The following is a 50,815-nucleotide window of genomic DNA, read 5'->3' on the forward strand; positions in this document are numbered from 1 at the left end:
ATCGCGGCGTGGCGTCCATGCGAGAACGTCACGCCGCCTGCCGATATGGGCCTACCGGATTGCGATCGGGTTGATCATGCTCTGCACGCCACCCTTGAAGCGCGGCTGGCCGAGGACAAACAGGAACTCATAAGCCTTGTCCTTCGCCAGTTCGGCGGTGTCCATGTTTTCGAGAATGTAGGTGCCGTTCATCGGCAGCAGGATCTGGTGCACCTCGAAGATGTTCTTGGTCTCGAACGGGACTGCTTCGACGCCCCAGGTATCGGCGCCGACAGCGACCACACCCTTGCCGGTGAGGTATTTGGCACCCTCGACGCCAAGACCGGGTTCGCCGGCGCCAAAACGCTTGTCATCCTTGCCGATCAGGCTGAGCCAGCCGGTGTGGAAGATCACGACATCGCCCTGGCGGATTTCGACGCCCTGTTTCTTCGCTACTTCCTCGATCTCCTTGGTGTTGAACGCGGTGCCTTCCTTGACCACGTCGGTACCGTAATGCGCGGCCATGTCGAGCAGCACGCCGCGCGTCACCATCGGCGGGACCTTTTCGACACCGAGCTTCTTCAGACCGGTGGGATCGGCGAAGTCGGCAAGCTTGTTGCCGTTGTAATAGACGTGCTCGACGCCGATATGGCCGAGGCCGTCGAGCTGGCTGCCGACGCCGACCCAGCCCTCGATGATGTCATCATTATAGGTGAGCTTGCTCGGTCCGAGGCCAGGAATGCCGGCCTGACCGGGTTGCACGACGGTGATCTTGAAAGCACGCGGCGGATAGGCGGGGGTCTTGGTGTCGACGGGAATGCCGAGTGCGTAGGTCTTGCCGGTCTTGACGAGCCCCGCTGCCTTCACGACGAGTTCAGGGGTCATGTAATTGGCGGCGCCGATCTCGTCGTTCGGCCCCCATTTCGATTTCGTCCAGTCCTGAGCGCTTGCCGTTCCGACCGTACCCAACAAGGCAACAGAACAGCTCAGTACGAATGCAAGGCGCATCGCAGTCCCTCCCAGATTGACGTTATGGTTTTTGGTAACTAGCGGCTCATACTAACGTAGTAGTGTGGGGCGGCTAGAAGTTTTTTTAATGCCGGCGTTCGCGTTGCGATCGAACACCGCGAAGCCGCAAGCGCGGCGCGGCAATTTGATTTGTTGCAAGATTGAGGCGGCGAAATTTCGCGCAACGGAAGGCGTGGGGCAGTTCAATGGATGCGCTTAGCCTGTTCGGCCTGTTCGCGGTGACCGCGATGCTCGTGGCATACGCGCTGGAAGATCGCAGCCACTGGTTCATCTTCGTCTTTGCGGCCGCCTGCGCGCTAGGTTCAATTTACGGATTTCTGCAGGGGGCCTGGCCGTTCGGACTGGTCGAGGCGATCTGAGCCATTGTTGCGCTGCGGCGCTGGAGCGTCAGGCGGCGGCTGATTGCATAGCTCGCCCGCGTCATGCCGCAACCCCGGCGTCGTTGAATGCCGCTGCCCCCAAGAGCCTGGCATCAGTAGCACTGCATGATCACACGCGCCTCTTCAAAGCGCCGCGCGCGCAAGGCGTCCCGATGGATCCAGACATAGAGGTTGCCCACATCACCCCACATCATGCCGGCACGATCGTCGGATGCGATTTGCATCAGCAGCAGCCAATTCGCCGCGTCGGATTTCAACCGCTCGGCCGCCTCATCCCACGCGTTGAGGTCGAATCCCTTGGTGACGAGCGCGCATTCGATTCGCATGTCGCCCTGAATCTTGAGCGGATGCCCACCGAAGCGGTGATCATGACCGTCCCGGGTGACCTCGTACCACCAGGCTTGCACGGTCCTCTCCGGCTTGGCTTTGATCTCGGCATTCCATTCGGGGGAGCCGAAATAGGGTGGCCACATGCCGGCATGAAGCACGCACCGCTGCGGCCGGAAGCCGGCGGTCTGCTTGTGAGCCAATAATTCGGCCGGCGGGCTTGCCCGCTTTAACGAACCGACGGGCGTCAAATCATGGATCAGCCGGGCGCCCGTGATATCTGCCGGTCTATCGCCCGCGGGCCGATGGCCGGTGTCATAAAAAAGCAAAAGCCGTCCCTCGCGCGGGATGTCCGGATCGACGGGTCCCGTAAACCAGACGTCGGCCAGGTTGACCTGTGCGATGAACCCGAGCGGCGCCGGCTCCCTGGTCCGTCGTGCATTCTCGACCAGAAAATCGAAATGAGAGCTGCCGTAATCGACCTCTGTGGATTCGGCCGCGAAGGGCTCGAGCTCGTCGGGCGGAAACAACTTCCGAAAGTCGAGCGTTTCGGCCCGAACAGCGGCCATGTCTTGCGAGTTGAAGAGGTCTGCGCCAGCCTGCGCCGCTTCGACCCGCCGCTCATGATCGGGATATGGCGGACGCCAGGGCCATGGCATCGTGGCCGGAAGGTCTGGCGTTCCTCCTATCTTGGTCGCGCCCAAAGCGATCTCGGTTTCGTCGCCGACTGGTGCGGTTTCGAGCCAGATGTACGGCTTCGAACTCTCCGCCAGGACCATCGCGTCAGCGACACGAACCCCCGCCGCGCGCAACGAGCTATCGATCTCGGCGGCGGTCTTGAATAGCTTTCGCATCACAGCTCTCACCATATCTTGGGCGCTCTCGTGAGACGGTAGACGACGGAGCGAGGGACTTGGTTCGATCAGTACTGCGGCGCTGGTATGTCAGGCGGCGATAACCTCGCCATGGTCGCTCAGGCAGGACGCAAAACCCTGTAGCGCGCTGTACTGGTGGGCCGTGCGGCGGGTGATGAAGAGCGTCTCAACCCTGGACTGCGCCGGGCTCAGCGTGTGGATGCTCACCGTGTCATTCCGCCCGACCACGGCGCGCGGCAGCAGCGTCACGCCCATGTCGGCGGCGACGCAGCCGATCATGCCGTCGAGCGTGCCGAGCTCGAACCGCGCGGAAGACGGCCAGCCGAATTCCGTGAAGACCTGTTCGAGCCGTTGTCGGTAGGTGCAGCCGGTACGAAACACCAGCGCGGTCGGTCCGGACTCCGGCGTGCCCGCACGCAAAGCGGCAAGGCTTGGCCATCGCCGCGCGGTGACCAGGACCAGTTCTTCGCGGAAAGCGACTGTCGCGTCGAGTTCGGCATGCTCGATCGGGCCTGCAACGAACGCGCCGTCAAACGTACCGTTGAGCACACCCGCCACCAGTTCGGCCGTCGTCGACGTCCGCAAGCTCAATCGCACCTGCGGGAAGCGGCGATGGAATTCGGCGAGCAATGAGGGCAGGCGAACGGCTGCTGTGGTCTCCATCGACCCGATGGCGAGCGGTCCCTTCGGTTCGCCATCGTCACGCGCCGCCAGCAGTGCCTCGCGCGACAGCGCCGCCATCCGCTGCGCATAGGGCAACAGCCGACGGCCGGCGCCGGTCAGCGTCATGCCGCGGCTGTGACGTTCGAACAGCGCGGTGCCGATCTCGGCCTCCAGCGCCTTGACCCGTTGGGTGACGTTGGACTGCACGGTGTTGAGTTCGTCCGCGGCGCGGGTGATGCCGCCCAACCGGGCAACCGTCGAAAAGGTCAGGAGATCGCTCAATTCCATGGAGGAGACCGTTTCATTTTTGAGATGATAGCGTTCTCTAGTATTCATTTTTAGAGAATGGTAGTTCGCTCTAATGTCTGTGTCCAGATCGCAGAGAAATGGACATGTCGATTTCCACGCCACTGAGCGCCCGTTTGGGCATCCAGCGTCCGATCCTGTCGGCACCGATGGATGTCATTGCTGGCGCGCGCCTCACCAAGGCTGTTAGCGCCGCCGGCGGGTTTGGGATTCTTGGCGGCGGCTACGGTGACAAGGCTTGGCTGGAGCAGGAGACAGCCAAGCTTGCTGATGTCTCCGATCCCTTCGGCGTCGGCTTCATCACCTGGAGCCTTGCGAAGCAGCCGGCGCTGCTGGACATCGCGCTTGAAGTCGGTCCACGCGCGATCATGCTTTCGTTCGGCGATCCAAAGCCTTTCGCACCGCGGATCAAATCGTCCGGCGCACTCCTGATCTGCCAGGTGCAGGACGAGGCGATGGCGCGGCAGGCGCTCGATGCTGGCGCTGACATTCTGATCGCGCAGGGAACCGAGGCCGGCGGCCACGGTGCGTCGCGCACCACGATCGACATCGTGCCGGCGATCGTCGATCTCGCAGCCGGCCGGGTGCCGGTCGCGGCTGCCGGCGGCATCGCTGATGGCCGCGGGCTGGCGGCGATGATGATGCTGGGCGCTTCCGGCGCGCTGCTTGGCACGCGCTTTTATGCCAGTCGGGAATGCGACGGGCCAGAGGAAGCGAAACGGCGCATCTGCGCCACGTCGAGCGGCAACAGCGTCCGCGGCATCATCTTCGATCTCTCGCGCAACAATGTCTGGCCGGCGCCGTTTACCGGCCGCTGCCTGATCAACGATCATGCCCGCCGCTGGATGGGACGCGAGGTCGAACTGCTGCAGAACGTCAAGGCGGTCGCCGCCGAATATGCGGCGGCGAAGGCCGCGGGCAATTTCGACATCGCCGCCGTCATTGCCGGCGAGTCCGTCGGACTGATCCATGATGTCCCGCCGGCCGGCGAAATCGTTGACAGGATCGTCACCGAGGCAGAGCAGATATTGGGCGGGCGGCGTAACTCCGTCGCCGCCTGAGCGCGTCCATCGTCAAAACCAAGCGAGCAGAACCATGTGGCCAGACCGCCGGATCATCGACCTCTTCAAGACCGAATTTCCGATCGTGCAGGCGCCGATGGCCGGCATCATGGATGCCGAACTGGTGATCGCGGCGGCGCAGGGCGGGGCGCTGGGCTCGCTGCCATGCGCGATGATGACGCCCGAGAAAGCGCGCGAGCAGGTCAACATCATCCGCCAGCGCGTCTCCGCGCCGGTCAACATTAACTTCTTCTGCCACACGCCGGTCGATGCCGATCCCGCGCGTGAAGCCGGCTGGAAGGCCCGGCTTGGGTCATACTACAAGGAGTTGGGCCTCGATCCCGCAGCGCCCGTCAACGCCGCGAACCGTGCGCCGTTCGATGAAGCGATGTGCGCCGTGGTGGAAGAGCTGAAGCCGGAAGTGGTCAGCTTCCATTTCGGCCTGCCGCATCCGGCGCTGGTCAAGCGCGTCAAGGCGGCAGGCTGCATCGTGATGTCGTCGGCGACCATCGTGAAGGAAGCGATCTGGCTGGAGGAGAACGGCGCCGACGTCATCATCGCGCAAGGCGCGGAAGCCGGCGGCCATCGCGGCATGTTCCTGACCGACAACATCGCCCAGCAGCCCGGCACGTTTGCGCTGGTGCCGCAGGTGGTCGATGCGGTGAAGGTGCCTGTCATCGCAGCCGGCGGCATCGCCGACGGGCGTGGCATCGCGGCGGCGTTTGCGCTGGGCGCATCCGGCGTGCAGATCGGCAGCGCCTATCTGCGCTGCCCGGAATCGAAGGTGATTGCGTCGGTGCGCACCGCGCTGGCCCAGGCGCATGACGATTCCACCGTCATCACCAATGTCATGACCGGCCGTCCTGCGCGCGGCGTCGCCAACCGCGTCATGCGCGAGGTCGGGCCGATTTCGCCTGACGCCCCGGCGTTCCCGCACGCCGCCACCGCGCTCGGGCCGCTCAAGGCGGCGGCCGAAAAGCTCGGCAAGGTCGATTTCACCAATCTCTGGGCCGGACAAGCCGTGCGGATGGGCCGCGAGATGCCGGCGGCGGAACTGACCCGTTCGCTCGCGGGTGCCGCGCTGGCGCGGTTCGGCGCGTTGGGTGGCTAGCCGGCGATTTGAACCGCTCTTGCGGCTCTAGTGCGCCGGTTCGTCGCGCCCGACTTCCAGATGCTCGGCGGCCAGCGACCGGTAGTGCGCGGCCATTTCTTTGTAATGTTGCTTCGAGATCGGATCAGTCGCGCTTTCGGCGCGACGTTCGAACATTTCCGCCTTTTCCTGCAGGATCTTAGCCTGAGACATGGCTCTCCTCCTGTTGGTCAGGTTAAGCAAGCGAGGTAGACGATCGCGACGCCGAGCACGGTCCCGATGGACCAAAGGGCAGGATCCCAGCTTTCCGAACCGGCACTGTCATTCTCGATGGTCGACATGACGCGGCCTCTCAATTGGCTAGGCCGCGACTACATTCCCTGACTGTTTCCGGACAACTACGTAAGCAAGTGAAATGGTTTCGTCAGGGCGCTTTGAGCTCAAAATCTTGTGTGCCTGGGCAAGGTCGACCTTGGGTCCGTAAAAAGCGGATATTCGGTACCCGCGAGGCCCTGGCAGCCTGTTCCCGCGGTTGCGGTGCAAAAGCGGCCTCTGCTATACGGCGGATGCGAATTCTCCGTTAGAGGCCTATATTTATGTCCGTTGATGCCGCCACCGTTCGCCGCATCGCGCAGCTCGCGCGAATTGCGGTCACCGAGGCCGAGGTTCCCCATCTGCAGGGCGAACTGAACGCCATGCTGGCTTTCGTGGAGCAGCTTTCGGAAGTGAACGTCGACGGCGTCGAACCGATGACCTCGGTGACCCCGATGGAAATGAAGAAGCGGACTGACGTGGTCAATGACGGCGAGATCCCCGACGACATCGTCAGGAATGCGCCCGAGACGCAAAACCATTTCTTCCTGGTGCCGAAGGTTGTCGAGTAACCTGTATTCTGATCGAGATCGGAAGTCCGATGTGTCTGCTCTGCGACGATGAAAAGGCCTATCAGGCCTACATGAACTACCTCGACGCGATGGAGCGGCAGGGCAAGGCCGCCGATCCCGACAAGGCGATGGACGCTGTGCTCGATCAGCTCGAGGCCGCCGACAAGGCCCGCGCCAGCGATCCCGCCAACGACAAGACGCTTTCTCCCTTCTTCTGCAGCCCGATCAATAAATGACCGACCTGACATCGATGACGATCGCCGAGGCCAAAGCCGGCCTCGCGAAGAAGTCTTTCACCTCGCTCGAACTGACGGATGCGCATCTCGCCGCAATCGAAGCCGCGCGTGTGCTCAATGCCTTCATCCTGGAGACGCCGGATCAGGCCCGCGACATGGCGCGCGCGGTCGACGCGAAGATCGCCAAGGGCGAGGGCGGACCGCTCGCGGGCATTCCGCTGGGGATCAAGGATCTGTTCGCGACCAAGGATGTGCGCACCACCGCGTGCTCAAAGATCCTCGGCAATTTCGTGCCGCCTTACGAATCCACCGTGACCTCGCAGCTCTGGCGCGACGGCGCCGTGATGCTCGGCAAGCTCAACAACGACGAATTCGCTATGGGCTCGTCGAACGAGACCTCATGCTTCGGCCCCGTGGTCAATCCGTGGCGGCGCGAAGGTTCGAACACTACGCTGGTGCCGGGTGGCTCGTCCGGCGGATCGGCGTCCGCCGTGGCGGCGCTGCTCTGCATGGGCGCGACCGCGACCGACACCGGCGGTTCGATCCGCCAGCCCGCCGCCTTCACCGCGACCGTCGGCGTCAAGCCGACCTATGGCCGCTGCTCGCGCTGGGGCATCGTGGCCTTCGCGTCCTCGCTCGACCAGGCAGGCCCGATCGCACGGACCACGCGCGATGCCGCGATCCTGATGCGCTCGATGGCAGGGCACGATCCCAAGGACACGACCTCGGTCGATCGCGCGGTGCCGGACTACGAGGCGGCAATCGGAAAATCCGTCAAGGGCATGAAGATCGGCATTCCGAAGGAGTACCGCCTCGACGGCATGCCGGCGGAAATCGAAAAGCTATGGAGCGAGGGTGCGGCGTGGCTGAAGGCGGCCGGCGCCGAACTGGTCGATGTATCGCTGCCGCACACCAAATACGCGCTGCCGGCCTATTACATCGTGGCGCCCGCGGAGGCCTCGTCCAACCTCGCGCGCTACGACGGCGTGCGCTACGGCCTGCGCGTGCCCGGCCGCTCGATCGGCGAATTGTATGAGAACACCCGCGCCGAAGGTTTTGGCGACGAAGTCCGCCGCCGCGTCATGATCGGCACCTATGTGTTGTCGGCCGGCTATTACGACGCCTATTACCTGCGCGCGCAAAAGGTCCGCACCCTGATCAAGAAGGATTTTGAGGACTGTTTTGCAAAAGGCATCAGCGCGATCCTGACGCCTGCGACGCCATCGGCGGCCTTCGGCGTCGGCGAAAAGGGCGGTGCCGATCCGGTCGAGATGTATCTCAACGACATTTTTACGGTGACGGTGAACATGGCGGGACTGCCCGGCATCGCCGTGCCCGCGGGCACGGACGCGCAAGGCCTGCCGCTCGGCCTGCAACTGATCGGCCGTCCGTTCGACGAAGAGACGCTGTTCTCGCTCGGCGAAGTCGTGGAGCAGGCGGCCGGCCGCTTCACGCCACAGAGGTGGTGGTAACGATGGCGGATTTCCGCGCCACTCTCGCGGACGCTGCGCCAGCGCCTAACCTGGAACCACCGCTGGCTGCATTGTGGTGGGCCGCCAAGGGCGACTGGGACCGTGCGCACAAGATCGTGCAGGACGAGAGTGACGCGAATTCAGCCTGGGTGCATGCCTATCTGCACCGGGTGGAAGGCGATCTCGGCAATGCCGGTTACTGGTACCGCCAGGCCGGCCAGCCGGTGGCGAAGGATTCTCTGGAAGCCGAATGGGAGCGGATCGTGTCCGCGCTGCTCGGGAGTGGAAAAGCATGAACGCGACGGTCAAACCGGGAAAACTGATCAAGGGCCAGACCGGCGACTGGGAAGTCGTGATCGGCATGGAGATCCACGCCCAGGTCACCTCGAAGTCAAAACTGTTCTCCGGCGCCTCGACCGAGTTCGGCGGCGAGCCGAATAGCCATGTCTCGCTGGTCGACGCCGCGATGCCGGGCATGTTGCCCGTGATCAATGAAGAGTGCGTCCGCCAGGCGGTGCGCACGGGGCTTGGCCTCAACGCGCAGATCAACCTGCGCTCGGTGTTCGACCGCAAGAACTATTTCTATGCGGACTCGCCGCAGGGCTACCAGATCAGCCAGTACAAGTCGCCGATCGTGGGCGAGGGCGAGGTCGTGGTCGAACTGGACGGCGGCAAAACCGCCACTGTCGGGATCGAGCGGCTCCATCTGGAACAGGACGCCGGCAAACTGCTGCATGACCAGTCACCGACCATGTCCTATGTCGACCTCAACCGGTGCGGCGTGGCGCTGATGGAAATCGTGTCAAAACCGGACATCCGCGATGCCGAACAGGCCAAGGCCTATGTGACCAAGCTGCGTTCGATCCTGCGCTATCTCGGCACCTGCGACGGCGACATGGAGAAGGGTTCACTGCGCGCCGACGTGAACGTTTCCGTGCGCAAGCCAGGCGGTCCGCTCGGCACCCGCTGCGAAATCAAGAACATGAACTCGATCAACTTCATCGGCCAGGCGATCGAGTACGAGGCGCGGCGCCAGATCGAGATCATCGAGGATGGCGGCACGATCGACCAGGAAACGCGGCTGTTCGACCCCAACAAGGGCGAGACGCGCTCGATGCGCTCCAAGGAAGAAGCGCATGACTATCGCTATTTCCCGGATCCGGATCTGCTGCCGCTCGAGTTCACGCAAGGCTATGTCGATGAGCTCAAGGCGGATCTGCCGGAACTGCCGGACCAGAAGAAGGCGCGCTTCATCGAGAGCCTCGGTCTGTCGCCCTACGATGCCGGCGTGCTGGTGGCCGAGCGCGAGAGCGCGGTGTTCTACGAAACCGTGCTCGCGGGCCTTGCCGACAAGGCGCGCGACGGCAAGCTCGCGGCCAATTGGGTGATCAACGAGCTGTTCGGGCGTCTTAACAAGGAAGGCCGCGATATCACCGGCTCGCCGGTGTCGGCGGCGCAGCTGGCTGCGATCGTCGGCCTGATCGGCGATGGCACGATATCAGGCAAGATCGCCAAAGACCTGTTCGAGATCGTCTGGACCGAAGGCGGTGACCCGCGCGAGCTGGTCGAAGCGCGCGGCATGAAGCAGGTCACGGATTTGGGCGCGATCGAGAAGGTCGTCGACGACATCATCGCGGCCAATCCGGACAAGGTCGCGCAGGCGAAGGCCAAGCCGCAACTCGCCGGCTGGTTCGTCGGCCAGGTGATGAAGCAGTCGGGCGGCAAGGCCAACCCGCAGGCGGTCAACGACCTCTTGAAGGCGAAGCTCGGCATCTGAATTGTCCCGTAACGGGACGCTTGCAGCGTTGGTAACATCGCGATCGATGCGCGCGTGTGCACATCGATCGTCCATCGCAATCCAAAAATTCCCCATAGCGACTGCAAGCGCGCGTCCGAATCGGTGGTCGCGATTCGTCCGGAAAATTCATTTTTGGCGAGCGTCGGGGCGCGTCCGGCGCTGTGACCATGAAAATTTTTTTATTGCCAAATTTCGCGACTCAGAGTCCGTGCGCACGGCTTTTTCACAGAATCATTGAGTCGCTACGACACTGATGTTCATCGATCATCATGATCGTGAGTTCAAAAAAACGCTGCAGTAAAAGCGATTCCTGCAATATTGACGAACGTCGACGGTCGTCATCGCGATACTTTTTGCATTAGGGCGCGAGCATGTTGCGACGTCGTCGACATCGGCGCTTCGCGCACTCCGACTTTGCTGCGTCAACACTTCCTTAAGCGGGAAGCTGTTTTTTTGAATGCGTTGGTGTATTCGGGATGTAGTGCATCTCGATTCCCGAGTGCACGCAGCAGACTAAAGCCATCTCACTTACATTAGGAGGGCAACATGGCCAAGAAAGCTAAGAAGGCAAAGAAGGCGAAGAGCGCAGTGAAGAAGACTGCGAAGAAGACCCGCAAGGTCGCCAAGAAGAAGAAGTAACTTCGCTTCTCCAAGAATTGCCGGCGGCTTGATGCCGGCACGTCACACGAGCCCCGGATAAAAATCTGAAGGCTCTGGTCGACGAAAGAGGGTGTCGGCGAGACATCAGGTCAAACGGCTGGATCGTATTGCGAGGGAGTTCGCTTCTTCAAAACCGGTCCGGCAGAAGAAACAAGTTTTTCTTCGTTCGGTGCGGGTGTCCTTAACCACCCGCAGTTTCACCGGGCCCAAAAGCCCGGAATGAAATCTGGTCCTGACGTGTTCGCCGACGCCCTCGTTCCCCGGAACGCCCCTGTTCCCCGGAACGGCCCGCTCTAGCCGGAGCGCTCCGATGGCCGACGCATCAGACGTCCGGCGCTAAAGTCTTCCCCGATTCATCATTGATCATTCGCAGGAGCCGGTTGCTTCGCTTCCACCTGTTGTTCCAGGCGCGCCGGCGTTCGCGAATTCGGTATCCGCAGCGCCCGGTGAATTCCCGAATGGTGGCAGAAGCTGCTCGACGCTCGATCATTGGCTGGAACCCGTCATGGCGCGGCGTGTCGCGCCGTCCGGTGACGAATGGTGACGACACCGACCTTGCAACAATGGTTATCGTTCTGCGAAACCGCAGGGTAAACCGAACTTCACGATTGGCAACTTCTCCCTGTGCCGCAGGCATTTCTGCGATTTCGCGTTAGACAGCGCGATGCGCGCGTTTACATCCCGTTCATCGCGAACTTTAAACTGCCCTTCAAATTTGATCGGTCATGATCCTCCCAACAACAGACCGGAAAACGGCGTTGGGGATGACAGGCGTTTCAACAGTGGACAGGGGCCGCACTCGGGGGAGGGCGGCAACGATAAAAAGGGGAGCTACGGATGTTTCAGGGGCAAATTGATCTCGACACGGCCGTTGCAGTGGAGGCGACGGCGATCCCGGACGTGCTGTTCGAGCGCGGCCTGTACTGGGCGAGCGGCCGTTCCGGCGTGGTGAATCTGGTCGCGGCCCACAAATGGTTCAATCTTGCCGCGCTGAAGGGACGCGCGGATGCCATCTCCATGCGCCGCGAGGTCGCCGCGATGATGTCGGATGCCGAAATCGCGACCGCTCAGCGCGAAGCGCGGGCCTGGATGACCGCGCATTGAGGCTTCGGCCGGCCGGCGTCACGCCGGCGGCTCGCCATTGGCAAGGCAGCATTTCTTGGCCTTCTTGCCGCTCCCGCAGGGGCATGGATCGTTGCGTCCGACGTGACGCCAGGGATTCCTGACCGGCTCGTTCGGATACGCGAAATCGGTCCACGGGGCTTTCTCGCCGTCCTCGTCGAAGACGTCTTCGGTGCCGCGCGTCCAATCCAGCGACACGAGCACATCGTCGATGTAACCGAGGTTGCGTTGCGTGAACCGGTCGATGTCGTCGGGCGTGCGTTCGGCTTCGGCAAGGTCCTCCTCGAACTGAGGACGATCAATCCATTCTACGGGTATGCGGTCTGGCGCAGGAGCGGCTGTCAGGCTTCTCGGTCACGCGCAGCGCCGAGGATATGAAGCCCGCGGAACAGCAGCAGGCTTTCGTCGTCCGACAATTCCTTGCCATCTGCAGCCCGCAGCAGAACGGCGCGCAATTTCGGCGCGGCTTCCTCGATTCTCAGTGTGCACATTCCGACGGCGAAGTCCGGCAGCTTTCGTTCCGTCGCGACGGCATGAAGGTAGTCTTCGATCGGGCCGAGATCAGGGGTTTTCTCGCCGTCGCCAAGAGATCGCTTCGAGTTCTTCCTTTTTCATGCTGCGCTCCACTGCATGTTGCGAAGGCGATGCCGATCGGATGCTCTCCCGGCCGCAAGAGACGATCCAGCATCGCCGCAAATGGCGCAATGGTACTGGTTAAGAGCGGACCTTCGAAAGGCGTTGGACTTACCAATTCGCCCGGTGCACAAGAATCCCTGGATCGAACTGGGAAGACGAAGGCGACATGCAGCTGTTGCTGATTACCGGGCCCGCGGGCGTAGGCAAATCCACGCTGAGCTGGGAAATGAGCGCGCAACTCGCCGCAGCTCAAGTTGCTCATGCCGTTATCGAGACCGATGAGCTCGACAGGGTGTTCCCGCGTCCCAATGCCGACGAGCTTGATAGAATTCAGCCCGGTACGACTGACGTCAGCAGCATCAACCTGGCTGCGATCTGGTCGACATACCGGGCGTTGGGGCACACGCGCCTGATCATGTCAGGCGTCATGATGCACCTGGATTTCGACAAACGATGGATACTTTCCGCCATACCCGAAGCGCAGATCACGGTAGTCCGTATGCTCGCCGCCGAGCCTATACTATTGGCGCGTCTTGCGCAGCGCGAGATAGGTTCTGGGGCGGACGAGCAGGCACAGCGCTCGCTTCGGCAAGCAAGGCGCATGGCGAACGAAGACGCCGAAGGCGTTATCGTTCTACCTACGGACGGCAAAGGACCTGCGGAACTTGCAGAGATAGCTCTTCAGAAAACTGGCTGGCTCACATAGGCAGCCAGGAAACTCCGACCAAGATATATCGGGCTGTAGTGTTGAATTGGCGGTTCGCGATGCCGCTTGGTGAGCGTGCGGTGATCGACGGCAATAGCGGGCTATAGAGGGAAATCGGCAAATGGCGGAGCCGGAGGGATTCGAACCCTCGATAGGGCTTTACAACCCTATAACGGTTTAGCAAACCGCCGCCTTCAGCCACTCGGCCACAGCTCCATGGGGGCGGATATGCCTGACGCGAGGGCCAGCCGCAAGCGGCAGATTCAGATTACGTCGGGGCCATTTAGAGGCGCCGGTGCTTCGCGCGCATTCCTCATGAGCGGCCGATATCCGGTATCCCGCGTTTAGGCGCAACTTTTCCGGGCCCTGCGGTCTCGATAACACGCCGACGGCCCGGCATCGGCACGGCATGCGCGACGCTAGACCCGATCCCCGCGCCGAGTTTTCGCCGCGTGTTTGCCTCACGCCGCGTCGAAATCGCGCGAAATTGATTCGATTCCGCCGGCGGACCGATTCGCTCCCACGCAAAATCACGGTTCCGGATCACGGCGCGCGAGCGGGGATGTGCCGCACTCCATGAATGCATTTGATCCTGAGAAATGTCGGGCTTCCATCATCTTTCGTCGGTTTTTTGCCCTGGTTGACCGTCCGTCGACGGTGAGGCGCCCGTCGCGGCCTGCGATGAGCCTCGTCCATTGACTCTATAAGGGGTGCGTAATCACTCGCTGCGGATTCGGCGACCTCGCCCTTCGATTCGATGCGCGAGAGGCACGCCGGCGGGCACGGGCCGCTTGTTGCGGTGCCCACCAACAATCGGAGTGTCAAGTGGAGCTATTCTAAATTATCGAATAGAAACAATATCTTGCAGCGAAACCTCGATCACAAACACGTGTTATTTGTGCAACACCCTTCGGAAAACGGGCGGAGTTGGGCCGCTCCGAGCGGTTCCTTTATTGCGTGTGCAGAAGTCCTCGGTAATTGTGATCACGCGACGGAGGGGGGCATCCCGAGGTCGTCCCGTTTTAGGTGGTTCGCTTAAGTCCCTCGCGTTCATGCGGGAGTGTCCGAAGGCGCGAAGCGACTAGCGGGTTTCAGGGGATTAAGGGAACCAACCTTAGGGTGTCATGCACCCAGCGGATCCGGAACCTTCCCTACAGAGCAACTTGGAGGTTTAACATGAAGATGGTTAAGAGCCTTATTCTCGGCTCAGCGGCGGGTCTGATCGCCATGAGTGGAGCTCAGGCGGCCGATCTTCCCGTCAAGGCCAAAGCGGTCGAGTACGTGAGGATCTGCTCCCTGTATGGCGCGGGTTTCTTCTATATCCCGGGCACCGACACCTGCATCAAGCTGGGTGGTTACGTTCGCGTCGACACCACGTTCAATACCGGCGCTGGTGCCTACGGCAATCCGGCGTATGCCGGCGATGCGGGCCAAGGCAATCGCTACCGCGATTACTTCCTCTCCCGTTCCCGTATGGCAATCACGGTTGATACCCGCACTGCCACCGAATACGGCGTAGTCCGCACCTTCGGTCAGGGCGACTTCCAGTTCAACAACTTCGGATCGAGCAATCCGGCCGCGCTCACCGCGTTCCCGGCCGGCGCTTCTAATGCGCTCAACACCGCCGGCGGTGGTTACGTCGCTGTTGAAATGGTGTTCATCCAGTTCGCTGGTTTCACCTTCGGTAAGTCGGCTTCGGCCTACGCGACGCCTTGGAACGGCTATCCGGGCAACAACAACTCGTACCTGATGGGCGGCCCGGACTACGTGACCGGCGTCAACAACATCCAGTACACCGCGCAGTTCGGCAACGGCGTGTCGGCCACCATCGGCCTCGATGATCCGACCGTGTTCAACCGTACCTCCGTGCTGAACCTCGGCGTGGCCGCCACACCTGCAGGGTTTGCAGCGCTTGGTAGCCAAGCCACGGCCGCTGGTGCCAACGCTTACGGCGGCACCCATGTTCCGGACATCGCGGGTAACATCCGCGTCGACCAGGCTTGGGGTCTGTTCCAGATTGGCGGCATCCTGCATAACGTGAACGCTTCGTACAACGTCCTCGGCCTTGGCGGCGTTGCGACCCCTCTGTCGGAAATCTCCGGTCACCCCAGCGACAAGTGGGGCGGTGCTGTGACGGCTGCGTTGCAGATCAAGAACCTCCCGACCGGTGCGGGCGACGATATCAAGATCGACGCAACGTACGCGAAGGGTAACACCAAGGCCGTGATCTCCACGAGCGGTGGCTCGCCGAGCTTCGCGATGTTCGGTAACACGGGCTTTGCGGGGGCGTATCAGAGCATTGGCTTTGGCCAAACGTCTGATGCGGTTTTCCTGCCCGGCTTCCTTACCGGCGGTGCTACCGGCGACCTCAAGCTGACCGAAGCCTATGGTGTCCGTGGTGCGTTCAACCACAACTGGGATCCCTACTGGTCGTCCAGCCTCTGGGGCAGCTACGCGGCCGTGCGGTATAATGGCAGCGCAACCGACATCCTCAGCGCCAAGGGTCAGTTCTGCGCGAGCTTCAACTTCAACAAGACCGTGACTGCAGACTATACCTGCAACCCCGACTTCAACATTGCCCAGGTTGGTGTGGTCACCCGTTGGACTCCCGTCAAGAACCTGACGTTCTCGGCTGAAGTCGGCGCGTTCTTCCTTGACCAGAAGTTCACTGGTGGGGCCATCTTGACTCCGGCGGTTCCGAAGCCGACCGCTCTCTACGAGTTCAGGGACCAGAGCACTGTATTCCTGAACGTTCGCGCTCAGCGTAACTTCTGATCCCGAAAGACTTGAAACACTAAGGAGAACCCCCGGCAGGCAACTGCCGGGGGTTTTTCTTTGCCATACCAGTTGGACGGAAATTGCTGTCACGAAGACGGCAAGCTCGGCCAGCGAAGTCCTCTCGACGATGTGGCTGGTTCAGCAGGGCGCATGCCCTCAGCGGTGAGGACGTCAATGCGCGGAGTGGCTGCGCCGCGAAGGATACCGCCGCCATAGACGCCCAACTCGCCGTAGCCCAAATTGTCCGTGAGGATAACGACAATGTTGGGCTTCTTCGGCTGTTGCGCGGCGACGGGCCCGCTCGCAATCGTCATGGCGACGAGCGACGCCAGCGGACCGAGTCAATTTGTTGCTATTGCGTTAATCGGTCGCGATAAGCGACCCACGTCAGTCAAAAGCAAAGATGCGCTTCCAGTCCTTCTTCATGTCGACCACGGTCCACCTGTTCACCGCTGCGGCGTCCAGCGCCACGTCGAGCTTGCCGAAATGCGAGTGGCGGTCATAGGCATATTCGCGCTCTGCATCGGTGTGATGGACGATCAGGCCGAATCGCGCGCCACTGGCGCCGAGCGTCGCCCATTGCAGCATTTCGAGATCGCCGTCGGAGTTGCCGAAGGCCGCGATCGGACGGCGGCCGATGTGCTCATTGATGCCGATCGGCTTTCCTGTCTTGTCGTCGATGAAGTTGATGTCGGGTAGCCGGAAGAGCGTTGGCGCACCGTCCTTCATCTCAAATCGGGTCTTGATCGACGATCCGACCACCTGCTCCGGAGGTATTCCATAGATCCGCTCGGTCCAGGGCCGCATGAATTCGATGCCGCCACCTGACGCGATGAAAGTCTTGAAGCCGCTGGCCCGGAGGTAGGCGAGCAGTTCGAGCATCGGCTGGTAGACCAGTTCGGTATAGGGCCGCTTGAAGCGGTGATCTCGCGCGGACGCGAGCCAGTCGGTGACGATCTTCTCGAACTCTGCCGTGGTCATGCCGGCATGTGTCACGGCGATGATTTCGACCGATCCTTTTTCGCCGGACGCGGCCAGCGCTTTCAGGTCGCCGTCCAGCACCGCCGCGAACGGCTGCTTGGTCTTCCATTCCGGATGCATCGGCGCCATGACCTTCACGCGGTCGAGTGCGAAGGCCAACTGGATGTACATTGGCTGCTCGATCCAGAGCGTGCCGTCATTGTCAAAGGTCGCGATGCGTTGCTCGACCGGGACGAAGAAGGGCCCACCTTGCGTCGTGACCCGCGCGACAAAGTCGAGGATCGAAGCCTTGGTCGCCCCCTCGTTCCAGGACGGGAGTGGATCGCGTGCCTGTGCCAGCGCCGAGGTGGACCGGAGCGAGGCAGAGAGCAAGGGTAGCATCGCCAGCGACGAGAGGAGGACGCGGCGGTCCACGTGCGGAAACTGCGGATTCATGGTTGTGCTCATTCTCGATCTCCTTGGCATTGATCTGCTGCGTGTTCGCTGTTCAAAACCGCGTCATGTTCGCCGCCGGCGGATTTGGTGCTTTCACAAGGCTTGCTTTGTATTCCTCGACCGTCTTCAGCGCCGGGCCGATCACCCATTCGTACATCTCTCCGATGTTGTGTTCTTCGTGCGGGTCCGCTTCGATGTTGAACACTTTGGGGTAGCCGTTCATCGGCGCTGCGCTGGCGCCGACTCCTCCCAATAGGGTCGCGCCGCCGGAGCCGCTACGGCCCGGCGCCACGTCGGCAAAATAGATGCGGAACTGCTTCCAGCGCGCCGCAACGAGAGACGGGCCGACGAAGGTCAGGAGATGTTCGCGCTGTCCGCTGTCGTTCCGGCCAAGCAGCAGGTCGGTCTGGTCGATGCCGTCGATCGGGCGATCATCCGGCACTTTGCCGCCGGCAATCCGCGCGAAGGTCGGGAAGAAATCCATGATCGAAAACATGGCGTAGGACGATCGCGGCCTTATTCGCTCCGGCCAGCGAATGATGGCGGCGGTGCGGATCGATCCTTCACTCACGTCACCCAGCGCCCCGCGCCAGGCTCCGGATGAGCCCATGTCCGGCATGTCGCCGCCGAATGGGCGCGAGACGGGGCCGTCAGGGCCATTGTCGGACGCGAACACCACGATGGTGTCGCGCGCGAGGCCGAGCTGGTCGAGTGCATCGAGCATTCGGCCGACGATGGCGTCGCCTTCCATCAGGGAATCGCCGAACTGGCCAATGCGGGATTGGCCCTCGAAGCGTTTCGACGGCAGGTTCGGGAAGTGTGTTCGGGAGATCGCCATGTAGAGAAAGAACGGCCTGCCAGCCGCCTGCTGGCGCTGCATGAAATCAACGCCGCGGTCTACCAGTTCCCAATCGATCTCGCGTCGGACTTCCGCGGTATAGGGTTTCACCGTTCTCAGCAATTCCCCGCGCTTGGCTTCGACGATCTGCGGTCCCTTGTCGAGCGGGATATCGAGCGTCTTGGTCTGCCGAGCCTGCTGGATCATCAGGAAGGCATCCCAGGTATCGCCGGGTGGGATGCCGTAGAATTCGTCGAAGCCCTTGTTCTGGGGCTGGCTGTAAGGCTGGGCACCGAGATGCCATTTGCCGAACATCGCCGTGGCGTAGCCCGCCTCGCGCAGCATTCCGGCCATGGTGATTTCTGTCGCTGGCAGCGAGATCGAAGTCCCCTCGACCGCAACCAGCGACAGGCCGGAGCGAATGGAATAGCGTCCGGTGAGCAAGGCTGCGCGCGACGGCGTGCAGGCCGGTTCGACCAGGAACTGCGTCAACCGCAAGCCTTCGGCGGCGAGCCGGTCGATGCGCGGCGTCGGCGCCCCGCGCAGTTCGCCACCGCCATAAGCTCCGATGTCGCCATAGCCGATATTGTCAGCGAGAATAAAGAGAATGTTCGGTTTTTGCTGTTGTGCTGATGCGGGCGCAACCATCACGGCGGCGAGCGACGCCATCATGCCGAACCAGATGTACCTGCGCCGATTCATCATCGATCTCCTGCAGAGGGGCTGATCGATCGGACCTCGTGGTTTGCGGGCGCCGAAGCGCGGGCGCCCGAGATTCGTTCCCGCGTCGAACAACGCACTGCCGAATTCAGTTGCTGGACGGCGGATTCCTTAGCTTCTCCATGGCTTGCTCGACCGAGAACGAGCCGGGTCGTTGCCGCGGCGGAAACTGCTGGAAACTCATCAGGTGCTGCCCCACGATCGCCTGGGCCGGGACGAGCACAAAGGCGTGCTCGACGAACCACCTGACGTAATCGCCCGCTTCATGCTGGGCGCGCTCGAACGGGTCGGATCGGAGGTTGAACAGCGATGGCAAGCGAAGCTGGACCATCGGCTGCGCCCACACGTCAAACCCATGGGCCTTCTGTTCCATGAAGACGGCCTTCCATTGGTCGTAGCGAAGACCGGCCAAATTGCCGTCGTCGGTCCAGTAGAAGAATTCGCGGCGCTTGTTGGCGCCCTTGCGGGCGAGAAGGTCGCGCTGGTCGTAACCGTCGAGGTGGACCTTGAAGTTCTTGCCACCGGCATCGTAGCCCACCAACAGCTTTGTCTTGATGTCGGGCTCGCCCGCCGCCGCGACCAGCGTCGTCGCCCAGTCCTCTGCCGAAAACACGTCGTTGATCTCGGTTCGCGGAGGCACCAGCCCGGGCCAGCGCACCATCGCCGGAACGCGATAGCCGCCTTCCCAGTTGGTGTTCTTTTCGCCCTTGAATGGTGTGGTTCCGCCGTCGGGCCATGAGAATGTCTCGGCGCCATTGTCGGTCGTGTAGATGACGATCGTGTTGTTGGCGATGCCGAGATCGTCGAGTTTTTTCAGCAACTGTCCGACTTGGCCGTCATGCTCCACCATGCCGTCGGGATAGATACCAAGGCCGGTTTTCCCTTGGGATTCGGCCTTGAGACGCGTCCAGATATGCATCCGGCTCGAGTTGAACCACACGAAGAAGGGCTTCTTGTCTCGATTTGCGCGGTCGATGAAATCAACTGATGCGCCAAGGAACTCCTCGTCGACTGTCTCCATGCGCTTCTTGGTGAGCGGCCCGGTATCCTCGCACTTCTGTTTGCCCCATGGGCCGAAGCGCGGATCATCGCCTGGCGTGTCGACGGTTGTCGCCACACATTTCATGACGCCGCGCGGACCAAACTGCGCCCTGAACGCCGGGTTCTTCGGGTAGTCCGGATGCTCCGGCTCATCCTCGGCATTCAAGTGATAGAGGTTGCCGAAGAATTCGTCGAAGCCATGAACCGTGGGCAGGAATTCGTTGCGATCCCCGAGATGGTTTTTGCCGAACTGCCCGGTCGCATAGCCCTGCGGCTTGAGCAGGTCGGCAATGGTCGGATCCTTTCCAGACAGGCCTTCCTTCGCTCCCGGCAGGCCGACTTTCAAGAGTCCGGTCCGCAATGGACTCTGGCCAGTGATGAACGCCGCGCGCCCAGCGGTGCAGGATTGCTGCCCGTAATAGTCGGTGAAGATCGCGCCTTCATTCGCAATGCGGTCGATGTTGGGCGTGCGGTAGCCCATCATGCCACGATTGTAAGCGCTGATGTTCCAATAACCGACGTCATCGCCCATGATGACAAGAATGTTGGGCTTCTGTTGTTGTTGGGCAGAAAGCGGCGTGACCAATGCTGCCGCCGTTGCGACTGAGGTAACCAGACCGAGGCATGCGCGTCTAAAGATGCTCATGATCAAGTTCCTCGTTCTATTTTCTGCTGGTTGAACAGACCCGGCGCGCCGCTTCATTGGTGGTTGTTCGCGGAGCGAGGGAGTTGATCGACGGGCGCCACAACAGGACGCCCGCCGAGTTGGCGTCGTACAGCTAGTCGCTGCGACCGGCAGTTTTGGCCTGCTTGATCTGTTGCAACACCTGGTCGAGGTTGTAGCTCGCCGGGTCCTGAAGCGGCGGGTACGCAGTATAGGTCTCGAGTTCCTTCAGCCACAGCGCCTGGCCGATGGGCAGCATGTTCCAATCGTAGACGTAGGCTGTAGAAGCGGAGCCGATTGTGCCGCCCATGCCCATGAGCGTCTTGTATTGTGAACCGATCGAGGTCTCGAACGGGTCCCGCTTGATATTGACGACCTGGGCCCAGTGATAGGGAAGCGCTCCGGCAATAAAGCCCGCCGGGTTGTCGGACACCATCGTGAAGTAGATCTTCCAGTTCTTGTAGCGGACCGCCGACGGATCCTTGCCCGAATAGTAGAAGAACGTGTCGCGCGCCGATTTTTCCGAACGCCCGGAAAGGTATTCGGTTTGATCGACGCCATCGAGCGTCGTCTTCACGATGCCGGGATATTGGCCGGCCTCGATGCGGCTCTTCAACGCGTTTCCCTTTGCGCCGCCGCCGATGTTGACAAACGTGGGCAGCCAGTCGAGCGCCGCGAACATTTCGTTCTTGATGGTACCGGGCTTGATGACGCCCGGCCAGCGAACGACCGCCGGAGCGCGCATGCCGCCTTCCCAGGTGCTCAGCTTGCCGCCCTTGAACGGAGTGGTGCCGCCGTCCGGAAAGGTGATGGTTTCGGCGCCGTTGTCGGTCGTGAACACGATGATCGTGTTGTCGAGCTGACCCATGTCCTGGAGCTTCTTCAGCACGTAGCCGATGTTGTCATCCATCTGCTTCATGCCGGCTTCGTTGAGGCCCCAATCCTTGCCGCCCGCCTCGCCGATCATGGCCGCGTACTTGTCATTCAGCACGGTGGTGATGTGCATGCGCGCCGGGTTGTACCAGACGAAGAAAGGCTTGCCCGTCGTCTTCGGGTCGTTGCGATCGAGGAAGTCGATGACCTTGGCCGAGATTTCCTCGTCGACACCCTTCGATCGCTCGAGCGTCAGCGGGCCCTGATCGACGCACTGCTGAGTCCTGCCCGTACCGTCCGACTTGCACGACAGGATGTTGCGCGGAGGCGTCAGGCATATCGTCGTTTTCGGATCGACCGCGCCCGGTACCTCCGGGATGCCGGGGATCGGCGTATTCTTGCATGGCGGGGCAACCGTCTGCTGGGTGGGGGTCTTGTTGATGTCCGGGAAGCTCACGCCCTGCATCGCGTCGAGGTGATACAGGTAGCCCCAGTATTCCTGGAAACCATGCGCGGTTGGCAGCGCGTCGGTGTGGTCGCCGAGATGGTTCTTGCCGAACTCGCCCGTGTTGTAGCCGAGATCGAGCAGGAACTTGGCGATCGCCGGTGTGCCGGGCCGCAGATAGGACGGGCTGCCGGGCAGTTGTGGAGGAATCATGCCGGTGCGCAGCGGATGCATGCCGGTGAAGAAGGCGTTCCGGCCTGCGGTGCAGCTCTGCTCGGCATAGTAATGCGTGAATATCGCGCCTTCATTGCCGATGCGATCGATGTTGGGCGTCTCTCCGACCATCAGGCCGCGATGGTAGATGCTCGGCTGGTAGAGGCCGATGTCATCACCCATGATGAAGAGGATGTTGGGTTTCTGTTGCTGCGCCATCGCCGGCGTGCTGACCAGTCCGGACAGTGGCATCAACATCGATGCGCCCAACAAGGCGGCGCAGGATCGCCTGAGACAACCGGACACCTTGCTTGGCGGTGTTGCGGCAGAAGGCGGCTTGTCATTGAATATGGAATCCAGCATGACGTCGCTCCCTTTTTATGATGCGTCAGTGGCTCCTCGCCTGATGCATCGAAATCCGAGGTGACTGGTGGAAGTATCGACCGGCTCCGCATGACGCGCTGCCGGCCGGTAGCGTCGGCAGTAGTTCGGCGCGCACAAATGCGAGCCGCCTTTGATGACCTTTCTTGGAATTTTCACATTGGTGGTTCTGGGGTCGTAGCTGTCGGCCTCGCCGCCGCCGCGCGGGTTCTCCGGAATGCAGCAAGCCTTCGGAGCATCTGCCTGATGCTTTGGCGAATACCAGTCGGCCGTCCATTCCCAGACGTTGCCGATCATGTCGTTGAGGCCATACCCATTCGGCGGGAATGCGGTGACCGGTGAAGTGCGCTCGAAGCCGTCGGCATTGACGTTCTGCCGCGGAAACTCACCCTGCCAGGTATTGGCCATGTGCCGGTCGTGCGGTGTGAATTCATCGCCCCAGGCAAATTCGGCACCATCGAGCCCGCCGCGCGCGGCAAATTCCCATTCCGCTTCGGTCGGCAAATCCTTGCCGGCCCATTTCGCGTAGGCGAGCGCATCGCTGAAGGCGACATGCACAACGGGGTGATTGTCCAATGCATGAATGTTGCTTTTGGGTCCGTAGGGATGCCGCCAGTCCGCCCCCTTGGCGAACGTCCACCACTGGCTGAAGTCGCGGAGGTTGACCGGATGGTTGGGTGGCAAGAACATCAGCGAGCCCGCATAGACCATGTGCGGGAGCATTCCAGGATAATCCTTCGGATCAGGCGTGATCTCGGCAACGGTGACGTGCCTGGTCGCCCTTACGAATTCCCTGAATTGCCGGTTCGTCACCGGATAGCGGTCCATCCAAAAACCGTCCACGGTGACGCGGTGCGCCGGAGCTTCTTCGGGATAATGCTCGTCCGAGCCCATGCGGAAAGTGCCGCCGGGTATCCAGATCATCCCTTCGGCCTGCGAGCGGGCGTCACCGCCCGGGATATCAGTCTTGAATGTGGTTGCGGGAAGCGTTGTCATTTCAAGCGCTGCCTCCGGTCGATCGCCGAAAAATTGCGATCTAGCGGGGGACACGCTACGCAGGAGCCCTGTCGCAGGCTATTGGACCGTGGTCCAACATCGGGCAGTCCAGCTGGCGTCACAGGGACGGACCTTGCGGCGCCTTCTCGCACGGATTGTATTTGGGGGGCTGTTTCCGTCGGGCGAAGAAATCCCCTTTGATTTTGCTAGCAAAATCCCCAAGGGGCGAGGGGGATACGTCCGCAAAAGCGTGGTAAGGTTGCGGGGCCGCAACGCGGAGTCGTGCGGTCCTACGCTGTTTGAGAATTTGTTGTGTATCGTAGCGTTTTGAGTGGCGGCCTTTTCCAATATGACAGGCACGCGCATTGTCGGGTTGAGCATCGGACTCCTTCTCTTGCTCGCGGGGGAAGCCCGCGCTGCGGAGCGGATGCGTGTCCTTATGCTTCACGCCTTCAACTACTCATTTCCCGCCACCAGCGTCATCGCGGAGGCCGCTCGAAAGCGGCTGGTCGAGCATTCGAATTCAGTTGAGATCGATGCGGAATTTCTCGACCTGGCTCGAAATGCCGACGAGGCCCATTCGCTGCGAACGGCAACGTTTATTCGCGACAAGTACGGGAAGCATCCGCCGGATTTGATGATCACGCTCGGCAGCAACGCGTTACCATTTGTCGTCAAGCACCGGGACCTGCTTCCCGATGTCCCGGTCGTCTTTGCATCCATTTCGCCACAGACCTATGCCGCGTTGCAATTGTCACCGAGGACGACCGGGATCATCACTGCGTTCGATCTCGCGAAGACGCTCTCGCTCGCGGAGCGGCTCCAGCCGGAGGCTCGCCGTCTGTTCGTCGTCGCGGGGAGCGGCGAGACGGATCGCCGTTGGCAACCGCTAGCCCGCAAGATGATCGAGGAGCACGGCCGAAAATTCGAGACGACGTTCCTGTTCGAGCTTCCTTATTCAGAGCTTGTCGCCAAACTATCCAAGATACCCAGCGATGCGATTGTGATCGTTCTCACTGTTTTTGCCGATAGCGAAGGAAAAACCTTTGTTCCGGCACAGGTCGCGGCCGAATTGTCCGCGCTGTCGCCCGCACCGGTTTATGGGCCCTACGATACGTTTGTCGGAAGGGGCGCCGTCGGCGGCTTTGTTGAGACTTTCGAATCGATCGGCACTGCGGCGGCAGACATGGCGATCGAAATTCTGCAGGGCAGGGATCCAGCTACGCTCGCGCCCCGAACCAACCCAGCGCAGCACTATCGCGTCGATTATCGCGCGATGCAACGCTGGGGCCTCAGCGAAAAGAATCTGCCTGCCGACACTCAAGTTTTGTTCAAAAGTCCGACGATCTGGAATCAGTATCGCGGCACTGTTCTTGCTGCGCTCTTCATCGTCGGCCTGCAAACGATACTCGTGGCGGCCTTGCTGTTTCAGCGGCGCAGAGGACGGCGAGTAGAGAATCTCCTTAAAGACAGCGAGGAGCGAATGACCTTTGCAGCCGCGGCTGCAAATATCGGACTATGGCAGGTTGACCGGAAGACGGGCGAATTGTGGGTCACCGAGCATTGCAGGGCGCTGTTCAGACTCGCCAGCGATGCGCCGCTAACCCGAGAGGCCCTCCTGTCAGCTGTTCACCCGGACGATCTCGAAATCGCTAAAGCTGCGATGCGCGGCCCCTCTAAAACAGAGCAATCTACCGTCAGGGATGTGCGAATTGTCTTGCCGAGCGGTGAGGTGCGTTGGATCCGCATGCGCGCCCGTTCCTATCCGGAGGGTAACGGCGAGTCAAAACAACAAGGGGGCATTTTCGTCGACATCACCGAACAGAAGTCGGCCGAGGCTGAGACCGCACTGCAACGTCTGGAAATCGAGCATCTGATGCGGGTTTCCGTGCTCGGCGAACTTTCCGGCTCTATTGCGCACGAAGTTAACCAGCCGCTCACCGCGATCCTGTCGAATGCGCAAGCGGCCCTCCATCTCCTGGCGCAGAATTCGCCGGATCTTGTCGAAGTTCGCGATGCACTTCAGGATATTGTTCATGAGGACAATCGCGCCGGCGAGGTCATCCATCGTCTCCGCAGTCTTCTGAAAAAGGGCGAGCGGAAGGCGGAAAGCGTCAACATCAATGACCTTGTCAGATCGACTGTCAGCCTGCTGCACAGCGAGCTGATTGGCCGCGATATCAGCCTCAAGCTTGATCTGGATCATGCTCCGTTTTTCACACGCGGCGATTCTGTGCAGCTGCAGCAAGTGCTGCTCAATCTTGTCATGAATGCAATGGACGCCATGGCCTCGACCCCGGTAGCGCAGCGGTCTATCCTGATCTCGACCGGTGGTCCTCAGGCCGGGATGGTGGACGTTCTCGTAAAGGATCGTGGACACGGCATTCGTCCCAAGGAAAATGGACGGCTGTTCGAGCCTTTCTACACCACCAAGAGCCATGGCCTTGGTCTGGGTCTGCCGCTGTGTTCGACGATCATACAGGCCCATCACGGAAGGCTGACCCTGGTCAACGATGAGCGCGGCGGCGCCATCGCGAAATTTTCGCTGCCTGTCCAACAGCCGATCTTCGGTACCGCATGACGGACAACTTCACAGTTTACCTCGTTGACGATGACCCGGGAGTACTCAAGGGGCTGTCGCGACTCCTCCGCGCCAGAGGATATGAGGTCAAAGCGTATTCCTCCCCCCGGGTATTCCTCGATGAGCATGATACGGCGGTTCCCGGCTGCGCCGTGCTGGATGTTTCGATGCCCGGTCTGGATGGTTTGGAGATTCAGCGCGTGCTGACCGCCGCTGGGGGCTTTCATCGTCCCGTGGTGTTCGTCACTGGCAAAGGTGACATTCCCACCAGCGTACGTGCCATGAAAGCAGGCGCAGTCGATTTCTTGACCAAGCCGGTAAAGGAACATGATTTAATCGAAGCACTGTCCCGGGCTGAAGCCAGGGACACCAAGTCGCGCAGGATTCAATCCGAACTGGAAACGATGCAGGCGAAACTGAAGAGACTTACGCCGCGCGAACACGAGGTTCTTACACATGTCGTGGCGGGACGACTCAACAAGCAGATTGCCGGCGAACTGGGTACGGTCGAAAAGACCATCAAGGTTCATCGTAGCCGGATGATGGAGAAACTTGGCATTCGAACTGTCGCCGACCTCGTTCGCATGGCTGAGAAGCTCGAAATTTCGAAATAGGAAACCGAGCCTGTTGGCCCAAGGGCCAACTCGACAGGCTTGCAGCACAGCGGCAATGATCTTTCATGGCGGACCCTTCCCCATGGATTGCCGTTGTGGACGATGATCCGGCTGTGCTCAAGGCTTTGAGCCGGTTACTGCGCTCGCACTCTTTTCGTGCTCAGAGTTTCGGATCGGGACGGGAGTTTCTCGCGGCGTTGCCAGATGGTCTTCCGATATGCCTGATTGTCGATCTCCAGATGCCTGAGATGGACGGCTTGGAGCTTCAACAGCATCTCGTCAGCAACGGAATAGAAATTCCGACAATTCTCATCTCCGCACATGGCGATGCTGCGTCACGATCGGATGAAGGCACGTTTGTAGCCAGCCTCCGGAAACCTTTGCAGGAGGACATCTTGTTCTCGGCTATCGACAAAGCAATCGGCCGTGCGGGGGAGTGCCAGGTAGCCACCAAGTAGCCGCCCCTGCGGGCAGAGGCCGCTCCATGCGGGGCTGGTCAGCGCTCGAGGCGCCAGGAGCCATTACAGACGAGCCATTCCAGACTTCGCCTGGCGGATGTAGCTATTGGACGCTGGCGCCGCGATGCAGGTCGGCTTCGATCTGGAGCTTGGTCCCGCCGCCGAACCGCGCGCGATAGACCTGCAGGTTCTCCATGATGCGCTGCACGTAGTTCCGCGTCTCGGAGAACGGGATCTGCTCGACCCAATCGACCGCGTCGACCTTGGGGTCACGCGGATCGCCGTAACGTTCGATCCATTTCTTGACGCTGCCGCGACCGGCATTGTAGCCGGCAAAGGTCAGGATGTAGGAGCCGCGGTAATCCTCGAGCAACCCGCCAAGCTCTGCCGCGCCAAGCATGGCGTTGTAGACCGAGTCGGTCTTCATCCGGTTGAGGTCGAAGCTAACGCCGGCCCGTTTGCAGACATAGCGTCCGGCGTCCGGCGTCACCTGCATCAGCCCGTAGGCCTGGGCCGGCGAGACCACCGCCGGATTGAAGGCGCTTTCCTGCCGCGCGATCGAATAGATGACGCTTGGCTCGACCTCGGGACCGATCTGTTTGAACGACGGGATGCCCGTGACGGGATAGGCGTAATGATCGAACGGCAGGCCGCGGTTGAGCGCGGCCTTGCCGAGCAGCAGCATGCCGCGGGCGTCGCTGTGGCGCGCGGTGAGCTCGCCGAGGCCCGTCAGGGCATCGGGATCGCCATTCTCGCCCATGTCGCCGAAAATCGGGAGCGCAAGCTCGCGCTCGTCGAGCTCGTAGAGCAATTGCACGGCGCGGACGATCTCCAGCCGCTCCGATCCGCGCCCTCGGGGGGCGCCGTTCAATTCGAGCTGCGGCAAGCCGAGCTTGGCGCGCGCCAATTGGCCGTAATAGCTGGTCGATTGCTCGGCCGCCCGGCCAAAGGCGGCGCGGGCTTCCTGCGTGCGGCCCGCGGCTTCCGCCGCGCGGCCCTGCCAATAACCGGCGCGCGCAAGCGCGGTCGGGTTGGCGCTGCCGACACCGATGCGCGCGAAGTGCTGGGCGGCGACCGCCGGATCTTTCAGGAACCGCAGTGCAATCCAGCCCGCGGTGAATTCCTGCTCGGTCTTGTAGATGTCGCGGGAGGGAAGTGCTGCGTCGCGCGCAATCAGGTAGGCGGTGCGGTGTTCGCCAACGTCCAGCATCTTGCGCGACAAGAGGCGCCGCTCGATCCACCATTCGTTGAGATTGTGCAGACGGTTCGGATCTTTCGGCACCGTCAGCATGAGCTGTGCGGCCTCGTTGAACTTCTCTTCGCGGCGCAGCCACTGGATCCTGGCGAACATGTAGCCGGGATCGTTGTGCAGTTCCCGCGGCACCGCCTCGAGCAGCGTCTTGAGGTTGGAGGATTTCTTGTTGGCCGCAATGCGCGCCTTGCCCAGCGCGACATGGCCTGCACCGAGGCGTTTGGCGGCGCGCATGCCGCCGGCTTCCTGCTCGGTGCCGTAAAGCAGCGAATCCATCCGTGCCTTGTGGTCGCCCGCGGTCAGCAACGCGCCGAACATATCGAGCGCCGCGGTCTCGGTGTCTTCCGACATGCCATCATGGCGCCAGGCCTCGCGGACCAGCCGTTCGGCATTGGTGCGATCGCCGCGCGCGAGCATGGCCTTGGCCAGCGCGAACTTGCCCTTGGCCGAAATCGGCGATTCGTTTCCGAACCACGACCACACCGTGGCGTCGTCGCGGCGGTCGTCCCAAAGGGCGGCCTCGATGCGCCGGCGCAGGAAGGTCTGCGACGGCCAGCTCGGATTGGCCGAAACAAACGCACGGTAGCGCTCGACGGAGGCGCCATTATTGTCGCTGCGCAGGATCAGCCATTCCGCAAGCTTGCGGGCGACCGGATCCGATATCGTGGCCTGCGCCTGGCTTGCATCCCCAGGCTTCTGCTTGCGCACCAGCTCGATGACGTTTTCGAGCGCATCCTTGTCGGCCTGGGACGTCGAGGACGTCGCGGCTACGGCAGCCTGCGGCACGCTCTTGCGCGGATTGGGCAGGGCCGCATGCTGGCGCGTCGCAGGCGCGAGAACTGGCGGCGCTGGAGCAGGCGCGGTCGGAGCTGCGGCGGCATGGGCGGCCGGCGCGGTATGGGGAGTGGCTAAAGGCTTGGGGATCGCGGTGCGAGAAACCGGCCGCGGCTTCGGCAGGGGAACTTTGGACTTGGCCCAGGCATCCAAGGGGAAAGCCGCCAGTCCAAGGGCCAGCGCCAGGCTTGTGGCCAGAGCGGTCGATCGCAATGCGGCGGCGCGGGCGGAAGGGATCACGGCTTTCCTCTGCGGCGGCGAATCATTCAATCGCTCCAGCCTTAGGTCTATGATTGAATATGTGGACAAAATGCTAAAACGTCGCGGCCGGACCTGTTTGCGCCATCACCGCGGCAAAATCGCGGCTATAGCCCTTCCAAGGAAGGCGGTTCGGTCAGCCTGAGAAAGGGCGTCGAAACAAAGCACTAGCGCCATACCGTACAGCCCTTTCGCCTGATCGTCAGACCCGATATGAATTCAAATCCAGTTTCGGTCGTGCCGTTTCTTAAGCGTTGGAGGAAGTCCATGGCAGCCAAGACAAAGTTCCGGGGATCGTTCACCGCCTTGGTCACGCCATTCAAGAACGGCTCGGTCGACGAGGCCGCCTTCCGCGGCCTGGTGAGCTGGCAGATCGAGCAGGGGTCACACGGTCTCGTTCCCGTGGGTACCACCGGCGAAAGCCCGACGCTGAGCCATGCCGAGCATCATCGGGTGGTCGAGATGTGCATCGATGAGGCGAACGGACGCGTGCCTGTCATCGCCGGCGCGGGCTCGAACTCAACGCGGGAAGCCGTCGACCTTGCTGTTCACGCCGAGAAGGCCGGTGCCGATGCCGTGCTGGTGGTGACGCCGTACTACAACAAGCCGACCCAGGAAGGGATGTATCAGCACTTCAAGGCGGTGAATGACGCGATCGGGATCCCGATCATCATTTACAACATCCCGCCGCGCTCCGTCGTCGATATGTCGGTCGAGACCATGACCCGGCTGTTCGAGTTGAAGAACATCGCCGGCGTCAAGGACGCCACCGCCAATCTTGCCCGGGTGTCGCAGCAACGCCATGCGATGGGGCCGGATTTCATCCAGCTGTCCGGCGAAGACATGACCGCACTGGCCTATATGGCGGCGGGAGGACATGGTTGCATTTCGGTGGTCGCCAACGTGGCGCCGAAGCTGTGTGCCGAGCTGATGTCGGCTGTTATGCAGGGTGATTACGTTACCGGACTGAAGATCCAGGACCGCCTGACGCCGCTGCATGATGCCGTCTTCAAGGAGCCCGGCCTCGCGGGAGCCAAGCATGGCCTCAAACTGCTGGGGTGGCTCGAAGAAGAAGTGCGCCTGCCGTTGATGAACGTGACGCCGCCAACCGGCAAGGTGATCCGCGACGCTATGGTGCATGCCGGCCTGATCAACTGAGGGCGGCGACTTGCTTCGCCTGACGAACGAAGAGGGGAAGCCAAGATGCTGAAGGAATTCCGCGAATTCGCGATGAAGGGTAACGTCGTCGACCTCGCCGTCGGCGTCATCATCGGTGCGGCCTTCGGCGCGATCGTAACCTCGCTGGTCGGTGACGTGATCATGCCGATCATCGGCGCAATCACCGGCGGTCTCGATTTCTCCAATTATTTCACGGGATTATCGAAGTCGGTGACGGCGACCAACCTGGCCGACGCCAAAAAGCAGGGCGCCGTACTGGCTTGGGGCAGTTTCCTGACGCTGACACTGAACTTCCTCATCATCGCTTTCGTGCTGTTTCTGGTCATTCGCGCCATGAACCAGCTAAAGCGCAAGGACGAGGCGGCACCCGCGGCGCCGCCGAAGCCGACGCCGGAAGTGGAACTGCTGACCGAGATCCGAGATCTCCTCAAGAAGGGCTAACGTGGCCGAGAAGAACGAGCGCCCGATCAAGGTTGTCGCCGAAAACCGCAAGGCGCGATTCAACTACGCGATCGAGGACACCATCGAAACCGGCATTGCGCTGACCGGCACGGAAGTGAAGTCGATCCGCAACGGCAAGACAACGATTGCCGAATCCTATGCGGATTCCAAGGACGGCGAGATCTGGCTGATCAACGCCAATATTCCGGAATATCTGCAGGCCAACCGCTTCAACCATGAGCCGAAACGGCCTCGCAAGCTGCTGCTGCATCGAAAGCAGATCAACAAGCTGATGGGCGCGGTCGACCGCGAAGGCATGACGCTGATTCCGCTAAAGCTCTATTTCAACGAGCGCGGCCGCGCCAAGCTCTTGCTGGCGATCGCCAAGGGCAAGAAGCTGCACGACAAGCGCGAGACCGAAAAGAAACGCGACTGGGGCCGGGAAAAAGGCCGCCTGATGCGGGCGCGGGGATGATCGGCTTACCCATGTCTGTCCGTCATTGCGAGGAGCGTAGCGACGAAGCAATCCATTGTGCTGCAAGGAAGTGTGGATTGCTTCGCGGAGCCTGTCATCGGGCGGCACTTTGCGCCGACCCGTTGGCTCGCAATGACGGCCGATGGAGAATGTGTCCATGAACCAGAAGAACCTGCTCGAAGTCGACTGGAGCAAGATCCCGGCGCCGGAGGACGACGGCGCGGCGGCGCATCTGGCTGGCATGATGATCCCGCCGGTCACGCTGCTCGCCACTGACGACAGTTCGGTGACGCTATCAGCGCTTGCGGGCCGCACGGTGGTGTTCGCCTATCCCCGCACCGGGGAGCCCGGCAAGATCAGCCTGGTCGATGACTGGGACATGATCCCCGGCGCCCGCGGTTGCACGCCGCAAACCTGCTCGTTCCGTGACCTGTTCGCGGAGCTGAAGGCCGCCGGCGCGAACCATGTGTTCGGCCTCTCGACGCAGGACAACGTCTACCAGACCGAGATGGCGTCACGGCTGCATCTGCCGTTCCCGGTCCTGTCGGACGAAAAGCTGGCGCTGACCCGCGCCCTGAAGCTGCCGACCATGCAGGTGGCCGGACTGACGCTGATCAAGCGGCTGGCGCTGATCGTCGATGCCGGCCGTATCACTCACGTCTTCTATCCGGTGTTTCCGCCCGACCGGAATGCCGCCGACGTGCTGGCGTGGCTGAGGGAAAATCCGGCTTGAGTTGTTGATGTGTAGGGTGGGCAAAGCGCAGCGTGCCCACCATTCAGATCACCGCAGATATTGGTGGGCACGCTGCGCTTTGCCCACCCTACGAAGCTACGAATCCAGATCCGCGCGTACCTTTGCAAACACGTTGCGAAACATCTCCGGCGTCAGTACCCGCGTATTCGTATTGTAGCGCGAGCAGTGATAGCTGTCGTAAAGCCTGACGGCGCCCGCGCCATGCACGGCGCCGTGCGCAAAGGGGGCGGCGGCATTGCGCAGCCCGAGCGCCTTCAATGTCGATTCATGGGCGATCCGCCCGAGCGCCACGATCGCGCGAAGCTTCGGCATGGTCGCGATCGTCTTCACCAGGAATTGCCGGCAGGTGTTGATCTCGGCAGGCAACGGCTTGTTCTGCGGCGGCACGCAGCGCACCGCGTTGCTGATCCGGCAACCGACCAGCTTCAGCCCGTCGTCGGGACGTGCCTGGTAGACGCCTTTGGCGAATCCGTATTCGAGCAGGGTCGCATACAGCAGGTCGCCGGCGTAGTCGCCGGTGAACGGGCGTCCGGTGCGGTTGGCGCCCTGCATGCCGGGCGCCAGCCCGACAATCAAGAGCTGCGCGTTGGCATCACCGAATGAAGCGACCGGCGCATTGTGCCAATCCGGCTCTTTCGCGCGCGCCTGAACGCGAAATTCGGCGAGCCTCGGGCAGAGCGGGCAATTGCGGCCGGGTTCGAAAGAAGCAGGGGCGGGGAGACTAGCCATGTTTCCAAAGCGTTTTCGAGCGAAAGCCGGCCGCGGACCTGGATCCGGGATCGAGGCCGGGTCGCGTCGACTACGCGTGCCAAACAAAAAGCCCCGGTTCTGTTTCAATCAGAACCGAGGCTCTAGCAGCGTACTCGCTCATTCTCAATCGTCGAATTCGTCGTCACCGCCCCGCGGGGCCACAGTGGTGGCGCGCTGCAGGAATTGAGGGGCGTGATGGCGTGGCTCGCGCGGGGCAGGCCGTTCGGAGGGATCGCGGCCGAGCTTGGATTGCAGCTCGACGAGGTCGGTGAAGACGTCGGCCTGGCGGCGGAGTTCGTCGGCGATCATCGGCGGTTGGCTCGAAATGGTCGAAACTACCGTGACGCGAACACCCCGACGTTGCACCGCCTCCACCAGCGAGCGGAAATCGCCGTCGCCCGAGAATAGCACGATCTGATCGACATGCTCGGCGAGTTCCATGGCATCGACGGCGAGTTCGATGTCCATGTTGCCCTTCACCTTGCGTCGGCCGGAAGCGTCGATGAATTCCTTCGTCGCCTTGGTAACTACGGTGTAGCCGTTGTAGTCGAGCCAGTCGATCAGCGGACGGATCGAGGAGTATTCCTGATCCTCGATGATCGCCGTGTAGTAGAACGCACGCAACAGCGTCCCTCGGCTCTGAAATTCCTTGAGAAGGCGTTTGTAATCGATGTCGAAGCCGAGCGTCTTGGCCGTTGCGTAGAGGTTGGCGCCGTCGATGAATAGCGCAATCTTGTTGGAAGCGGGTGACATCAAATGGTTCTCACGTTGTTGTTAGCTTTTCTAGCGCAGCGGTCGGCGTCCGCGCGCACTTTCCAGTTCGGTTGCCTAAAGTTCGGTGAATCGTGCCCCACGACAGTCACCACTGCAATTATGGTGAGGCGAGGGCGAAAAACCTAGACTTTTGACAGTGCAATGAAGAGATTTACTTGTCCTGTACGGCAACCTCGCCGCGTCTGGACGCTCCGGCCGTTCTGGCCCCGAAGCTGGGGTATCAGAGCCCATAAGGAAGGCAAATCACAAATTTAGTCTTGCGAAATAGCCTCTGCCGCTATAACTAGCCCCCAATACCGACATATTTGGCCCCAAATAACGGAGCGACAGTCTATGGCGCGTGTCACCGTGGAAGATTGCATTGATAAGGTCGACAACCGGTTCGACCTGGTGTTGCTGGCGGCGCATCGCGCCCGTATGATCTCATCCGGCTCACAACTCACGGTTGATCGCGATAATGACAAGAACCCGGTCGTTTCGCTCCGGGAAATCGCCGATTCCACTATTTCCCCGGAAGACCTGCGCGAGGAACTGGTTCATTCCCTGCAGAAATTCGTCGAGGTCGACGAGCCAGAGCCTGATACCGTGCCTTTGATCGGCTCGGCCGGTGCCAGCGTCGATGCCGACGACACCGAGGTCGCGGTCGAGCGCATGACCGAGGAAGAGCTCCTCAAGGGTCTGGAAGGCCTGGCGCCGCCCGAAGAGCAGCCCGAAGAAGACGAGTAATCCGGAACATTCCGGGCCGTCCCCAACTCCCCGATCTTCCAAAGGCCCGGACATCCGTCCGGGCCTTTGCTTTTGTTGACATTTTTGCGGTTACAATGCGTCCTTGGCGGGCGCGGCCGAAATCGGCTGACTCGCCTGTCCGGCGGGTCACCGGGTTGGGCGTTGAATGGCCGCTGGCCCAAGCGAAATTGAACCGTTTCGCGGCCCGAACGGCGTGCATCGCCGTTCGAAAACGCATTAGATACGTAAACGGTGGGACCCGTCCGGGTCTGGTGGAAGAAGGCAGTGATGTGATGGCGTATTGGCGCCGCAGCTCCCGGCAAATGCAGGCCGCGACCGGTCAGGTCGCGGTCGCGCCGACGTCGCCTGTGACGGAAAAGCCCAAATCGCGCTCACGCATGATGCGGCAATACGATCTGGTCGAGCGCGTCAGGACGTACAATCCCGATACCAACGAAGACCTGCTGAATCGCGCCTATGTCTACGCCATGAAGGCGCACGGCACCCAAACGCGCGCGTCCGGCGATCCCTATTTCTCGCATCCGCTCGAAGTCGCGGCGATCCTGACCAACCTCAAGCTCGACGACGCCACCATCGTAGCTGCCCTGCTGCACGACACCATCGAGGATACCGAGGCGACGCGCGCCGAGATCGACAATATATTCGGTCACGAGATCGGCGTGCTGGTGGAGGGGCTCACCAAGCTGAAACGGCTGGAGCTGGTCTCGCGCGAAGCCAAGCAGGCCGAGAACCTGCGCAAGCTGCTGCTTGCGATCGCCGATGACGTTCGCGTGCTGCTGATCAAGCTCGCCGATCGCCTGCACAATATGCGCACGCTGGAATTCGTGCCGCACGCCTCGCGCCGCCGCATCGCCGAGGAGACGCTGGACATCTATGCGCCGCTCGCCGGCCGCATGGGCATGCAGGAGATGCGGGAAGAGCTCGAGGATCTCTCGTTCCATACGCTCGATCCGGAAGCCTATGCCGTGGTGATGCAGCGGCTCGATGCGCTCGCCGACCGCAACCGCAACCTGATCGGCGAGATCGAAAGCCAGCTATCCAAGAAGATGCAGAAGCACGGCATCACCGCGCGCGTCTACGGCCGCCGCAAGCAGCCGTTTTCGATCTGGACCAAGATGGAGCGCAAATCGGTCGGCTTCGAGCAGCTTTCCGACATCTACGGATTCCGCGTCGTGATGCCGGATGTCGAATCCTGCTACGCCGCGCTCGGCGTCGTGCACACCACCTGGCCGGTGGTGCCGGGCCGCTTCAAGGACTACATCTCGACGCCGAAGCAGAACGACTACCGTTCGCTCCACACCACCGTGATCGGTCCCGGCAACCAGCGCGTCGAGCTGCAGATCCGCACCGAGGAAATGAACCAGATCGCCGAGTTCGGCATCGCCGCGCACGCGTTCTACAAGGAAGGCATGGGCTCGCCGACCGAGCGGCTCGAGCACGAATCCAACGCCTTTGCCTGGCTGCGCCACACCGTCGGCATCCTGTCCGAAAGCGCCAATCCGGAAGAGTTTCTGGAGCACACCAAGCTGGAGCTGTTCCACGACCAGGTGTTCTGCTTCACGCCGAAGGGCAAGCTGATCGCGCTGCCGCGTCAGGCCAACGTGATCGACTTCGCCTATGCCGTGCACACCGATGTCGGCAACTCAGCCGTCGGTTGCAAGATCAACGGCAAGTTCGCGCCCTTGTCGTCCGAGCTGCAGAACGGCGACGAGGTCGAGGTCCTGACCTCGGTCGCCCAGTCGGCGCCGCCTTCGGCCTGGGAATCGCTTGCGGTCACCGGCAAGGCCCGGGCCGCGATCCGCCGCGCGACGCGTACAGCAGTGCGCGATCAATATGCAGGTCTGGGCCGCCGCATCGTCGACCGCCTGTTTGCCCGCGCCAAGATCGAATACGCCGACGACAAGCTGAAGGGCGCTCTTCCCCGGCTGGCGCGTGCCTCGATCGACGACGTGATGGCTTCGGTCGGGCGTGGCGAACTCAAGGCCTCCGACGTCGCCCGCGCCATGTATCCGGACTACAAGGAAGAGCGGATGGTGCGCTACGGGGCCAAAAAGAGCCTCGCGGTCAAACTGAAGCTGAAAGCGCCGCCGCATCCGGCGCGCAGCGCCTCCGTCATCCCGGTACGCGGCATCAATTCCGACCTGCCGGTGAAGTTCGCGCCGAACGGCGGCGCCGTGCCGGGCGACCGCATCGTCGGCATCGTCACACCGGGCGAGGGGATCACGATCTATCCGATCCAGTCGCCGGCGCTGAAGGACTTTGAGGAAGAGCCGGAGCGCTGGCTCGACGTCCGCTGGGATATCGATGAGACCATGCCGCAGCGTTTCCCGGCACGGATCCTGGTCCATAACGTCAACGAGCCCGGCAGCCTCGCCCAGGTCGCCACCGTGATCGCCGAGCATGACGGCAATATCGACAATATCAGCATGTCGCGCCGCTCGCCTGACTTTACCGAGCTGACCATCGATCTCGAGGTCTATGACCTCAAGCATCTCAGTGCAATTATCGCTCAATTGCGCGCCAAGGCCGTCGTCGCCAAGGTTGAGCGCGTCAACGGATAGGCGGTATCTTCATCTCGGGCTTGACCCGGCAATCCATCCTTCTCAATTAGATGGACGCGCCGGTCACGCCCGCGTGTGGCACTTTGTGCTAACGATGTCGCGTCAGATTGCCTGAGAGATCCGCAATGCCCGTTCCCCCGCTGCGCCTCGGTGTAAATGTCGATCACGTCGCGACCTTGCGCAATGCGCGGGGCGGCGAGCGGCCGGATCCGGTGCGCGCCGCACTGGCCGCGATCGAGGCCGGCGCCGACGGCATCACCGCGCATCTGCGGGAGGACCGCCGCCACATCCGCGACAGCGACATGGCCCGGCTCAAGGCCGAGATATCGAAGCCGCTGAATTTCGAGATGGCGGCAACCGAGGACATGCTGCGGATCTCGCTCGCCACCAAGCCGCATGCGGTATGCCTGGTGCCGGAACGGCGCGAGGAACTCACCACCGAAGGCGGGCTGGACGTGGTCGGCCAGCACAATGCGCTGGCTCCCTTCATCGCGCGGCTGAACGATGCCGGCGTCCGGGTGTCGCTGTTCATCTCGGCCGACCCGCAACAGATCGAGATGGCGGCAAGGTTGCGCGCGCCGGTCATCGAGATCCACACCGGCGGCTGGTGCGACGCCGTGGTCGACGGCCACACCGCAAAGGCCGAGGCGGAATGGCAGCGAATCGTGTCGGGCGCGGCCTTGGGACGGGCCGCGGGACTGGAGGTTCACGCCGGCCACGGCCTCGACTACCAGACCGCGGAGACGATTTCCGCGTTGCCCGAGATCGCCGAACTCAACATCGGCTACTTCATGATGGGGGAGGCGCTGTTCATAGGCCTTGGCGAGACCGTGCGGCAGATGCGCTCCGCGATGGACCGCGGCCGCCAGAAGATCGCGGGCTAGCCATGATCATCGGCATCGGCTCCGACCTGATCGACATCACAAGGGTTGCCAAGGTGATCGAGCGCCACGGCGACCGCTTCCTCGACCGCATCTTCACCGACGCCGAGCGCGCCAAGGCGGCGCGCCGCGCCAACAACGAAAAGATGGTGGTCGCGACCTACGCCAAGCGATTCGCCGCCAAGGAGGCCTGTTCCAAGGCGCTCGGCACCGGGATCCGGCGCGGCGTCTGGTGGCGGGACATGGGGGTGGTGAACCTGCCGGGCGGCCGTCCGACCATGAAACTCACCGGCGGCGCGCTGGCCCGGCTGGAGGCGCTGACGCCGGAGGGGCTCGAGGCGCGGATCGATCTGTCGATCACCGATGACTGGCCGCTGGCGCAGGCCTTCGTCATAATTTCGGCGGTCGTTCCCGGCAAATCTTGAACCGCGCAGGCGTTTGCGTCGGGGAAGCGGGACAAAACTAAAAAACATTGATTTATCAATGGATTATGAAGTTTTCACGAGGCGCTTGATTGCGCGCCCACCAACAACCGTCTAAAACGCCGAGCTACATGTTCGAGCCAGGGCCGATTCAGGTTAGCGCCGGAATTGGCCTTCAATATCAGTATCGAGACCATTTTCCTGACGCGAACGTACCAGGCGATTCGCGTGCGGAAAACGTTCTGCCACCGCGCGGGCAAAGGCCTGCGGGAATTGGGAAAGCGATGAGCGTGACCTCCAGCACAAAATCTGAAAGCGGCTTGGGTGAAACCATCCGCGTCGTCATCCACGCTCTCCTGATCGCGCTCGTGATCCGCACTTTCCTGTTCCAGCCGTTCAACATCCCCTCGGGATCGATGAAGGCGACGCTTCTGGTGGGCGATTACCTGTTCGTCTCGAAATATTCCTACGGCTATAGCCACTATTCCATTCCATTGTCGCCGCCGCTGTTCTCGGGCCGCATCTTCGGTTCGGAGCCGAGCCGGGGCGACATCGTGGTGTTCCGCCTGCCGAAGGACGACTCCACCGATTACATCAAGCGCGTGATCGGCCTGCCGGGCGACCGCATCCAGATGCGGGAAGGCCTGCTTTACATCAACGACAAGCCGATCAAGCGCGAGCGGCTTTCCGACTTCATCGGCGAGGACCCTTGCGGCTCGGACGCTACCGCGCGCGTGAAACGCTGGAAGGAAACGCTGCCGAACGGCGTCAGCTATGAATCGCTCGATTGCGTCGACAACGGCTTCTACGACAACACCAACATCTACATCGTTCCCGCCGGCCACTTCTTCATGATGGGTGACAACCGCGACAACTCGACGGACAGCCGTGTGCTGTCGGCGGTGGGCTACGTGCCGTTCGAGAACATCGTCGGCCGGGCGCAGATGATCTTCTTCTCCATTGCCGAGGGCGAACATGCCTGGATGTTCTGGCGCTGGCCGACCGCCGTGCGCTGGAATCGCCTATTCTCAATCGTGCGATGAACGACGAAACAGCGACCATTCCTGACACATCGACCTCGGGCGAGCCGGGCCAGCAGGCCGAAGCCGCCGGCGTCGCTGCGCCGAAAAAGAAGCGCGGCAAGGCCGGGGCCAAGGCGGCCGCTGCCGCGATCGAGGGGCGTATCGGCTACAAGTTTTCCGACCCCGCGCTGCTGACGACCGCCTTCACCCATGTCTCGGCCTTGAAGCCCGCCACGCGTCATCGCGCGGACAGCTATCAGCGGCTGGAATTCCTCGGCGATCACGTGCTCGGGCTGATCATCTCCGACATGCTGTATCGCGCCTATCCGCGGGCCGACGAGGGCGAATTGTCGAAACGGCTCGCCGATCTCGTGCGCAAGGAAAGTTGCGCCGACGTCGCCAAGTCACTTGGTCTGCTCGACGATATCAAGCTCGGCGCGGTCGGCGCGGGGGCGGGGGCGCGCCTGCGCAAATCCGTCCTCGGCGACATCTGCGAGGCCGTGATCGGGGCGATCTATCTCGACGGCGGCTATGCGGCGGCGTCGCAATTCGTCGAGCGCAACTGGCTGGAACGGATGCGCAAGCCGCGCCGGCCGCTACGCGATCCCAAGACGGTGTTGCAGGAATGGGCCCAGAGCAAGGGATTGCCGACGCCGGTCTATCGCGAGATCGAGCGCACCGGGCCGCATCACGACCCGCAGTTCCGTGTCGCCGTCGACTTGCCGGGATTGACGCCCGCCGAAGGTGTCGGCGGCTCCAAGCGCGCCGCCGAGAAGGTCGCGGCCTCCGTGATGATCGAACGCGAAGGCGTGGGCGGTGGTAGCAATGACAGTTGAATCCTCAGCCGAAGCCACGTCCGCCGAGACCCGTTGCGGCTTTGTCGCGCTGATCGGCGCGCCCAATGTCGGCAAGTCCACGCTGGTCAATGCACTCGTCGGCTCCAAGGTCACCATCGTCTCGCGCAAGGTGCAGACGACGCGGGCGCTGATCCGCGGCATCGTGATCGAGGACAATGCCCAGATCATCCTGGTCGACACGCCCGGCATCTTCTCGCCCAAACGAAGGCTCGACCGCGCCATGGTGTCCACCGCCTGGAGCGGGGCCCATGATGCCGACCTCGTCTGCGTGCTGCTCGACGCCAAGGCCGGAATCGACGAGGAGGCCGACGCGATCCTGAAGAAGCTCGCGACGGTTCAGCATCCGAAAATCCTGGTCTTGAACAAGATCGACCTGATCCCGCGCGAGAAGCTGCTAGCGCTGGCGCAGGCCGCCAATGAGCGCATGAAATTCGAACACACCTTCATGATCTCGGCGCTGTCGGGCGACGGCGTCGCCGATCTGCGCCAGACGTTGGCGAAGAGCGTGCCGCCGGGGCCGTTTCATTACCCCGAGGACCAGATGTCGGATGCGCCGCTGCGGCATCTGGCAGCCGAAATCACCCGCGAAAAGATCTACCGCCAGCTCCACCAGGAACTGCCGTATCAATCCACCGTCGAGACCGACACCTGGACCGAGCGCAAGGACAAGTCGGTGCGCATCGAGCAGACGATCTTTGTCGAGCGCGAGAGCCAGCGCAAGATCGTGCTCGGCAAGGGCGGCGCCACCATCAAGTCGATCGGCGCGGATTCGCGCAAGGAGATCGCCGACATCCTGGGCGTGCCCGTGCACCTGTTCCTGTTCGTCAAGGTGCGCGAGAACTGGGGCGACGATCCCGACCGCTACAGGGAAATGGGACTGGAATTCCCGAAGGAATGATCGAGGCAATGTATTGCGATCGTCATTGCGAGCGAAGCGAAGCAATCTATCTGCGCCGCGCAAAGAAAGAATGGATTGCTTCCGCATTCGCTCTTCGAGCTACGGCGGACAAGTCGTCGCCTTGCTCCCTGGCGCCAACGCTTCGCGTTTGTCGCAGGCAATGACGGAGTTGGCAGCCCGATGAACGTACCCCGCAACGTGCTGTGGTTTGAGGTCCTGCTGTATCTGTCGCTGACGCTGGATGCGGTATCGGTGGCGTTTCAGGACCGCACGCCCACAGCGAAGATGACGGCGCAGATGATCAACACCGGAACGCTGATGGCGGCCGGCCTGATCCTGCTTTTGGTTTATTTCGTCCGGCTCGCCGCCGAGGGCCGCAAGAACTGGCCGCGCTGGGTGCTGGTGGCAGCGCTGCTGCTGTCGGTGATTTCCCTGGTGCAAATGATCGGCGAGAAGGGCCTGCAGTTCGACAGCGGCATCGAGGTGATCTCATGCGCGCTGACGGCGATGGGGCTGTATTTCTCCTTCACCGGCGACGCGGTGGGGTGGTTCGACGCCTAAGCATACGGGTGGGCAAAGGCGCTTCGTGCCGTGCCCACCATCGCGCGCGACACAGTTTGTTGATCGTTGGTGGGCACGCTGCGCTTTGCCCACCCTACATGCGCCGAAATCCTGTAACCTCCACCCCATGGAATGGACCGACGAAGGCATCGTGCTGGGCGTGCGGCGACATGGCGAATCTTCCGCCATCGTCGAGCTGCTGACGCGCGGGCATGGCCGTCATCTCGGCCTGGTGCGCGGCGGTGCCTCGTCGCGGATGCGGCCGCTGCTGCAGCCCGGCAACAGCGTCACGGCGGTCTGGCGAGCCCGGCTCGACGAGCATCTCGGCACCTACGCCATCGAAGGCACCCGACTGCGCGCGGCAACGCTGCTCGCGTCCTCGCACGCGGTCTATGGCGTCACCCATCTGGCCTCGCTGGCGCGGCTGTTGCCGGAGCGCGATCCGCACGAGGACATCTATGAGATGCTCGACCGCACGCTCGACGACTTTGACGATGCCGGCGGCGCGGCGGCGCACCTCATCAGGTTCGAACTCGCGATGCTGGCCGAACTCGGCTTCGGCCTCGACCTGGAAAACTGCGCCGCCACCGGCGAGACCGCCGACCTGATCTATGTCTCGCCAAAGTCCGGCGGCGCGGTGTCGCGGCGGGCCGGCGAGCCCTACCGCGACCGGCTGCTGCGGCTGCCGGCCTTCCTGCGCGAGGGCGAGGGTGGCGCGAACGGCTGGTCCGACCAGGACCTGCAGGACGGCTTTCGGCTGACCGGGCTATTCCTGCTGCGCCACGTGCTGGAACCGCGCGGGCAGGGCCATTCGGATGCGAGAGATGGGTTTATCAACGCGGTGACGCGGTACCGGGCGCGAATCAGTTCGTCGGCCTGACCCGCTCCTTCAACCCGTCGTCCCTGCGAAAGCAGGGACCCATACGCCGCGGCGGTCGTTTGGCGCCGGGTCTTGAGTCATTTTTCCAACAAACACCTGTGGTTATGGGTCCCTGCGTTCGCAGGGACGACGGATGCCGTGTTTCCCGTCTTGCCCGATTCACCGCAAAAGTTTAACGCCTCCCCATGGGAAAACGACAGCTACCGCCGGAAGAACCGGCCGAAATCCACGAGGTCATGCTGCGCGATGCGCTGGAAGAGCGCTATCTCGCCTATGCGCTCTCGACCATCATGCACCGTGCCCTGCCGGACGCCCGCGACGGGCTGAAGCCGGTGCACCGGCGCATTCTGTACGGCATGCGCCTGTTGCGGCTCGACCCCGGCACGCCGTTCAAGAAATCGGCGAAAATCGTTGGCGACGTGATGGGCTCGTTCCATCCGCATGGCGACCAGGCGATCTACGACGCCATGGTGCGTCTGGCGCAGGATTTCGCCTCGCGCTATCCGCTGGTCGACGGCCAGGGCAACTTTGGCAATATCGACGGCGATAACCCGGCCGCCTATCGTTACACCGAAGCGCGCATGACCGAGGTCGCGCGGCTGCTGCTCGAGGGCATCGACGAGGACGGCGTCGAATTTCGACCCAATTACGATGGCCAGACCAAAGAGCCGGTCGTGATGCCCGGCGGCTTCCCGAACCTGCTCGCCAACGGCGCGCAGGGCATCGCGGTCGGCATGGCGACCTCGATCCCGCCGCACAACGCGGCCGAGCTGTGCGACGCGGCGCTGCATCTGATCGACAAGCCCGACGCCAAGTCGAAGTCGCTCCTGAAATGGGTCAAGGGTCCCGATTTCCCGACCGGCGGCATTATTATCGACTCCAAGGAAAGCATCGCCGAAGCCTATATGACCGGCCGCGGCTCGTTCCGCACCCGCGCCAAGTGGACCCAGGAGGAGGGCGCGCGCGGCACCTGGGTCGTCGTCATCACCGAGATCCCGTGGCTGGTGCAGAAGTCCCGGCTGGTCGAGAAGATCGCCGAGCTTCTGAATGAGAAGAAGCTGCCGCTGGTTGGCGACGTCAGGGACGAATCGGCCGAAGACGTTCGCCTCGTGATTGAGCCGAAATCCCGCGCGGTCGATCCGGCGTTGATGATGGAATCGCTGTTCCGGCTCACCGAGCTCGAGAGCAAGATTTCGCTGAACCTCAACGTGCTGATCAAGGGCAAGATCCCCAAGGTGGTGGGACTTGCCGAGTGCCTGCGCGAATGGCTCGACCATCTGCGCGACGTGCTGGTCCGCCGCTCGAATTTCCGCAAGACGCAGATCGAGAACCGGCTCGAAGTGCTCGGCGGATATTTGATCGCCTATCTGAACATCGACAAGGTGATCAAGATCATCCGCACCGAGGATGAGCCGAAGCCGGCGCTGATCAAGGCGTTCAAGCTCACGGAAGTCCAGGCCGATGCCATCCTCAACATGCGCCTGCGCTCCTTGCGCAAGCTCGAGGAATTCGAAATCCGCACCGAGGACAAGAACCTTCGGGGCGAATTGAAGGGCATCAAGTCGCTGCTCGGTTCCGAGACCGAACAATGGTCCAAGGTCGGCGAGCAGGTCCGCAAGGTTCGCGATATCTTCGGGCCGAAGACGCCGCTTGGCAAGCGCCGCACGATGTTTGCCGACGCACCCGAACACGATCTCGCCGCGATCGAGGAAGCTTTTGTCGAGCGCGAGCCGTGCACGGTGGTGATCTCCGAGAAGGGCTGGGTGCGCACGCTGAAGGGCCATGTCGAGGATATCTCGGGGCTTGCGTTCAAGACCGACGACAAGCTCGACCACGCCTTCTTCGCTGAGACCACGTCAAAACTGCTGCTGTTTGCCACCAACGGCAAATTCTATTCGCTCGATGTCGCAAAACTGCCGGGCGGCCGCGGCCATGGCGAACCGATCCGCATGTTCATCGACATGGAGCAGGATGCCGCGATCGTCTCGCTGTTCATCAACAAGGGCGAACGCAAATTCCTGATCGCGAGCAGCGAAGGGCAGGGCTTCGTCGTCAAGGAAGAGGACTGCGTCGGCAACACCCGCAAGGGCAAGCAGGTGCTCAACGTCACCATGCCGAACGAGGCCTGCGCGATCGCGACGGTAGCGGGCGACACGGTCGCTGTGATCGGCACCAACCACAAGATGGTGCTGTTCCCGCTCGACCAGATCCCGGAAATGGCGCGCGGTCGCGGCGTGCGGTTGCAGAAATATTCCAGCGCCAAGCTGTCTGATGTCGCCGTGTTCGAACTCAAGGCGGGATTGACCTGGAAAGATTCCGCCGGCCGCGAGCAGAGCATGAGCGCCAAGGAATTGTCCGACTGGCGCGGCAACCGCGCCGACGCCGGCCGCCTCGCGCACGGCCTGCCGAAGTCGAACAAGTTCTTGCGGGGCGTGGAGTAGGGCCGGGAAGCCGGATTACGGTTTCGTAATCCGGCCGCGATTTCTCCTGATCCCCTTTGACTGCGCCCTTGTTCTCGCCGATGCTCGCCTGAGGGTCAGGGAGGCGGCATTGCGCAAAGCAGGATCGCGACGGCTCATCACATTAATCGGCCTTGCGCTCACCTTGTGCGTCATGCCCGTCACGCTCCGCGCCCAATCCATCCCCGGCGCGCTGCCTGAATCCACCAAAGCACTGTCGCAGGGCGAATGGCCCGCTTATGCCGGGACCTACGCCGCGTCGCGCTATTCGCCGCTGACGCAGATCGATCGCGACAATGCCAAGAACCTCCGCGTCGCCTGGCGCTGGAAATCGCCCGACATGGCGATCAAGGAGGCCAATCCGAAAATCGGCCCGACGCGCGCCCACGAATCGACGCCGCTGATGATCGGCGGCGTGCTCTACACCTCGACGACGCTCTCACAGGTCGCGGCCATCGATGCCGCGACCGGCGAAACCAAATGGCTGTTTGATCCCAAGGTTTACGAAAACGGGCTTGGCATTCCGGCCAACGATGGCTGGCTGCACCGCGGCGTCGCCTATTGGCGCAATGGCGATGACGAGCGCATCATCATGCTCACGGCATTCGCGCAGATGATCGCGCTGGATGCGAAGACCGGGAAGCCGGTGCCGGGCTTCGGCAATGACGGCCGGATCGACCTCACGCAAGAGCTGCGCCGCCCGGTCGATCGCGACTACTACACCATGAGCACACCGCCGGTGATCGTGCGCGGCGTCATCGTGGTCGGTTCGTCTGTCATGGACTGGTGGCGGAAAAGCCCGTCGCCGCCCGGCGATGTGCGTGGCTTCGACGTGGTGACCGGCCGGCTGCTCTGGACCTTCCACACGGTGCCGCAGGGCGAGGAGCCCGGCGTCGAGACCTGGCAACGGGAGTCGTGGCGGGAGGCCGGCAACGCCAATGTCTGGGCGCCGATGAGCGCGGACGAGGACCTCGGCTATGTCTATCTGCCGGTGAGCACGCCGACCAACGATTACTATGGCGGCCACCGTCCCGGTGACGGCCTTTACGGCGACAGCCTCGTGTGTCTCGAAGCGGCCACCGGCAAGAAGGTCTGGCACTACCAGCTCGTGCATCACGGATTGTGGGATTATGACACCCCGGCGGCGCCAACCCTGATCGACATCACCGTCGGCGGCAAGCCGATCAAGGCGGTGGCGCAGGTGACCAAGCAGGCGTTCGTCTACGTATTCGATCGCGTCAACGGCCAGCCGGTGTGGCCGATCGAGGAACAGCCGGTGCCGGCTTCGAGCGTGCCCGGCGAAAGCGCATCGAAGACGCAGCCATTTCCAACGAGGCCGGCCCCGATCGACATTCAGGGCGTGCGCGACGAAGACCTGATCGCTTTCACGCCGGAGCTCCACAACGAGGCAAGGGAGATCGTAGCGAAGTACGATCACGGTCCGCTGTTCACCCCGCCGTCCGAGCGGGGCACCATCCAGGTGCCCGGCGTGGCCGGCGGCGGCAACTGGGCCGGTGCCGCGATCGATCCGGAAACCGGCATGCTCTATGTCGGCACCTATCGGCTACCGTTCGTCGTCACCGTTCGCAGGCCGGGGCCGGGTGAGTCGCGCTACGACTTCATCGGTGAGTTCCGCTATTTGTCCGGACCGCGCGGCTTGCCGCTGCTGAAGCCGCCATTCGGCAGCATGCTCGCCATCGACATGAACAGCGGAGACCACCGCTGGCGGATACCGGTCGGGCGTGCCGAACTCATCCCGACCATTCAGCAGCTCGGCATACGTGAGCGGCTGGGATTTCCCACGCGGAGCTGGGCGCTGATTACAAAAACGGTGATGATCGTTGTGCAGTCCGGCTATTTCAGCGCGCCGCGACTGCCTGCCGGGGGCACGCGCCGGATCGCCGATCTCAACAATTTCGATCCGCATCTTTGGGTCTACGACAAGACGTCAGGCGAAATGCTGGCGGAGGTTGCGGTGCCGGCTAACGCGGTCGGCGCGCCGATGACCTATATGGCTGGCGGCAAGCAGTTCATCGTGTTTCCGGTCGGCGGCGGTCCGCTGGTGGAGGAGATGATCGCGGTTTCGCTGTAATAGTATTCGATAATCTGCGCGCTATATAAGTCGCCGTCGAAACATCAGAGACGGCGGCTGTCAGCGAAATGGCGCACGACCACCATCACTCCCATTCCCACGGGCATGATCATTCCCATGGTCACGCCGGCCACAGCCACGCGCCGGACAATTTCGGCGCCGCGTTCGCCATCGGCGCCGCGCTCAACACGGCGTTCGTCATTGCCGAGCTGATCTTCGGCTATGCCGCCAACTCGCTGGCCCTGATTTCCGACGCCGTCCACAATCTCTCCGATGTGATCGCGCTGCTCCTGGCATGGGGCGCGGCGTGGCTTGCGCAGAAGCAGCCGACGCAGCGGCACACCTATGGCTATCGCCGGGCTTCGATCCTGGCGGCTCTATTCAACGCCGGCCTGCTGCTGGTTGCGGTCGGCGGCATCGTCGTCGAGGCGGTCAACCGGCTCTACAGCCCTGCGCCGGTCGCGGGCTGGACGGTCGTGGTTGCGGCGTTTGGCGTCGCCATCAACGGCTTCACCGCGCTATTGTTCATGCGCGGCCGCCACGGCGACCTCAATATTCGCGGCGCCTATCTGCATATGGCGGCGGACGCGGGCGTTTCGCTCGGCGTGGTGGTCGCGGCGCTCATCATCATGCTGACGGGATGGCTGTGGCTCGATCCCGCGATCAGCCTCGTCATTGCCGCCGTGGTGTTCTGGAGCGGATGGGGCTTGGCGCGCGACAGCGTCAGTCTCGCGCTCGACGGCGTGCCGCGCGGCATCGAGCTTGCGAAAGTGCGGGATTACCTCGCCGGGTTGGAGGGTGTCACTGAAGTGCATGACCTCCACATCTGGGCGATGAGCACCAATGAGACCGCACTGACCGCGCATCTGGTGCGGCCCGGTGGCAGCGAGGACGCCTTTCTGCATGGGGTCTGCGAGGAACTCTCGCATCGCTTCAACATCCACCATCCCACGCTGCAGATCGAAGCCGCCGCCGAGGTGTGCAAGCTAGCGCCGGCCGAGCGGGTGTAACGCCGTAGGGTGGGCAAAGCGCAGCGTGTCCACCATTCGGCCCCCTCGGAAAAATGGTGGGCACGTCGCTTACGCTCCTTTGCCCACCCTACGAATCCTCTTCAAGCCACACCCGCAAACCGCATCGCCACGCCCGCCGCGCACGACCCCGCCAACACCCACAGCATCCCGACGTTAAGCCGGAAAATCGCGGTCGCCGCGGCAGCCGCCAGCACGAAGGCTGCGATATCGAGACTTCCCCACACCGGCATATCGAACGACAGCCCGAACGAGCGAACCGGGATGGTCTGCCGGAACAGCGTGTGCAATCCAAACCAGATCGAGAGATTCAGGATCACGCCGACGACCGCGGCCGTGATCGCGGTCAGCGCGCCCGCCAGCCCCCTGTTGCCGCGCAGCGTCTCGATATAGGGCGCACCGAGGAAGATCCAGAGGAAGCAGGGGATGAAGGTGACCCAGGTCGCCAGCAAGCCGCCGAGCGTGGCCGCGAGCATTGGCGACAACCCGCCGGGATCGCGATAGGCGGCCATGAAACCAACGAACTGCAGCACCATGATCAGCGGGCCCGGCGTGGTTTCGGCCATGCCGAGTCCGTCAAGCATCTCGCGCGGCTGCAGCCAGTGATAATGCTCGACCGCCTGCTGGGCGACATAGGCCAGCACCGCATAGGCGCCGCCGAACGTCACCATCGCCATCTTGGAAAAGAACAGCGCGATCTGGCTGAACACGTTGGCCTGCCCGAGCCCGATCAGGAGTGCGGCCACCGGAACCACCCACAGCAGCAGCCACACCGTGCTTACGCGCAGCGCGCGGCCGACGTTCGGGCGCACATGCTCGGGCAATTCCTCTCCGAGCAGGCTGTCGACCGCGGCGGTCTTCCCGCCACCACCGCCATGTTCGACGGCGGCGAATTCCGGCCGTCCGCTCTTCGCGCCGAAATAGCCGATCACGCCCGCCGCGATGATGATGATCGGGAAGGGCACGTTGAAAAAGAAGATCGCGACGAAGGCAACCGCCGCCAGCGCGATCATCACCCGGTTGCGCAACGCGCGTTTTCCCACGCGGACCACGGCGTGGACGACGATGGCGAGCACGGCTGCCTTCAACCCGAAGAACACCGCCTCGACGAAGCCGACATTGCCATAGGCCGCGTAGACGTAGCTCAAGCCCATGATGGCGATGACGCCGGGCAGGATGAACAGACCGCCGGCCATGATGCCGCCGGCGGTCCGATGCAACAGCCAGCCGATATAGGTCGCAAGCTGCTGCGCCTCCGGTCCCGGCAGCAGCATGCAGTAGTTCAGCGCATGCAGGAATCGGCTCTCGGAGATCCAGTTTTTCTCCTCGACCAGGATGCGGTGCATCACCGCGATCTGCCCGGCCGGGCCGCCGAAGCTGAGCACGGCGACCCGCAGCCAGACGCGAAAGGCTTCACCAAAACTGATGCCGTGACCGAGGTTCCGGCTTGCGCCAGCCTCGGTCGTCTTGTTCACGGTGGCATCCATTACGACTTCGCCTTGTTGGTCGGCCAATTGTGCGTCTCGCCGGTCGCGTCGCGGCACCAGCGGTAGAACGCGTCGTACAACGTCATGCCGGCCTCGAGCTGTTCGAGATCGTCATCGAACATCCGCGACAGGCCGAGCGAGGCGGCGAGCAATCCGGGTGCTTCCGGCGCGAGATCAAGCCGCCCGGTGTCGGCGCCGCGCACCATCGCCGCCAGCCGCAGCAAGGGCGGCGTCGCCAGGCCGAATTCCTCGATCATGACATCGAAGGTGCAGAGTTCGCCGCGGTGGCTCCAGAACACGTTCTCGACGTCGAACGGCGCGGCATTAAAGCGTTCGCCGACCGCCAGCACCTCCGGCGGCGCGACGAACAGGAACACGGCGTTCGGATCGACGAAGCGGCGGATCAGCCAGGGGCAGGCGATGCGGTCGATCTTCGGCCGCGCGCGGGTGACCCAGACGGTGCGGCCCTTCGCGTCGCGAGCGGGCAGTTTCTCAGCAGGAACCAGCGGCAGTTTTGCCGCCTTCCAGCCTTCAAAACCGCCTTCCAGCGCTTCGGCCGAAACATCGAGATGTCGCAGCCAGGCGGCGGTGCCTTGCGCCAGTTTCTGGCCGCGCAGGCAGACGACGATGGCCGGGCGGCCTGAGAACTCTTCGCCCCAGTCGGCGGCTTGCGCGTGGTTGCGCCTGATAGCACCGGGAATCAGCCGCGGGTCGGCGGTGAAATCCTCGTCGGTGCGAACGTCGATCAGCGCAGGCGTGTTCGCCGTGCCGATCAATTTGGAAAGCTTGTCCGGAGATATCGTGGTGTAGGATGACATGGCTGCGCCCTCGTAAAAAACGGGACGCGATACTTGGGCATGTCGCCTCGTGGGGGGATCGCAAAACCCCCATGAGCGGAATTAAGCCTCAGAGACTTCGTCTGTCAACTGATTCACGCGGTGCCGTAGGATGGGTGGAGCCA

At 62.3% G+C, this 50,815-nt stretch carries 46 protein-coding genes and 1 tRNA gene; 30 read left to right on the forward strand and 17 right to left on the reverse strand.

Going from position 1 to position 50,815, the window contains the following annotated elements:
• Positions 1–51: 51 nt before the first annotated feature.
• The gene (locus KIP88_RS38030; protein ID WP_214493308.1) at positions 52–987 is read right to left on the reverse strand and encodes a cyclase family protein; all 936 of its coding nucleotides are present in this window, start codon (positions 985–987) and stop codon (positions 52–54) included.
• 206 nt (positions 988–1,193) lie between these two features.
• On the opposite strand from KIP88_RS38030, the gene KIP88_RS38035 reads away from it, so the two are divergent.
• Positions 1,194–1,367 (forward strand): hypothetical protein, encoded by a 174-nt coding sequence (locus KIP88_RS38035; RefSeq protein ID WP_214493309.1) that lies wholly within the window; start codon positions 1,194–1,196, stop codon positions 1,365–1,367.
• 113 nt (positions 1,368–1,480) lie between these two features.
• Here the strand turns inward: KIP88_RS38035 and KIP88_RS38040 are convergent, their stop codons facing one another.
• Together KIP88_RS38040 and KIP88_RS38045 are read right to left on the reverse strand one after the other, a co-directional pair.
• Positions 1,481–2,419 carry a DUF1963 domain-containing protein gene (locus KIP88_RS38040; RefSeq protein WP_214493310.1) on the reverse strand — a complete coding sequence of 313 codons (939 nt, stop codon included), beginning with the start codon at positions 2,417–2,419 and terminating at the stop codon, positions 1,481–1,483.
• Positions 2,420–2,659: 240 nt separating this feature from the next.
• On the reverse strand, positions 2,660–3,541 hold the full coding sequence (locus KIP88_RS38045) for a LysR family transcriptional regulator (protein WP_214493311.1): 882 nt from the start codon (positions 3,539–3,541) through the stop codon (positions 2,660–2,662).
• A 104-nt stretch (positions 3,542–3,645) separates the two neighbouring features.
• On the opposite strand from KIP88_RS38045, the gene KIP88_RS38050 reads away from it, so the two are divergent.
• Both KIP88_RS38050 and KIP88_RS38055 read left to right on the forward strand, forming a co-directional pair.
• Positions 3,646–4,620: a nitronate monooxygenase family protein gene (locus tag KIP88_RS38050; RefSeq protein ID WP_214493312.1), complete on the forward strand. Its 975-nt coding sequence runs from the start codon at positions 3,646–3,648 to the stop codon at positions 4,618–4,620.
• A 34-nt stretch (positions 4,621–4,654) separates the two neighbouring features.
• Positions 4,655–5,731 (forward strand): nitronate monooxygenase family protein, encoded by a 1,077-nt coding sequence (locus tag KIP88_RS38055; protein ID WP_214493313.1) that lies wholly within the window; start codon positions 4,655–4,657, stop codon positions 5,729–5,731.
• 27 nt (positions 5,732–5,758) lie between these two features.
• Here KIP88_RS38055 and KIP88_RS38060 read toward each other — a convergent pair whose 3' ends face one another.
• Positions 5,759–5,923, reverse strand: a complete 165-nt coding sequence (locus tag KIP88_RS38060) for a hypothetical protein (protein WP_214493314.1) — start codon at positions 5,921–5,923, stop codon at positions 5,759–5,761.
• A 383-nt stretch (positions 5,924–6,306) separates the two neighbouring features.
• Here KIP88_RS38060 and gatC point away from each other — a divergent pair, with 383 nt between their 5' ends.
• From gatC to KIP88_RS38090, 6 genes are all read left to right on the forward strand, one after another.
• A complete protein-coding gene (gene gatC, locus KIP88_RS38065) occupies positions 6,307–6,594 on the forward strand; it encodes an Asp-tRNA(Asn)/Glu-tRNA(Gln) amidotransferase subunit GatC (protein WP_214493315.1) in 288 nt (95 codons plus the stop codon).
• Between the two features lie 29 nt (positions 6,595–6,623).
• Positions 6,624–6,830, forward strand: a complete 207-nt coding sequence (locus tag KIP88_RS38070) for a hypothetical protein (RefSeq protein WP_214493316.1) — start codon at positions 6,624–6,626, stop codon at positions 6,828–6,830.
• Complete coding sequence (gene gatA, locus KIP88_RS38075) at positions 6,827–8,302, forward strand: Asp-tRNA(Asn)/Glu-tRNA(Gln) amidotransferase subunit GatA (protein WP_214493317.1); 1,476 nt, start codon at positions 6,827–6,829, stop codon at positions 8,300–8,302. Before KIP88_RS38070 ends, gatA begins: the two co-directional genes overlap by 4 nt.
• A gap of 2 nt (positions 8,303–8,304) precedes the next feature.
• On the forward strand, positions 8,305–8,598 hold the full coding sequence (locus KIP88_RS38080) for a hypothetical protein (RefSeq protein ID WP_214493318.1): 294 nt from the start codon (positions 8,305–8,307) through the stop codon (positions 8,596–8,598).
• On the forward strand, positions 8,595–10,079 hold the full coding sequence (gene gatB, locus KIP88_RS38085; protein ID WP_214493319.1) for an Asp-tRNA(Asn)/Glu-tRNA(Gln) amidotransferase subunit GatB: 1,485 nt from the start codon (positions 8,595–8,597) through the stop codon (positions 10,077–10,079). The genes KIP88_RS38080 and gatB overlap by 4 nt, the downstream gene beginning before the upstream one ends.
• A 1,518-nt stretch (positions 10,080–11,597) precedes the next feature.
• Positions 11,598–11,864 carry a hypothetical protein gene (locus KIP88_RS38090; protein WP_214493320.1) on the forward strand — a complete coding sequence of 89 codons (267 nt, stop codon included), beginning with the start codon at positions 11,598–11,600 and terminating at the stop codon, positions 11,862–11,864.
• An 18-nt stretch (positions 11,865–11,882) separates the two neighbouring features.
• Here the strand turns inward: KIP88_RS38090 and KIP88_RS46975 are convergent, their stop codons facing one another.
• Both KIP88_RS46975 and KIP88_RS38100 read right to left on the reverse strand, forming a co-directional pair.
• Entirely contained in the window at positions 11,883–12,080 is a 198-nt protein-coding gene (locus KIP88_RS46975) for an SEC-C metal-binding domain-containing protein (RefSeq protein ID WP_308163732.1), read from the reverse strand.
• Between the two features lie 143 nt (positions 12,081–12,223).
• Positions 12,224–12,373 (reverse strand): hypothetical protein, encoded by a 150-nt coding sequence (locus KIP88_RS38100; protein WP_214493321.1) that lies wholly within the window; start codon positions 12,371–12,373, stop codon positions 12,224–12,226.
• A 311-nt stretch (positions 12,374–12,684) separates the two neighbouring features.
• On the opposite strand from KIP88_RS38100, the gene KIP88_RS38105 reads away from it, so the two are divergent.
• The gene (locus KIP88_RS38105; protein WP_214493322.1) at positions 12,685–13,224 is read left to right on the forward strand and encodes an AAA family ATPase; all 540 of its coding nucleotides are present in this window, start codon (positions 12,685–12,687) and stop codon (positions 13,222–13,224) included.
• A gap of 122 nt (positions 13,225–13,346) precedes the next feature.
• On the opposite strand, the gene KIP88_RS38110 is transcribed toward KIP88_RS38105, so the two are convergent.
• Positions 13,347–13,440, reverse strand: a tRNA-Ser gene (locus tag KIP88_RS38110).
• Positions 13,441–14,400: 960 nt separating this feature from the next.
• On the opposite strand from KIP88_RS38110, the gene KIP88_RS38115 reads away from it, so the two are divergent.
• Positions 14,401–15,999 carry a porin gene (locus tag KIP88_RS38115; protein WP_214493323.1) on the forward strand — a complete coding sequence of 533 codons (1,599 nt, stop codon included), beginning with the start codon at positions 14,401–14,403 and terminating at the stop codon, positions 15,997–15,999.
• A 390-nt stretch (positions 16,000–16,389) separates the two neighbouring features.
• On the opposite strand, the gene KIP88_RS38120 is transcribed toward KIP88_RS38115, so the two are convergent.
• The 5 genes from KIP88_RS38120 to KIP88_RS38140 all read right to left on the reverse strand — a co-directional run bounded on the left by KIP88_RS38120 (position 16,390) and on the right by KIP88_RS38140 (position 23,517).
• Entirely contained in the window at positions 16,390–17,364 is a 975-nt protein-coding gene (locus KIP88_RS38120; RefSeq protein WP_374226557.1) for an HAD family hydrolase, read from the reverse strand.
• Positions 17,365–17,470: 106 nt separating this feature from the next.
• Positions 17,471–18,958 (reverse strand): arylsulfatase, encoded by a 1,488-nt coding sequence (locus KIP88_RS38125; protein ID WP_249791331.1) that lies wholly within the window; start codon positions 18,956–18,958, stop codon positions 17,471–17,473.
• Positions 18,959–19,064: 106 nt separating this feature from the next.
• Positions 19,065–20,663 (reverse strand): arylsulfatase, encoded by a 1,599-nt coding sequence (locus KIP88_RS38130; RefSeq protein ID WP_214493324.1) that lies wholly within the window; start codon positions 20,661–20,663, stop codon positions 19,065–19,067.
• Positions 20,664–20,796: 133 nt separating this feature from the next.
• Positions 20,797–22,464 carry an arylsulfatase gene (locus tag KIP88_RS38135; protein WP_374226558.1) on the reverse strand — a complete coding sequence of 556 codons (1,668 nt, stop codon included), beginning with the start codon at positions 22,462–22,464 and terminating at the stop codon, positions 20,797–20,799.
• Between the two features lie 126 nt (positions 22,465–22,590).
• Positions 22,591–23,517, reverse strand: a complete 927-nt coding sequence (locus tag KIP88_RS38140; protein ID WP_214493350.1) for a formylglycine-generating enzyme family protein — start codon at positions 23,515–23,517, stop codon at positions 22,591–22,593.
• A 403-nt stretch (positions 23,518–23,920) separates the two neighbouring features.
• Between KIP88_RS38140 and KIP88_RS38145 the strand changes: the two genes are divergently transcribed.
• The 3 genes from KIP88_RS38145 (at position 23,921) to KIP88_RS38155 (ending at position 27,242) form a co-directional block, all read left to right on the forward strand.
• Positions 23,921–26,170 carry an ABC transporter substrate binding protein gene (locus KIP88_RS38145; RefSeq protein ID WP_214493326.1) on the forward strand — a complete coding sequence of 750 codons (2,250 nt, stop codon included), beginning with the start codon at positions 23,921–23,923 and terminating at the stop codon, positions 26,168–26,170.
• Positions 26,167–26,784 (forward strand): response regulator transcription factor, encoded by a 618-nt coding sequence (locus KIP88_RS38150; protein ID WP_214493327.1) that lies wholly within the window; start codon positions 26,167–26,169, stop codon positions 26,782–26,784. Before KIP88_RS38145 ends, KIP88_RS38150 begins: the two co-directional genes overlap by 4 nt.
• Before the next feature lie 65 nt (positions 26,785–26,849).
• On the forward strand, positions 26,850–27,242 hold the full coding sequence (locus KIP88_RS38155) for a response regulator transcription factor (protein ID WP_214493328.1): 393 nt from the start codon (positions 26,850–26,852) through the stop codon (positions 27,240–27,242).
• 103 nt (positions 27,243–27,345) lie between these two features.
• On the opposite strand, the gene KIP88_RS38160 is transcribed toward KIP88_RS38155, so the two are convergent.
• Positions 27,346–29,565, reverse strand: a complete 2,220-nt coding sequence (locus KIP88_RS38160; protein ID WP_214493351.1) for a lytic transglycosylase domain-containing protein — start codon at positions 29,563–29,565, stop codon at positions 27,346–27,348.
• Positions 29,566–29,853: 288 nt separating this feature from the next.
• Here KIP88_RS38160 and dapA point away from each other — a divergent pair, with 288 nt between their 5' ends.
• The 4 genes from dapA (at position 29,854) to KIP88_RS38180 (ending at position 32,414) form a co-directional block, all read left to right on the forward strand.
• Positions 29,854–30,744, forward strand: coding sequence for a 4-hydroxy-tetrahydrodipicolinate synthase (dapA, locus tag KIP88_RS38165; RefSeq protein ID WP_214493329.1), 891 nt, complete (start codon positions 29,854–29,856; stop codon positions 30,742–30,744).
• Positions 30,745–30,789: 45 nt separating this feature from the next.
• Positions 30,790–31,206, forward strand: coding sequence for a large conductance mechanosensitive channel protein MscL (mscL, locus tag KIP88_RS38170; RefSeq protein ID WP_214493330.1), 417 nt, complete (start codon positions 30,790–30,792; stop codon positions 31,204–31,206).
• Between the two features lies 1 nt (position 31,207).
• A complete protein-coding gene (smpB, locus tag KIP88_RS38175; RefSeq protein ID WP_214493331.1) occupies positions 31,208–31,681 on the forward strand; it encodes an SsrA-binding protein SmpB in 474 nt (157 codons plus the stop codon).
• 157 nt (positions 31,682–31,838) lie between these two features.
• Positions 31,839–32,414, forward strand: coding sequence for a peroxiredoxin (locus tag KIP88_RS38180; protein WP_214493332.1), 576 nt, complete (start codon positions 31,839–31,841; stop codon positions 32,412–32,414).
• Between the two features lie 96 nt (positions 32,415–32,510).
• Here the strand turns inward: KIP88_RS38180 and KIP88_RS38185 are convergent, their stop codons facing one another.
• On the reverse strand, positions 32,511–33,164 hold the full coding sequence (locus KIP88_RS38185) for a uracil-DNA glycosylase (RefSeq protein ID WP_214493333.1): 654 nt from the start codon (positions 33,162–33,164) through the stop codon (positions 32,511–32,513).
• Positions 33,165–33,308: 144 nt separating this feature from the next.
• Positions 33,309–33,938 (reverse strand): NYN domain-containing protein, encoded by a 630-nt coding sequence (locus KIP88_RS38190; RefSeq protein WP_214493334.1) that lies wholly within the window; start codon positions 33,936–33,938, stop codon positions 33,309–33,311.
• Positions 33,939–34,292: 354 nt separating this feature from the next.
• Between KIP88_RS38190 and rpoZ the strand changes: the two genes are divergently transcribed.
• The 12 genes from rpoZ to KIP88_RS38250 all read left to right on the forward strand — a co-directional run bounded on the left by rpoZ (position 34,293) and on the right by KIP88_RS38250 (position 48,349).
• Positions 34,293–34,685: a DNA-directed RNA polymerase subunit omega gene (gene rpoZ, locus KIP88_RS38195; RefSeq protein WP_024512695.1), complete on the forward strand. Its 393-nt coding sequence runs from the start codon at positions 34,293–34,295 to the stop codon at positions 34,683–34,685.
• 293 nt (positions 34,686–34,978) lie between these two features.
• Complete coding sequence (locus tag KIP88_RS38200) at positions 34,979–37,267, forward strand: bifunctional (p)ppGpp synthetase/guanosine-3',5'-bis(diphosphate) 3'-pyrophosphohydrolase (protein ID WP_214493335.1); 2,289 nt, start codon at positions 34,979–34,981, stop codon at positions 37,265–37,267.
• Between the two features lie 125 nt (positions 37,268–37,392).
• Positions 37,393–38,151: a pyridoxine 5'-phosphate synthase gene (locus KIP88_RS38205; protein WP_214493336.1), complete on the forward strand. Its 759-nt coding sequence runs from the start codon at positions 37,393–37,395 to the stop codon at positions 38,149–38,151.
• Positions 38,152–38,153: 2 nt separating this feature from the next.
• Positions 38,154–38,573, forward strand: a complete 420-nt coding sequence (acpS, locus tag KIP88_RS38210) for a holo-ACP synthase (RefSeq protein ID WP_214493337.1) — start codon at positions 38,154–38,156, stop codon at positions 38,571–38,573.
• A 281-nt stretch (positions 38,574–38,854) separates the two neighbouring features.
• Positions 38,855–39,613 carry a signal peptidase I gene (gene lepB / locus KIP88_RS38215; protein WP_214493338.1) on the forward strand — a complete coding sequence of 253 codons (759 nt, stop codon included), beginning with the start codon at positions 38,855–38,857 and terminating at the stop codon, positions 39,611–39,613.
• Positions 39,610–40,428 carry a ribonuclease III gene (rnc, locus tag KIP88_RS38220; RefSeq protein ID WP_214493339.1) on the forward strand — a complete coding sequence of 273 codons (819 nt, stop codon included), beginning with the start codon at positions 39,610–39,612 and terminating at the stop codon, positions 40,426–40,428. The genes lepB and rnc overlap by 4 nt, the downstream gene beginning before the upstream one ends.
• Complete coding sequence (gene era, locus KIP88_RS38225) at positions 40,418–41,347, forward strand: GTPase Era (RefSeq protein ID WP_214493340.1); 930 nt, start codon at positions 40,418–40,420, stop codon at positions 41,345–41,347. The genes rnc and era overlap by 11 nt, the downstream gene beginning before the upstream one ends.
• 180 nt (positions 41,348–41,527) lie before the next feature.
• Complete coding sequence (locus KIP88_RS38230; protein ID WP_214493341.1) at positions 41,528–41,908, forward strand: hypothetical protein; 381 nt, start codon at positions 41,528–41,530, stop codon at positions 41,906–41,908.
• Between the two features lie 127 nt (positions 41,909–42,035).
• Positions 42,036–42,788 (forward strand): DNA repair protein RecO, encoded by a 753-nt coding sequence (gene recO / locus KIP88_RS38235; protein ID WP_214493342.1) that lies wholly within the window; start codon positions 42,036–42,038, stop codon positions 42,786–42,788.
• 185 nt (positions 42,789–42,973) lie between these two features.
• Positions 42,974–45,229 carry a DNA topoisomerase IV subunit A gene (gene parC, locus KIP88_RS38240; protein ID WP_214493343.1) on the forward strand — a complete coding sequence of 752 codons (2,256 nt, stop codon included), beginning with the start codon at positions 42,974–42,976 and terminating at the stop codon, positions 45,227–45,229.
• A 109-nt stretch (positions 45,230–45,338) separates the two neighbouring features.
• Positions 45,339–47,339, forward strand: a complete 2,001-nt coding sequence (locus KIP88_RS38245) for a PQQ-binding-like beta-propeller repeat protein (protein WP_214493344.1) — start codon at positions 45,339–45,341, stop codon at positions 47,337–47,339.
• Between the two features lie 68 nt (positions 47,340–47,407).
• Entirely contained in the window at positions 47,408–48,349 is a 942-nt protein-coding gene (locus KIP88_RS38250) for a cation diffusion facilitator family transporter (protein ID WP_214493345.1), read from the forward strand.
• 101 nt (positions 48,350–48,450) lie between these two features.
• Here the strand turns inward: KIP88_RS38250 and chrA are convergent, their stop codons facing one another.
• Positions 48,451–49,854, reverse strand: coding sequence for a chromate efflux transporter (gene chrA / locus KIP88_RS38255; protein WP_214493352.1), 1,404 nt, complete (start codon positions 49,852–49,854; stop codon positions 48,451–48,453).
• Positions 49,854–50,672: a chromate resistance protein ChrB domain-containing protein gene (locus KIP88_RS38260; protein WP_214493346.1), complete on the reverse strand. Its 819-nt coding sequence runs from the start codon at positions 50,670–50,672 to the stop codon at positions 49,854–49,856. Before KIP88_RS38260 ends, chrA begins: the two co-directional genes overlap by 1 nt.
• Positions 50,673–50,815: the final 143 nt, after the last annotated feature.

Source organism: Bradyrhizobium sp. SRL28, from assembly GCF_018596315.1.
Lineage (GTDB): Bacteria > Pseudomonadota > Alphaproteobacteria > Rhizobiales > Xanthobacteraceae > Bradyrhizobium.

Excerpts from the sequence above, each read along its gene's own strand:
- acpS (WP_214493337.1), top strand. The coding sequence starts at position 38,154 with ATGATCATCGGCATCGGCTCCGACCTGATCGACATCACAAGGGTTGCC.
- KIP88_RS38030 (WP_214493308.1), bottom strand. The coding sequence starts at position 987 with ATGCGCCTTGCATTCGTACTGAGCTGTTCTGTTGCCTTGTTGGGTACG.
- KIP88_RS38100 (WP_214493321.1), bottom strand. The coding sequence starts at position 12,373 with ATGTGCACACTGAGAATCGAGGAAGCCGCGCCGAAATTGCGCGCCGTT.
- KIP88_RS38120 (WP_374226557.1), bottom strand. The coding sequence starts at position 17,364 with ATGCTACCCTTGCTCTCTGCCTCGCTCCGGTCCACCTCGGCGCTGGCA.
- mscL (WP_214493330.1), top strand. The coding sequence starts at position 30,790 with ATGCTGAAGGAATTCCGCGAATTCGCGATGAAGGGTAACGTCGTCGAC.
- rpoZ (WP_024512695.1), top strand. The coding sequence starts at position 34,293 with ATGGCGCGTGTCACCGTGGAAGATTGCATTGATAAGGTCGACAACCGG.
- dapA (WP_214493329.1), top strand. The coding sequence starts at position 29,854 with ATGGCAGCCAAGACAAAGTTCCGGGGATCGTTCACCGCCTTGGTCACG.
- KIP88_RS38180 (WP_214493332.1), top strand. The coding sequence starts at position 31,839 with ATGAACCAGAAGAACCTGCTCGAAGTCGACTGGAGCAAGATCCCGGCG.
- KIP88_RS38045 (WP_214493311.1), bottom strand. The coding sequence starts at position 3,541 with ATGGAATTGAGCGATCTCCTGACCTTTTCGACGGTTGCCCGGTTGGGC.
- KIP88_RS38140 (WP_214493350.1), bottom strand. The coding sequence starts at position 23,517 with ATGATCTGGATACCCGGCGGCACTTTCCGCATGGGCTCGGACGAGCAT.
- KIP88_RS38105 (WP_214493322.1), top strand. The coding sequence starts at position 12,685 with ATGCAGCTGTTGCTGATTACCGGGCCCGCGGGCGTAGGCAAATCCACG.
- KIP88_RS38150 (WP_214493327.1), top strand. The coding sequence starts at position 26,167 with ATGACGGACAACTTCACAGTTTACCTCGTTGACGATGACCCGGGAGTA.
- KIP88_RS38055 (WP_214493313.1), top strand. The coding sequence starts at position 4,655 with ATGTGGCCAGACCGCCGGATCATCGACCTCTTCAAGACCGAATTTCCG.
- chrA (WP_214493352.1), bottom strand. The coding sequence starts at position 49,854 with ATGGATGCCACCGTGAACAAGACGACCGAGGCTGGCGCAAGCCGGAAC.
- KIP88_RS38185 (WP_214493333.1), bottom strand. The coding sequence starts at position 33,164 with ATGGCTAGTCTCCCCGCCCCTGCTTCTTTCGAACCCGGCCGCAATTGC.
- KIP88_RS38155 (WP_214493328.1), top strand. The coding sequence starts at position 26,850 with ATGGCGGACCCTTCCCCATGGATTGCCGTTGTGGACGATGATCCGGCT.
- gatC (WP_214493315.1), top strand. The coding sequence starts at position 6,307 with ATGTCCGTTGATGCCGCCACCGTTCGCCGCATCGCGCAGCTCGCGCGA.
- parC (WP_214493343.1), top strand. The coding sequence starts at position 42,974 with ATGGGAAAACGACAGCTACCGCCGGAAGAACCGGCCGAAATCCACGAG.
- KIP88_RS38125 (WP_249791331.1), bottom strand. The coding sequence starts at position 18,958 with ATGAATCGGCGCAGGTACATCTGGTTCGGCATGATGGCGTCGCTCGCC.
- gatB (WP_214493319.1), top strand. The coding sequence starts at position 8,595 with ATGAACGCGACGGTCAAACCGGGAAAACTGATCAAGGGCCAGACCGGC.
- KIP88_RS38190 (WP_214493334.1), bottom strand. The coding sequence starts at position 33,938 with ATGTCACCCGCTTCCAACAAGATTGCGCTATTCATCGACGGCGCCAAC.
- KIP88_RS38050 (WP_214493312.1), top strand. The coding sequence starts at position 3,646 with ATGTCGATTTCCACGCCACTGAGCGCCCGTTTGGGCATCCAGCGTCCG.
- gatA (WP_214493317.1), top strand. The coding sequence starts at position 6,827 with ATGACCGACCTGACATCGATGACGATCGCCGAGGCCAAAGCCGGCCTC.
- KIP88_RS38115 (WP_214493323.1), top strand. The coding sequence starts at position 14,401 with ATGAAGATGGTTAAGAGCCTTATTCTCGGCTCAGCGGCGGGTCTGATC.
- era (WP_214493340.1), top strand. The coding sequence starts at position 40,418 with ATGACAGTTGAATCCTCAGCCGAAGCCACGTCCGCCGAGACCCGTTGC.
- rnc (WP_214493339.1), top strand. The coding sequence starts at position 39,610 with ATGAACGACGAAACAGCGACCATTCCTGACACATCGACCTCGGGCGAG.
- KIP88_RS38135 (WP_374226558.1), bottom strand. The coding sequence starts at position 22,464 with ATGCCACTGTCCGGACTGGTCAGCACGCCGGCGATGGCGCAGCAACAG.
- KIP88_RS38205 (WP_214493336.1), top strand. The coding sequence starts at position 37,393 with ATGCCCGTTCCCCCGCTGCGCCTCGGTGTAAATGTCGATCACGTCGCG.
- KIP88_RS38250 (WP_214493345.1), top strand. The coding sequence starts at position 47,408 with ATGGCGCACGACCACCATCACTCCCATTCCCACGGGCATGATCATTCC.
- KIP88_RS38200 (WP_214493335.1), top strand. The coding sequence starts at position 34,979 with ATGGCGTATTGGCGCCGCAGCTCCCGGCAAATGCAGGCCGCGACCGGT.
- recO (WP_214493342.1), top strand. The coding sequence starts at position 42,036 with ATGGAATGGACCGACGAAGGCATCGTGCTGGGCGTGCGGCGACATGGC.
- KIP88_RS38060 (WP_214493314.1), bottom strand. The coding sequence starts at position 5,923 with ATGTCTCAGGCTAAGATCCTGCAGGAAAAGGCGGAAATGTTCGAACGT.
- KIP88_RS38130 (WP_214493324.1), bottom strand. The coding sequence starts at position 20,663 with ATGAGCATCTTTAGACGCGCATGCCTCGGTCTGGTTACCTCAGTCGCA.
- KIP88_RS38260 (WP_214493346.1), bottom strand. The coding sequence starts at position 50,672 with ATGTCATCCTACACCACGATATCTCCGGACAAGCTTTCCAAATTGATC.
- KIP88_RS38080 (WP_214493318.1), top strand. The coding sequence starts at position 8,305 with ATGGCGGATTTCCGCGCCACTCTCGCGGACGCTGCGCCAGCGCCTAAC.
- KIP88_RS38035 (WP_214493309.1), top strand. The coding sequence starts at position 1,194 with ATGGATGCGCTTAGCCTGTTCGGCCTGTTCGCGGTGACCGCGATGCTC.
- lepB (WP_214493338.1), top strand. The coding sequence starts at position 38,855 with ATGAGCGTGACCTCCAGCACAAAATCTGAAAGCGGCTTGGGTGAAACC.
- KIP88_RS38230 (WP_214493341.1), top strand. The coding sequence starts at position 41,528 with ATGAACGTACCCCGCAACGTGCTGTGGTTTGAGGTCCTGCTGTATCTG.
- KIP88_RS38070 (WP_214493316.1), top strand. The coding sequence starts at position 6,624 with ATGTGTCTGCTCTGCGACGATGAAAAGGCCTATCAGGCCTACATGAAC.
- KIP88_RS38090 (WP_214493320.1), top strand. The coding sequence starts at position 11,598 with ATGTTTCAGGGGCAAATTGATCTCGACACGGCCGTTGCAGTGGAGGCG.